The organism is Thalassotalea litorea (assembly GCF_005843925.1).
Lineage (GTDB): Bacteria > Pseudomonadota > Gammaproteobacteria > Enterobacterales > Alteromonadaceae > Thalassotalea_A > Thalassotalea_A litorea_A.
This window is the reverse complement of the sequence record NZ_VCBC01000005.1, coordinates 173,014-230,684: the sequence shown is the minus strand read 5'-3', so window position 1 is coordinate 230,684 and position 57,671 is coordinate 173,014. Positions and strand designations below refer to the sequence as shown.

The following is a 57,671-nucleotide window of genomic DNA, read 5'->3' as shown; positions in this document are numbered from 1 at the left end:
ATATAAAATTCGTATACTTTTTCTCGAATTTTTTTGTCGCGATCGAACTTAAACGTTAATCGCTGGTTGTGGATGTTAGATTGTACTGGTTGCTTAAATTCTAATGCGGGTTTGTATTTCCAACGGTTGATAGCTTTGATCGCCTCAGTAACAAACTGAGCGCCACCACTATCATTGGTAACCAGCACATTACTGATTGAACCGTCCTTTTCGACAGAAAAAGTCAGATCAACCCAGCCTTCTTTTTTCTTTCGCGCATAGTAAATAGGGTAGATTGGACCTACTTTGGCATGAGGCATTGCAGGTTGAAAATCCTGATCTGAATCCGTTTCTCGTTGCACTTCTTCGGTTATTTTAGGAATGGTTATTTCAGGAAGCGGAAGCTTGATCTCGGCAGTGACTATTGCTGGTAGCATTGTCACGCTTAACAGAAAATATCTAAGTATCAATTGCATTGGTTTTTTCTTATTGTTCTTTATAGTGTGTCCTGTATGTTTCCACAGATTGCCTAATTTTACGTAGTGCAGGCTTATGTTATTCCGTGGTTTCTTCCATTACAGGTTTTGGATTAGCGCTTAGGTATTCAACCAGTTCAAACTCGTTTGTTTATCCACATTAACGTATAGTTTACAGTTTTTCCAGCTTACAGGAATCTTCTATTGGCTGGCGTCTTTAGAGGTAAATAGCTCTCTGTTAATTTCACAGCGAACATCAACAGATTCTAATCTGCCGTTTATTTGGGACAGAAAAAAACTCTTTCGTATGAGCTATCCATTGTTTGTTGCAGGCTCATATTGCATTCTTTACATCTCTTTAAAGCAATTTCGATTACACCTCAGAGCAGGGAATGTTAATAGCGGCTAGGAAATAGCGATAAATGGAAAGCAAAAAGCCCGCACAAAGCGGGCTTTTCTAAAGTGGCTCCCCTGGTCTGATTTGAACAGACGACACATGGATTAACAGTCCACCGCTCTAACCAACTGAGCTACAGGGGAATTACAAATTGTACATAGTAGGCAGGCTACTATTGAAAGTGGCTCCCCTGGTCTGATTTGAACAGACGACACATGGATTAACAGTCCACCGCTCTAACCAACTGAGCTACAGGGGAATAATACTTTTTTAATCAACCGCTTAACTAAGAGCCATTGATGTTTAAATTTGGCTCCCCTGGTCTGATTTGAACAGACGACACATGGATTAACAGTCCACCGCTCTAACCAACTGAGCTACAGGGGAATAAAAATGTTCGCTTCTCGCTAACGGGGCGGAATATTATCTATCTGGAACTGTACTGTCAACAGGAAAAATAAGAATAAATTTAAATGTTGTTTCGATTGCTGATTTTGCGAACAAATTGAATTGGAAATAATCAAACCAAGCCATCTTTTAAGTCAGCAGTCCGGCAATGGATAATAATGGATTGCTTATTGTTCGGTTTACAGGCGGTTTATTCGCCGCTCATAAATGTCGCTAGCAACAAAGCAGTCTATCTTTTACAATACGCTCCTTTCATTTCTTTATAAACCCAGCATTTAATGACATCAGCTAAAAGCAAGAAAAAGCAGGATCTGCTCAACGAGCCGGTTAGTGGAACGCTAAAAAATATGACCATACCTATGATTTTGGGCATGGTTTTATTGATGACATTTAATCTGGTTGATACATTTTTTGTCAGTTTGCTCGGCACCCAGCCTTTGGCAGCGATCAGTTTTACCTTTCCCATTACATTTACAGTCATTAGCCTGGCGATAGGTCTGGGCATTGGCACGTCCGCGGTTATCGCGAAAACTTTAGGAAAGGGCGATGTAGAATCGGCACGTGATAGTGCGACCGTTGCGATGTTAATGACCGCGATTATTGTCGGCTTCGTTTCGATGGCCGGATTGGTGTTCTCCGAACAGATTTTTTCCTTATTGGGCGCAAAACCTTCAATGATGCCAATGATCCATGATTATATGGACTTATGGTTTCTTGGCAGCATAGGCCTTATCGGGCCGATGACTGGGAACGCCATTTTACGAGCGGCTGGTGATACGGTAACCCCAAGTTATGTGATGGGGGCCGCGGGTTTAATTAATGCAGTGCTCGATCCACTCTTTATTTTTGGCTGGGGACCGGTTCCGGCGATGGGCATTAAAGGTGCGGCCATTGCCACATTGATATCCTGGGCATTTGGGATGATTATCATTCTTTATATACTAGGTGTTCGCCGACAAATGATTCATTTGAAAATGCCCCATAAAGACGTTTTAAAGCGTTGTACTCGGGAAATTTTGCATATCGGGTTACCTGCGGCGGGTGCGAATATGCTGACACCAATTGCGGCAGCTGTTATGACGGCAATTGTCGCATCCTATGGTGAAACTGCTGTAGCGGCCTTTGGGGTTGGCTCAAGAATTGAATCCATTGCCTGCCTGGTTGTGCTGGCCTTATCTATGACTTTACCGCCGTTTATTAGTCAGAATCTCGGAGCCGGTAAAATGGCGCGCGTTGAACAGGCATTTAAAATTACGACAAAATTTGTCTTGGTATGGCAAGTGGGTATTTATTTATTAATGGTTCTGTTGGCTCCCTGGATTGCATCGGTTTTCGCCAAAGAGCAAAACGTTGCTGATATCATCAAGCTGTTTATCTACATATTACCCCTTGGCTACGGGCTCCAGGGTATCATTATTTTAACCAATTCATCGTTTAATGCACTCCATAAACCGATTGCTGCACTGGTGCTAAGCATCATTCGCTTGTTTGTGTTTTACGTGCCACTTGCTTATCTTGGTAGCAAATTATTTGAATTAAACGGTCTTTTTATTGGCGCTTTGCTTGGAAATTTATTGATGGCTATCGTGTCTTATCATTTATTTACCCGACAATTTGCGCAACCCGAGTGTCTGGTAGAGACAAAGTCTTCCTGAGTAGAGCATGAGCAAAGATTTAAAAATAGTTTCTAATTACACCCCAAGTGGTGATCAACCCACGGCCATAGCGAAGTTACTCGATGGTATTGACGCGGGTTTAGCCCACCAAACCTTACTAGGGGTTACCGGCTCCGGTAAAACATTTACCGTGGCGAATGTGATTGAAAAACAAAATCGTCCAACAATGATTCTGGCGCCAAATAAAACATTGGCGGCTCAGCTTTATGGCGAGATGAAGGAGTTCTTCCCAAATAATGCGGTTGAATATTTTGTGTCATATTACGACTACTACCAACCGGAAGCTTACGTTCCGACCACGGACACATTTATTGAAAAAGATGCATCCATAAACGACCATATCGAACAGATGCGTTTATCGGCAACGAAAGCTTTAATGGAACGTCGAGATGTGATCATTATCGCGTCAGTTTCAGCTATCTATGGTTTGGGTGATCCCGATTCTTATTTGAAAATGATGTTGCACTTACGTCAGGGTGACATTATTAATCAGCGCGATATTTTGCGACGTTTGGCTGAATTACAATACACCCGCAATGATGTCGCGTTTCAACGGGCAACCTACCGGGTCCGCGGCGACGTTATCGATATCTTCCCTGCAGAATCGGATCGTATCGCGTTGCGTGTTGAACTGTTTGATGAAGAAGTAGAGCGAATTAGTCAATTTGACCCTTTAACTGGCCAGGTTGAACGAATATTACCGCGTGTCACCATCTACCCGAAAACGCACTACGCGACACCACGGGATCGGATCCTCGGTGCGATTGAAAAAATTAAAGTCGAATTAAAAGAACGCGCTGAGCAACTAAAATCCAACAATCGCCTGGTGGAAGAGCAACGCATTGTCCAGCGGACCCAGTTCGATATTGAAATGATGACTGAGATTGGTTATTGCTCAGGCATTGAAAACTACTCGCGATATCTGTCTGGACGAGGTCCGGGTGAAGCACCACCAACGTTGTTTGACTATTTGCCCGATGATGGTTTGTTAATCATTGATGAGTCCCACGTTACGGTGCCACAGCTCGGTGCTATGTATAAAGGTGACCGATCGCGGAAACAAAACCTGGTGGAATATGGTTTTCGATTACCATCGGCCTTAGATAACCGACCGATGAAATTTGAGGAATTCTCGGCACTTGCTCCCCAGACCATTTATGTGTCGGCAACGCCGTCACAATATGAATTGGACCAATCCGGTGGCGATGTTGCAGAGCAGGTTGTTCGACCAACGGGTCTTTTAGATCCGCAAATTGAAGTGCGACCGGTAGATACTCAGGTAGATGATTTACTGTCTGAAATCCACAAGCGGGTCGCTGTAAATGAGCGAGTGTTGGCAACGACGCTGACCAAACGTATGGCCGAAGATTTAACCGATTACCTCACAGAGCATGGCGTAAAAACCCGATATTTGCATTCCGATGTGGATACCGTTGAGCGGATGGAAATCATTCGAGATTTACGACTTGGTAGATTTGATGTTTTGGTCGGTATTAACTTGCTTCGAGAAGGGCTGGATATGCCAGAGGTTTCTTTAGTGGCGATTTTGGATGCCGATAAAGAAGGCTTCTTGCGGTCTGAACGCTCATTGATCCAGACGATTGGTCGTGCGGCGCGAAATTTGAATGGGCGGGCGATACTGTATGGGGATCGCATTACGGGCTCAATGAAACGTGCCATCGATGAAACGGATCGACGTCGAGAGAAACAACAAGTCTACAACGAAGAAAATAATATTACGCCTAAGGGATTAGTAAAGCGTATTTCCGATGTTATGGGTGTGGATTCTGGTGTGGAAAGCGGAAAAAGGAATATCGGCGAACCGAAGGAACAAACTCCTATTTTATCAACGTCTGAGATTGACGCTAAGGTGTCTGAACTTGAAAATGAAATGTTTGATCATGCTCGTAATCTGGAATTTGAAAAAGCCGCTGCGGTGCGCGACGAAATCGCCAAACTGAGAGAAATGCAGCTACGCAGTTAGCTCATTTGGTTGATACGGTTAGTGATAGTGTGAATGGCGGACGCAGTAAAGTTTAAACCCAAGCATCAGTAGGCGACAAGGCCCGATACAAGCAAACTGGATTCAAAATAGGCATCATTGAGTTTGAGATTTCCTGGTAAGAGTATTGTTGGTATTAAACCCGTGTTGTGTAATAACTGATGATTTCAGCAATATCGTCGGTACTGCAACGTGGCAACTTGGCAATGTCTTCGATAATTTTATCCTGAATATCCACCGGGAATAACATTAATTGTTCAAGGTACAAGTGTGCCTTAAGTTCATCTTTTTCTGTAATTAAATTTGCCAAATGTTCTGCGTGATGGCGCCAAACTGAACCCATAACAACCTCGCAAGAAACCCCATACATCTCTTAATTTTAGGTTAAAAAATAATTCAGTGTAGTTTTTTAAAAATAGTTTCACGTCAATAAATATGGGCGTTACCGAGTATTTTGATTAAGTCATTTATTTAAATCATATTTTCTTTGAAGCTAAAAAAATAAAGCGAGGCGTTTTATTTTTCTTTAAGGTTAAATTTTCCGTGTGTACTCCTGCGAATACGCTTTTTAATCCTGCATTTATTCCCTTATGGAATCTTATGTTGGCAAGCATATAACATCTCGGTATGCTAATTTCAGATAAACAAGGAGTCGACAATGACAATAATAAAACAACAACCTTATGCAAGTATTCTATGTGCGAGTTTTCTCACGCTAAGCTTCGCCTCACCGATAGCGATGGCGAGCGAAAAAGTTATCGAAAAGGCTATCGAGCAAGAAATTGAGATCATCAAAGAAGATGGCGATGATGCGAACGTTACGGTTTCTGAAAATGGAACAACCCATACTGTGTCATTGAGCGAAGCCGCGTTAAAAGACAAGAAAGCCCTAAAAAGAGAGTTGGCGAGTCTGCCTGAAGAGACCCAAAAAATTGTCATGGATGCGTTAAGCAATGTCTCTATGAGCAAGGGTGATAAAGGAGAAATGCAGGTATTGCAATGGAAAGAGAAGGGCGGTGAAGAAGTTGAGATTATTTCACACGGCAAAACGAAGGCGAAAGGCAAGGTGATTGTCGTCGAAACCGAAAGTGACTCTGATACCGACGATCATGAGGTTAAAATTATTAAAAAAATTGTGCACTCGAGTGATGACGGTGAACATCCGGTGTTCATTAGTGCTAATAGTGAAGGTGGGACGGCTAAAGCCATCGTACACTTGTTGGAAAGAGCGGATCTTAGCAAGCAAGAAGTGGCTCAGATACAACAAGCATTAGACGCCAAAAAACGCTAAGTTATTGGCCTGGTACTTCATTTTAATTAAAAACAGATCCCCACGTTCGTGGGGATGACATCATAAATAACATGAATTCGCGAAATGACGTGGATTCGTAGAATGATAATCGAAGCAAGCAAGTTGACGCAGTTTGTCATCGTAACCGCTACACCAATAATCTGGTTAATCCCTGAGACTTCAAGAAATCTATCACCTTTTTAAAACCGAAGGCGTGACAAGGTTGTTATTCGTACGCTAGCGGGTCTGTTATCTGGTTTTTCTCAAACGCTTCCAACCGTTCCTGACATGCACCACACTTACCACATGCCTTTTCCCGACCGTTGTAACAGGTCCAGGTTTTCGAATAATCGAGACCCATGGTTAATCCATCCGTTAATATTTCGATCTTCGAAACGGTAAGATACGGCGAATAGATCTCGACGGCTTCGTAGTTAGCAATTTTGCACACATCGTTCATCTTCATTACAAACTCTGGGCGACAATCCGGATAAATGGCGTGATCACCGGAGTGGGCTCCATAATAAACCTGACCTGCGCCTTTGGATACGGCATAACCTACGGCTAAAGAGAGTAGAATCATATTACGGTTAGGAACTACCGTGGATTTCATGCTTTCTTCGGCGTAGTGACCTTCTGGGATGTCAATTTCATCGGTTAAAGATGAGCCAGTAAGCAATTGGTTGATGCTGGTAATATCAATGATTTTATGTTCGATTTTCAGCTCACGACACACTTTTGCGGCATATTCCAACTCTTTGACATGGCGTTGACCATAGTCGAAAGAAAGGGCGAATACTTCTTTGTTGTCTTTCACGGCACGGTTGAGAACGGTAAAAGAATCCATACCGCCGGAGTAAATTACCACAACTTTTTCTGTCATATTTTCAGCCATTTATTGATTTGCTTAGTTATATTACCCAGTGGTTTATGTCACCGTGCTTTGCCATTTTAGTAAGGCACTTATGTGATCAGGCTGGTATAATATCGGATGCTACTAATTTTACTTGATATTCTTGTATCGCAAAAGAAGATTTATGATGAGCCAATATAAAATTAATGAAATGTTCGAGACGATTCAGGGCGAAGGGTCTTTTACCGGACAACCGTCTATTTTTATTCGTTTGCAAGGATGCCCCGTCGGTTGCTCGTGGTGCGATACCAAACATACCTGGGAAATCGATCCGGAAAGAGAAGTCAGTGCGCCCGTTATGTTGAGTAAAAACGCAGAAACCGATGAATGGGCGGAGTTTAGTATTGCCGATTTATTGCAAACCATTGCGGAGAATGGCTGGCAGGCTAAGCATATCGTGTTAACCGGTGGCGAACCCTGTATGGTAGATTTGGAACCATTGTGTCGAGTGTTTGAAGAAAGTGGCTTTTCGATACAGGTAGAAACATCCGGGACGTTTGAAGTGCTGGTTAGTCCAAAATGTTGGGTGACCGTATCGCCGAAAGTTAATATGCGCGGCGGTTATAAAGTACTTGGTTCTGCAATGCAGCGCGCCAATGAAATTAAGCACCCGGTAGCGACGGAACAGCATGTAGACGATTTAAAAGCGTTATTGGTGGAGCATCAGGTCACAGATACTCCGGTGTATCTGCAACCGATAAGCCAGAAAGAGCGCGCCACGCAACTTGCCATCGACACTTGCATTGCCAATAACTGGCGTCTGTCGATTCAAGTCCATAAATATATCGGTATTGAGTAGCGCCCGGTTTCCTTTTCTTTTTCAAGCAATATCCCTCTATCCGTCTATCGGCTCAGTATTGTTGATTTAAACATTACTGAGCTGTTGAGCACGACCTACCGATAATCCTTACCTGTTTGCACTCTGACCTAATTGTAAATTTGGGCTAAGCTCAAAGAAAGCCGCAGCAAGAGGGTTTAGTTTTGAACGACGCTTTGTTTCAACCTATCAAACTTGGACCTTACCAACTTAAAAACCGCATTGTTATGCCGCCCATGACGCGTTCGCGTGCCTCGCAACCGGGCGATATCCCCAATCAGATGATGGCAACTTACTATCAACAACGTTCATCTGCAGGGCTTATCGTGAGTGAAGGAACACAAATTTCGCCGATGGGCAAAGGCTACGCATTTACCCCTGGGATCTTTAGTGACGCGCAGATACGGGGTTGGAAGCTAGTGACAGAAGCTGTCCATGCTAAAGGCGGTATTATGTTTGCTCAGCTATGGCACGTTGGCAGAGTGTCCCATCCTGATAACCTTGCTGGCGAGCAACCGATATCTTCATCGACATTAACAGCAGAAAACGTCAAGGTGTATGTCGATAACGGTGAACAACAGCCTGGTTTTGTGGACGTCGTTGAACCACGTTCAATGACAGTGGATGATATCGAACTGGTGATACAAGAGTTTCATCAGGCAGCATTAAATGCCATGGAGGCCGGATTTGACGGGGTCGAGCTGCATGCCGCTAACGGTTATTTGCTTAATCAATTTATCGATTCAGAATCGAATCAACGGGTGGATGAATACGGTGGTAATCTGGAAAACCGGTTGCGGTTGTTGGATCGTGTTGTCGAAACCTTAGTGGATGCGGTTGGCGCGGGCAAAGTCGGCGTGCGACTGGCACCGTTAACGTCTTTAAACGGCACGGTTGATGCAAATCCTCAGCAAACCTATGTAGCAGCTGCTGAATTACTTGAGCGTCATAACATCGCGTATATGCATATCGCGGAAGTGGATTGGGAAGATGCACCCGAGACACCGGAGATTTTTAAGCGTGCTTTGCGCAAGGCGTTTTCCAGGGTGATAATTTATGCTGGCCGCTACGATGGGGAAAAGGGGAGTGCAGCAATCAATAACGGGCTCGCCGATATGATTGGATTTGGCAGGCCATTTGTGGCAAATCCTGATTTACCTGAGCGTATTAAGCATGGCTACCCATTAGCGGTGCATAACCCCGATACCTTGTTTGGCGGCAACGAGACTGGGCTGACCGACTATCCTGTTTATCAACAATGATCAGGTTCTGGTCGCATGCTTTTAAACCTTTTAACCGATACAGCAGTCTGAACATCATCACTTATACTTAATGGCAGAGTTATTTTTGAATATGACAACTACAATTTTTCGGGAGAACTACATGAAACACCGTCTATGGATTTTGGTATCCGCACTGTTCGCGTTAAGCCCGCTGGCGTATGGCTCTGAGATAGACAAGGAAACCAAGCAGGAAATACAGCACCTTCTTGATTACGTTGGAGAAAGTGGTTGTAAATATGAGCGTAATGGTGATTTTCATCAAGGTGAAGAAGCGGTAGAGCACATTCAAAAAAAATACGATTATTTCGTTGATGACATTGAAACGACCGAAGATTTTATCGCTAAGAGCGCGACTCAGAGTCTTATCTCGAAAAAGAAATATATGATCCACTGCCCGCAGCAGGATGCGGTTCCTTCTGGCGACTGGTTACTGGAGGAGCTAGATCGCTATCGCGAACAACAGTCTAGCCAGACACAATAACGGCAGTTGAGACTCGCTAAGTACTTATTGCACTGACGCTAAGTTTTTAATACCCCCATCTCAGTACTGAAGAGCTATGCAGGCATCTTGTTAAGGTCGTCTGCGCTGTTAAATGGTAGACCGAAGCTGCGAATTGACAGAAACGGTCTATGGTGAAAAAACTTCAGAGACTAAGCGTTCAGAAAAACTTGTTAACTGCTCATTTTATTATTTCGATTGCTTGATACTTTGAGTTGTTCAGTAACAAAATCTGGACGACTCAAATTGCCCATAATGTGATACAAGAAAAATACGAAAACAGCAATTCCTGCGGAAAATAAGAATAGCCAGGTGCCACTATACAAATCGAGAATAATTCCCCCACCAATCGGTGCCAGTGCAAAGCCTAAATCATAGAATGCTGTTGCGCCAAAGTAGGCGCCTCTTAATTTTTCAGGTGCGATACGATCAACGTGGACATTCATAGTTGGAAACAAAACTGCTTCAGCCAGGCTCATAATTATTACTGCTCCGATCCATCCCATGAAAAAATGTAACGGATTAAACGCAAACCAAATTTGCGACAGTATCAGCATTACCAGTCCCAATCTGATACGAACTAACAGAGGGCGAGATGCCATCAATTTCAATAACACAAATTGACAAGAAACTATCACTAGGGCATTAGCAAAGATCATAGACGATATAAGCTCAAGCAAATTTGGTACTTGCTCGCGGGTCAAATATTGAATCAAAGAGCTGTCCATTTGTCCGTAAATAAACAGACAGAGTACGTTGGCCAATATCAGACACTGCAATAATTTGTCTTTGATCAGTATCTCTAATGTTTGCCTTAAGCCTGTATGCTTTGTTCCCGGTCCCATTTTACTGGCATCATGCTCGATGGTGTTATTAGCGCTAGTTTGGCTTTTTTCCTGATGCCTAAAACCAACAAATAATAAAGCCAATAAAATCGCAAACGCAAAGACGGTAATATAAAAGCTAGACTGCTCACCTGTTAACCCTAACAATACTCCAAGCATCGGTCCTATTGCACATCCCACGTTTACTGCAAAATACAACGACTGCATTGCGAGTTCTCGTGACTCCGCTTGCGGTATAATGTCCCCTATTAATGCTGAAGTAAGAGGTCGCCACAAAGAGGTTGCGATAGAACAAAGGGTTATTACCAGGGTAAAAGTCACCACAGAGTCAGCTTCGGCAAGCAAACTAAATGAAATGATATAAAGGATCCCTGTAGCGAACATCATTGGTTTGCGACCAAATTTGTCCGACAAGGTACTGCCAACAAAGCTGACAAAAACCGAAATTATTGCTGCGAGTGATAAAATAGACCCTACTTCAGTTGCACTTAACGCAAACTTTTCATATAGGATTACGGCAAGGAATGGCCACACCATGTAGAAGCTGCCACGAGTTATAAAAGATCCGAATAGTAAAATCCACATAAGAGGTGGAAACTGTTTAAGTCTGGAAAACGAGATGTCACTTTTCATTATTGTATTCTTATCTATCTGAGAAAAGCAGAAGACTAAGACCTCGAGTTAAGTTGAGGTCAATGCATATTTTGCGGAAATATAAAAATGAAGTATTTTACATAGAAGTTGACGTTTGCAAAACTAACTTTATATAAGTTGTGAACTGCATGAATAAACATTGCCATTTTCTACCTAAACGTAGTACAGATTGATATCAATACATAAATTTAAAGCAGCCCCAGATTATTAATAACTAATATCTCGTTTAAACGGTGGTAACGAATCCAGTAGTTCCTTGCCATAACGCTTACTCACCAGACGTCTGTCGAGGATATAGACGCTGCCAGTATCTTTTTCATTGCGAAGCAAACGGCCACAGGCCTGAATGAGCTTCTTCGAAGCTTCTGGCACCGTTAACATCATAAATGGATTACCGCCTTTGAGTTTGACGTACTCGGACTGCGCTTGATCGACTGGTGATGTAGGCACCGAAAAGGGGAGTTTGGTTATGATCAGGTTGGTTAGGTATTTGCCTGGTAAATCGAGCCCTTCAGAAAAACTCTGACTACCAAACACAACACTGGTTTTATCCTGGTCGCAGCGTTTTTTGTGGGTTTCGATAATTTTCTGCCGCGAATCTTCCCCTTGCATCAAAATCTCTATCTTGGATTTCTCTCGCAGAGCTTCCGCCACTTTTTGCATTTGCCAATAAGAGGAGAATAACACCAGGTTTGCTTCATTGTCCTTGAGTAAATCTGGGATGATTTTTATTAATTCATCGGTAAAGGCGTCACTGTTGGTCGGTTCGGTTTTCATCGCCGGAATGTGCAACACCGCATTGTTTTGGTAATCAAACGGTGAGCCAATGCGCTGATATTGGGTACCGTCATTGTTCCCCAAGCCAACCTGACGACGAAAATGATCAAAGGAATTGAGAGCACAGATTGTTGCTGAGCAGAGCACCGCACCTTCACATTTACTCCACAGGTTGTCTTCCAACATAAAACCAACTTCGATAGGCGATGCACAAACCATAACATCATCGCGATTACCATCGCTTTGTTCAAGCCAGCGGGCAAGCGGTGCGCCTTTTTCTGAGTCGGTTTTGGCATACATTGCCCAGATTTTCTCGAGATTTTCCAGGCGTTGCATAATAAAGCCACTTTCCGATAACGGACCTTCAGCCAGATACATCTGAATGGCGCCATCCTTTACCTCTTCCATTAACAAGTTATAAAGCTTGGTGATTTCTGCCAGAGCCTTTTTGCTTGCTGAGGCGATATCTTCCGCCAGATTCTTTAGGTTTTTCGGGATCAGGCCATTTTCAAAGCGATACTGTTGTTCGTCAACAAAGTAAACGCTGCGGTTCGCATCAATAAAACTCGATACTTTTTGTAAGTCAGCGATGATTTCCTGACAATAGTCCGCGAGTTTTAACGACGGAGAGATCGCCCGTTGATTTTTACTTAGCTTAGAAATTTTGTCACTGAGAATGCTGACCTTACTTAGCCAGTCCATTGCGCCTTTCACGGTGGCCATCGCTGATGAATGATCCCGGGTTATCTGCGGCAGATGATGGGCCTCATCGAGCACGTAAATAGTATCTTCCGGTTCTGTCAGAATTTTACCGCCACCCAATTCAAGATCCGATAGTAATAAGGCATGGTTCACCACTAACACGTCAGCAAGATCCATTGCTTCTCGGGCTTTATGAAAAGGACAATGGGTGTGTTCCGGTAAATGTTTGAGGCAGGAATGACGATCACATTGAATGGTTTGCCAAATGTGATGGGGCACGGATTTTGGCCAGGAATCCAGGTCTCCCTGCCATTTGCCACTGCTTAGCTTTTCCGACATGGTGTTGAGCATGCGAATATCACTGGCTTTAGGTTTTTCCTGAAACAAGGCTACCTGAGTATCGTCGCCACCGGCATTTCCCTGAGTAACTTGTGCCAGTTTTTGCGCACATACGTAGCGCTGACGCCCTTTGACCAGACAATAATCAAAATCCAGACCAGAGTTTTTTTGTAAAAAAGGTAGGTCTTTGTCAACCAGTTGTTCTTGTAGAGCAACCGTAGCGGTCGAGATAATCACCTTCTTATTGCGAGCCATTGCCAAAGGGATTGCACCTAAACAATAAGCCAGAGACTTTCCGGTACCAGTACCAGCTTCTATGGCGATATGTTTGCGCAATTTGTCGTATTCGCCACCTAATGTTTTTGCGATCTCTGCAATCAAAAAGGTTTGTTGTTTGCGTGGCGAAAAATTGTCGAGATTCTGGCCAATTTCTTTGTACGCGTTGCGGATAACTTCCTTGGTCTTTTCACCTAACATAAATAAATTGGTTTCCATTAACTCGCGCTTCGAATATGCTGTATATAATAACAGTTCATCTCTTTGTGTGTCTATGAGTGATACCGCATCAGTAAAGTCCCAAATAACTCAGTCTACCCCTAAATCTGAGCTTGCTACTTCGCCTAAGCCTATGCAGTCCGGTGTGTATGGACAATTACCTGGCTTTGTTCTTAGCCGACAAATACAGGAAAATCGTCAAGGCATTCAGCTGGTATTTTGGCTACACACAGATAATGGACCGGTGAAACTGGAAATTGACGGTGAAAAAGCGGTATTTTTTGTTGAAACAACTAGCGCACCGCATGCGGTAAAAACACTCAATCAACACAATATATCCCATCAAACCCAGGAACTTAATCTTACCAACTATAACCATAACCAAGTAACCGGGTTTTATTTTCAGCGATTAAATCAATTTTACGTCGCCAGAGACAGATTAAAAGACCAGGGCATCAAGGTTTACGAAGATGATGTTCGCCCAGATGATCGATTTTTAATGGAACGGTTTATCTATGGCTCGTTAGTTTTCACCGGTACATCGAACCAGAAATCGCAACCCATTCAACACCCTAATTGTCCATCTGCGACTTACCATAATATTCAGCAGGGGCGGGCAAAATCTGCGACATACACGCCAAATCTGTCGATGTTATCTTTGGATGTCGAGTGCTCGTTTTCCGGGGAATTGTATTCTATTGGTTTCTACCAGGATAAGCGTCAGATTGTCATTATGATTGGCATCCCTGAACCCGATGCGCCGGACTACATTGTCTGGGTCGAGGATGAAAAAGCCTTGTTAAAGGCAACAATTGACCTAATTAATCAATGGGATCCGGATACAATTATCGGTTGGAATGTGGTTGGCTTCGACATGCGCTTACTGCAAAAACGCTGCGATCTGCATAAAATTCCTTTTGCAATCGGCCGGGATGGTGGGCAACTTCATTGGCGGCAAAATCGTATGTCTCCCGACCAGCATTTCGTGATGATCCCTGGCCGAGTCACCCTTGACGGCATCGATTTACTGAAAACGGCCACATATAACTTCCCGAGTTTTTCTTTAGAAAACGTAGCGCAATCGCTGTTAGGCGTTGGCAAAGACATTGATGATGTAAATAATCGCGGTAAGGAAATTACCCGAAAATTTCATCAGGATAAGCAAGCACTGGCGAAATATAACCTAATGGATTGCAAGCTAGTCTGGGATATTTTTATCAAGACACAGTTATTAGAGTTTGCGGTACTACGTTCAAACTTAACCGGTTTAGAGCTGGATCGTATCGGCGGTAGTGTTGCCGCTTTTACCAACCTGTATTTACCGAAATTACACCGCGCGGGCTATATTGCGCCAAATCTTGGTGATGGCGAGCGGGATCTGGTTTCTCCCGGTGGTTACGTGATGGATTCTATTCCCGGCTTATATAAAAATGTCCTGGTATTAGACTTTAAAAGTTTGTATCCCAGTATTATTCGTACCTTTAAGATTGACCCTATGGGCATGGTGATTGGATTGCAAAGCGCGGAGTCTGATCCGGGTTCGGTGATCCCTGGCTATGACGGCGCGAGTTTTAGCCGCGAACAGCATTTTCTGCCACAAATCATTGAATCCTTATGGGCCGAGCGAGATAAGGCCAAAGCACAAAAAAATGCGCCCCTGTCTCAAGCAATAAAAATTATTATGAATTCGTTTTACGGAGTACTCGGTTCAAACGGTTGTCGATTTTTCGATCCGAGGCTGTCGGGTTCCATCACTAAACGTTCCCATGATTTACTTAAAACCACTCAATCCTGGATTGACGAACTGGGTTATAAAGTCATTTATGGAGACACCGATTCGATATTTGTTTCGATTGGTGAGCAGCATGATGATAGCGATGCTCAGGCGATAGGCAAAACACTGATGAATCTGATTAATCAGCGTTGGCAGCAAAAACTGGCGGATGATTATAATATTTCCAGTGCTCTGGAAATCGAATTTGAAACTCATTTTCATACGTTTCTAATGCCAACCGTTCGGGGTACCGATATCGGAACCAAAAAGCGTTATGCAGGATTGGTTGGGCGTGATGATAAAGAGCAGCTGATATTCAAGGGATTAGAAAGTGTCCGTACAGACTGGACCGAACTGGCTAAGTGCTTTCAGCAAAACCTGTACCTCAAGGTGTTTCATCATGAGCCGGTGGACGCGTATATTTTACAGATGGTCAATGACACTTTAGAAGGCAAATTTGATCATATGCTCACCTATCGCAAACGCTTGCGGCGCAAGCTCGATGAATATCAAAAAAATGTACCACCCCATGTCAAAGCCGCTCGCCATGCCGACGAAATCCACCAAGCCACGGATAAACCCTTACGGTATCAGAATAAAGGCTGGATTGAATATGTGATGACCATGGCGGGTCCGCAAACACTTGAACATCAGCAGGCGCCCATCGATTATCAGCTTTATATTGACCGGCAACTTGCGGCGATTGCCGACGGTATATTACCCTTTATTGGTAAAGATTTTGCGAGCATTTGTGATCAACAAATGCAGTTATTCTAACGGCCGAGTTTTTCACCGTGTTTATCAGTGATTTTTTAAATAACACAGACAGATGAATCAAAGGGTAGTCCTCGGTTGCCCTCATGAATGCGACAGTCACCTGAGTGTCAGCTGGGATAGAATCAAGATAAATTCCACAGCCATTGTGTTAAAAAATAACATCTTATTGATATTTGCTTGAAAAATTTCGTGTAATTCAAGCTAAGTTACCGTATTCTAACTTTACATTTTAGATGGCTAGATAGCTAAAAGTGTATTGCAATCGTATTGATTGATGTTGCGTTCTTGACGACGGTTCGTGTGTTGTTGGGGCCGCATCAATGGTGCAAGCCACTGGCAAGGCTCTATTTTACTATTTCTATTATCAATCGCACGAGTTTGTCTTCGGCTATCTAGTATCGCCAGTTATTATTATCGGAAAATGTCACTATGAAAAAAAATACTGCAATCGTAAACGCTGGACGTCAGAAAAAATGGACCCAGGGGGTTATTAACCCGCCGGTATTTCGCGCGTCAACGATAGTCTTTGACACAGTATTAGACATGAAAAAGGCCACCGCAAAACGCGCGGAACAGGAAATGTTCTATGGTCGCCGTGGCACCCCCACGACGTTTGCGTTTCAAGACGCAATGACAGAACTTGAGGGTGGCGCCGGATGTTACGTTTATCCTTGCGGGACAGCCGCAATCACCAGCGCCATTTTGTCTTTCGTGAAAACGGGCGACCATGTGTTAATGGTCGACACCGCTTATGAACCCACACGAGATTTTTGTGAGAAGACCTTAGCGGGTCTGGGTATCGATGTTACGTTTTACGACCCGATGATTGGCCGCAAAATCGAAACATTAATTCAATCCAATACCACCGTCATTTTCCTTGAATCTCCAGGTTCATTAACCATGGAAGTTCAGGACGTTCCAGGGATTTGTGAGGTAGCCCATGCTCAGAACCATGATATCACCGTCATTCTAGACAATACCTGGGCGTCACCTGTGTTGTTTAAACCATTCGAGCATGGTGTCGATGTTTCTGTGCAGGCGGCGACCAAGTATATTGTCGGTCACAGCGATGCCATGTTGGGAACGGCGACCGCTAACGAAAAGTGCTGGCCGACGTTACGAGAAAACTCCTATTTACTTGGGCAATGTGCATCACCCGATGATATCTATTTGGCGATGCGGGGGATCCGAACCTTAGGGGTTCGCCTAAAACAGCACCAAACCAGCGCGTTGCAAATCGCTGAGTGGCTGGCGCAGCGCGAAGAAGTGGATTGCGTATTACATCCTGCTTTTGAAAACCATCCTGGCCATGAGTATTTCAAACGCGACTTTCAGGGCAGCAATGGCTTATTTTCTTTTATCCTGAAAAGTAGCAAGCCGGAGGCATTAACGGCCATGCTTGATGGCATGGAGCATTTTAAAATGGGCTTTTCCTGGGGCGGATACGAAAGCCTGATCTTAGCAAATTCCAGCGTTGGAAAAATGCGCAGTGCAACCACCTGGCCATTTTCGCAACCTCTGGTGCGTTTACATATTGGCCTGGAAGATGTCGAAGATTTAATTGACGATCTGGAAAGGGGCTTCGAGCGCCTGAATGAGCATCTGTAACTGATGCTTAAGGTTTAAGGTGTAAGTGTGACAATAACCGCGAAACAGATTGAATCGGACGTGCTTGCCATGGGCGATCCTGATATCGCTCAACAGTCACAGCGTTTCTTTAAAACCGGCAAAGGCGAATACGGGGAAGGGGATATCTTTGTTGGTATTCGCGTGCCAAGCTTAAGAAAACTCGTTCTCCAATACAAAGGGGTTGAGCTGGAAGAGTTGGGTAAATTACAGCAATGCCAGTATCACGAGATCCGATTGTTAGCGCTTTTTATTTTGGTGAAGAAGTATCAATCAGCCAAAACCGAAAGCGAGCAAACGATGTTGGTGGATTTTTATCTTGATCATCTAACCTGGGTGAATAACTGGGATCTCGTCGACAGCTCTGCCCATCATATTCTCGGTCATTACTTATTAAATCGCGACAAATCCATGCTCTATCAATTCGCCGAGTCTGATGATTTATGGACTCGCAGGGTTGCGGTGATATCTACATTGGCCTTTATCAAGAAGCAGAACTTTGAACCCACGATGAAACTCGCCACCATGTTGCTTAATGATCAAGAAGATCTGATGCACAAGGCCTGTGGTTGGATGTTGCGGGAGATTTTCCGACATGACCGTGAGGTTCTGGACACCTATTTAAACGCCCATTACCAGCAAATGCCAAGAACCATGCTCCGCTATGCCATTGAAAAGCACGAATCTGAAATTCGAAAGATGTATTTGCAAGGATTGATTTGAGTTGATTTGAGTAACAGCAAATAAAAATCATCTGATCAGAGTCAATTATCGAAAGACTAAACCTCAAGAAAACAATATATTATCCCTTAATCAAATATGACTCTGAGCCCATTAGAATAACAATTACTGGAAAATACGATGTTAAAAAATACTGCATTTACCTTATCAATTTTCATTATCGTTGCCATCGCATTAGCGTTTCCCGGCGCATTCCAACAAGTGGGAGACTACAAACTGACAGGTCTTATCGTACCATTATTGATGATCATCATGTTTGGTATGGGAACGTCGGTAGGTGTGGCCGATTTTGTTCGCGTTGTAAAAATGCCGAAAAGCATTGCGGTAGGGTTAATTTGCCAATATTCCATTATGCCGTTTATCGGCATGTCGTTAGCGACCTTATCAGGCCTGCCTCCTGAAATTGCTGCTGGGATCATTCTTGTTGGCTGTGCACCCGGCGGATTGGCGTCCAATGTTATGGCATATATTTCCGGCGCGAATTTAGCGTTATCCTTATCATTAACGGCATTTTCTACATTACTCGCGCCGTTTGTCACCCCTGTTTTAATGTCTTGGTTAGCGGGAGAATATATTCCAATTGATGCGGTAGCGATGTTTTGGAGTATTACTAAAATCGTCATCTTGCCGGTCGTCGCGGGTCTTGTCTTTAATCATTTTCTACACGGCAAATTTCCTATGATTGATAAAACCATGCCACTAGTTTCCATGGTCGGCATTGTGGTGATCATTGCCATAATTACCGGCGCGGGACGTGACAATTTAATCACTTTAGGTTTTGCACTCATTGGCATTGTGGCACTGCAAAATATCCTAGGTTTAGGATTAGGATATTTCGTCGCTAAATTGGTTCGTATGGACGAAGCGTCTGCTCGAGCAATCGCGTTTGAAGTGGGTATGCAAAACTCAGGGTTAGCATCGGGGATCGCGGTGGAAATGGGTCGTGTAGCGACCATGGGGATCGCTCCAGCGGTCTTCGGTCCGACGATGAACGTTAATGGTTCGATATTGGCATCTTTATGGCGAAAAACCGCCGATAAGCATCGCTCCATAGAAGAAGATATTCAAGGGGATGTGTCAACCAAGAAAAATTAGCGCCTGCACTGCAGAGAATATCATTCGATGCGTTGTCTTCACATTAGTGCAAGACTATTTAAGCAATTTGAATGGTTGTAGCTTCGCTGTCGGGTACATTTCGAAACTGGCAACCGGTAATCCGTGTTAAATTTTTTCATCAATGCAGGTCCTGACTTCAGGCAAGATACGCACACAGGATGTACTAATGCAAATAGCTTTATCGTTGACGATGTTCTATTTTTGGCGGAGTCAATATTTAATGACCGCGTATGGCTGTGAGTGCAACCATACGTAATCGATTCACTGGTTATCTCAACTCACCTTTTACTATTCTTTTCGTCGACTATACTTGCATGTATTCACTTGCTTTTTGCAGTCAGTTCGACGGTTTTTATCATTATTTGCAAACTCTGGAGAGATTGTGTCGTCAATAAACATTCGAAATGCTGGTATTGAAGATAGTGGATTGATCTTGAGATACATTACGGAACTGGCTCGCTATGAAAAAGCGGAAAGTGAGGTAAAGGCTTGTGAGGAAACGATAAAATCTTCATTGTTTGGTCCAGGAACGGTGACTCGCGCCTTGATCTGTGAATATGACAATGAACCGATTGGGTTTGCGGTATATTTTTTTAATTACTCAACCTGGTTGGCAAAACAAGGCTTGTATCTGGAAGACCTATACATCACTCCTGAATATCGCGGTTATGGTGGCGGCAAAGCGTTATTAAGGCATTTAGCCAGGATCGCACTTGATACTAACTGTGGTCGATTTGAATGGAGTGTGTTGGATTGGAATAAGCCTGCCATCGATTTTTATGATGGTCTGGGAGCGAAACCACAAAACGAATGGATTGGTTATCGACTTACTGGAAAGGCATTACTCGATCTGGCGCAATAATGTATCCGTAATGAGTTAATTAGCTGTATGCAGTCCATGAAAGGATTATCGGGGCGTATCAGTTTTGATGTTTCGGCGTGTTTTAAGTTGTTGCTTGCTCAGCCAGAAACCTAAACAAAATTGTAGCGTCCAAATTTTAAAAGGAGGCTAACATGCGGTTTAACAGTAAAAATTCGCTGTTTATATTCTTATCTTTTATTGCATTCGTATTTTATGTTCCTGTCGCTTCTCAGGCGGTAGAGGTTTCTTCATCAGCGTCTCTAACCTCGGTTTTGCATCAAACAACAGGAAAATGGCGTGGTGAATTGTATTATCTTGATTATCAAAGTGGCCAGAGGTTTTCCATTCCTATGTCGGTTGAGGCAAGCCTTAGTTCTGATCAGGAGACGTTAATTCGCCAACTGACGTTTACAGATCCTGAAAACCTGATCCATGCAACCCAGTTGCTCACATTAAATGAGCAGGAAAGCAAATTGGCAGAAGCATACTTTAGAGATAATCAAGGTGAGAGCTTAGATTATATAATTACCAAAGTTCAGATCACAGATGATGAGCACTGGCGCGTTGAATTTCAAAGCGAATCTTTCGATGATGAGCGTCAAGCCCTTGTTTTACATTGGCTGGAACGAAAGGGGAATCAGTTGTTTTCCCAGAAAAAGGTAAAATACCTAGACGATTCTGAAGGAAAATTCATCGTACGCAATGGCAGCAAGCTTACTTTGATGGAACGGTAAATGCCCTAATCAATTACTCTACAGACGCTACCTGAAAAATTTGTAAAACTAGTGCAACAAAAGCTGACGGAGAATTGTCCATCAGTTACACTTATTTTCGTTCAATTCGGCTTGGACATTCCCTAGGATTGCGCTTTTCCAAATGTTTCGCCATTGGAATATTTCAATACAATTTCAGTAGATGTAGAGGTAGCGTCTTGTATAAATTTATGTCTTTATTGGCTCTGGCATTTTTTGGTTTTGTGCTGTGGGTTATTTATCTGGCGAATATCGGGCATAATAACGCGTTATTTCAATGGGTCGCGCAAACCCCCTATGGTGACAAGCTAGGCCATTTTTTTATCTTTGGCTTTCTTACCTTAATTACCAATGCCTCGTTAAAATTCCGCACCCTTGTCTTTGGCAAACTTAATCTTTATTTAGGAACCCTGCTGGTGAGTGTTTTTGTTTTGGCTGAAGAGTTTAGTCAAGGCTTTTTACCGACTCGCAATATGGATATTGAAGACGTGATTGCAGATGCCATCGGTATCATATTGTTCACCGCAATTTCTCACCTCATTGCAGTGCGCGTGCAGCGCCCAGCCGTTCTCATTTCTGAAGAAGCTTAATCACCGCTATTAAGTCAGCATCAACCTGGCTTTATTTCTCGTAAACATCTTGATTTGCAAGCCAATTTAAAGATAATAAATGGCTTGTTCAGGATTTACTTCCTGTTTCGTTTTTTGATAGCCCCTAACCATGATTGCAATACTGATTTATCATTTAGGGACTATGCGTTTCTAACTGTTTGTCTCTCGGCAGATAAGATAGTTTTTGTTTTAGTGAAAACGATGCATCTCAATATGCTAAAACAGCACAGAGAATGGTCGTTTGAGATCCGCAATTATTCGAATTTAATAGGAGCTATAATGTTTACGGTTTATGGAGATAGTCTTTCGGGTAATTGCTATAAAATTCAGCTATTGGCATCGCTATTAGGTGTTCCCATGCGCTGGGTTGAGTTAAACATTCTTAATAAAGACACTCAAAGCGATAGCTTCTTGCAGAAAAATCCATTGGGAAAAATTCCTGTTTTGGAAACGGCGGATGGTGAGGTAATTAGCGAATCAAACGCAATTTTACATTTTATTGCTGATCAGCATGCCATTACCGGTAAGGATGCTTTAAGCAAAGCTCGAGTGCTGCAATGGCAATTTTTTGAGCAGTATTCCCATGAGCCCTATATTGCGGTTGCCAGATTTATCAATTTTTATTTAGGATTGCCTGCGAATAGGCGAGAAGAATACCTGCAAAAACAAGAGGGTGGAAACAAGGCTCTTGCTCATATGGAAAAACAACTGAGCAAATCCAAATATCTCGTTGGCGATGACCTTACTTTGGCAGACATTTCGTTATATGCCTATACACATGTCGCTGAACAAGGTGGATTTGACCTTAACCAATATCCTGCAATCCTGGCTTGGATCGCGAGAATTGAAGCGTTACCAAACTACACAGCGATGAATGCTGACAATTAAGTTGGTTGAGAACCAAAATTATTCACCTTAATGACTAAGGTACCTTGTTAAGGCTCAATGCTCTGACAATTGATTTATTTGGCTTTCTCTGTCCCTAGTTGATCTTGGGCGTTATTCGATATTAACCCTAACTTGGGGCTCTATTTACCTTTCTCTGAAACAGTTAGGATAAATAGCAGCTTAGTTCTGTCAGCTTAGGACGGTGATACTTGCGGATATCAACGAGTGGGCGACGCTTAATCCCGGGGATTGCGAATTATTTGACTCGCCATTTCCGGCTCGAAGTGCTTTTGCCGCCAGTGGATTGGCTGTTGGCGCCTGTGTCGAAGTGAAGTGTATCGGTGAGATTAAATAATTCTTGTCCGGCAGCAAACGGTTTTCAAGCAAGCCAATGCAGGTTTTATTCACTACACTAAGTTCAATATAAAGTTCAACATTAAGCTCAATGTGATCGTTGCATTTATTTGACTCGTTATTTGAGGTAAATCTGTGTGAAGTGTTAAAAACAACACAAAGCGTTACAAGAAGGGCCAATAATTGCTTCTAAAAACACCCTTGAATCCCGCACCCATGATAAAATAGGAAAGAGATCAGCTTGTAAGTTCGCCTATTGAAGCGTTTTTGATAGCCGATAATGTAAGCTTTTGCCCGTTGCAATGCCAATTAAGAGACTAAATTTGCAACCCAGTCGTAAGTAGAAAGGAGTTAACGAGTCAGGTATGAATGAAGCACCGACAAATTCGAATAATCAAGATCAAGAAAATTTTATCTTAAGCTTTTTTAAGCTTGAATCCTCTGGCGGGATCATTTTAATGTTCGCCGCAGTTTTGGCAATGGTGTTTGCCAATACCGAGCTTAGAGTCTATTACGATTTATTGTTAAGTACGCCAGTTGCCGTGATCGTGGGGCCCTTAGAAGTCGCTAAGCCTTTGTTACTTTGGATAAATGATGGGTTAATGGCCGTATTTTTCTTTCTCGTTGGTTTAGAGCTCAAACGAGAGTTGATTGAGGGTGAATTAAGCGATCGGCGCAATATTATTTTACCGGGCGTCGGTGCGGTAGGCGGCATGTTAGTGCCTGCTATGGTTTACGTGTATTTCAATTATGATGATCCAATGTTGCGTCAGGGGTGGGCAATACCCGCAGCAACTGACATTGCATTCGCTTTAGGGGTACTGAGTCTATTGGGCTCTCGAGTGCCGAGTAGCGTAAAAGTGTTTTTAACATCGCTTGCAATATTTGATGATATTGGTGCCATTATTATTATCGCGATGTTTTACACCGACGATATATCCTTTGTAAGTCTTGTCGTTGTGGCTTGTTGTATTCCGATTTTATATTTGTTTAATCGCTATAAAGTTGAAGCTCGAAGCTTGTATATGATGGTTGGCCTGATCATGTGGGTTGCGTTGTTAAAATCCGGTGTTCATGCCACATTGTCCGGTGTTCTGGTTGCCTTATTTATCCCGTTAAAATCTGCAACTCGGAAAAACTTTTCACCATTAAAGAGTCTCGAACATGACCTACACTCGGTCGTCGCCTTTTTTGTATTACCGGTATTCGCATTTGCAAACGCTGGCATCAATTTAACTGGCGTTGGTACAGAAGCGCTATTACACAGTGTTCCTTTAGGGATTGCCTTGGGATTATTTGTGGGCAAGCAGGTTGGTGTATTCGGGCTTTGTTATTTAGCTATCAAAGCAGGGTGGACGCGATTGCCGACTGGTATGAATTATACCGCGCTTTATGGCACTGCAGCGCTTTGTGGTATTGGTTTTACGATGAGTTTGTTTATTGGTTCGCTGACCTTTGAAATGGGCGGGATGGACAAATTTTTCGATGAGCGAATTGGCATAATTGTCGGTTCGGTACTTAGCGGTATTGTTGGCTTCGTGCTGTTGAAAATTTCATTAAAAGCGCCGCCAGAGCAAAGCAAGTAAGGTATGTCACGATAAGCGCGTTGTCATGAACAACGCGAGTTAAACAAACAAAAGATAAAGAAAACGGGACCGTTGAAGGTCCCGTTGCTATTTAAAGGGGCAATTTCTATTTGCAGTTGATTTGTAATTGTTTCCTTTAATAGTCGTAAAGCCAGAAAGGTCGCGACATTAAACAATGATCAGACAATCTCGCTATCTAACTAAATTACCCACATAAAGTCACACATAGGTGTGTCCTTATTTAGTTACATTGAGTGAGATATCAACCTTCAGTGTAACCAATTAGGCACACTATGTTGCTTATTGATAGTGTTGCGCTAGCTGCTGAATTTTTAAATTTGAATATTGAACTCTGAATTTCGAATTCAACAATTTTACTACTCAGCAATCAACGCAAAAAGCGTCATTTTAAATGATTACGCCTGTTAATCTTTCTTATCGTTTAAAAGATGAAATAATTCTTTGCCAATATCGGTATTGTCCTGAAAGCCAGAAAATTTATCTGAGCCAGGGCCGATGGCATAAACGGGAACGTCAACACCTGTGTGACCACCGGTTGTCCAACCGGTATGGGTTTTGAGATCCAACAAGGATTTAAGCGCCTGATAAATGCCTTTTTCATCATCGGCTTTAATTAAGCTCTTAAACTCATCGCTGGATAAATCAAAACCAAGCAAATGTTCGACCTCAGCTTTTTCAAGATCATCGGTTTCAATCGCTGTAGCGATCGCTTTTGGGCTTTGCTTGAGATTTTTCAGCCACTTTCCTTGCCATTTATACTCACCATCGCGACCAATGCTAACCCCTCCGGTATTGTGATCGGCGGTTAATACGACAAGAGTGTCTTGCGTTTGATTGGCGTATTCCTCAAAGAATCGCATGGTTTTTGCTAAATCATCCATTTCGCCCATCGCATAGGCGATATCATTAGAATGTCCGGCCCAGTCCACCTGACTTGCCTCAATTATCAAAACAAACCCGTGTTTTTCGTTTTCCAACTGGGCGACTGCGACTTTCCCCATGGTTAATAAGCGCGAGTCAATTTCGGAATCAAGAGCAGACGGCAGAGCGATGTCAGCCAATAGGCTTAATACATTGGTTTGGGAACCTGTATTTAGGGTTTCAAGCTGTTCATATGAATCAATATAAAGATATCCTGAGTCGGTAAATTCTTTTACCAAATCTCGATCATCGCGTTTGAAATAGCGTGTTCCACCGCCAATAATAACATCGGCGATGAGTTTTTCTTCGGCTCGATTATCGAAAAAATCATCGGCGATTTCGTTGTAGTTTCTTCGACTCTCATTTTTAGCGATGTATGAAGCGGGGCTGGCATGGACAATCTGCGACGTTGAAACAAGGCCTGTGCGCTTGCCCTGAATTTTTGCGTACTCTAGCACGGTTAACAATGGCGATTTATTAATGTCCACCCCAATGGCACCATTATATGTCTTTACACCGGTTGCCAATGCCGTCGCACTTGCTGCAGAGTCCGTCACGTAACCTGACATTTTATGGGGGTAAGTTGAGGAAGAGCCGACTAGCAGTCGATCAAACACGGTTTTTTCGACGACGTTTGTTTGCGGGTCATCTTTGAAATTTCGATATAGCACCGGATAGACAGGGCCCATACCATCGGCAATGACCATGATGATGTTTTTTGGCGAAGAGGACGTTGTTTGTTGCGCTTTTAATTCTTGCTCATTTGCTAATTGCTGCGCGTACGTGGGCGCGAGTGGGGAAAGCAGGGTGGTTGTAATGAATGCGCATAAAGCAACGTTTGTTTTAGCTCTCATAGAATTCCTTATTCAATTGACATCGCTAAACTGGTGTCAATATTTTGAGTTTAAATCTCCAGATTCCTGACCCAATTCGCTGAGCAGGTTGGACAATAGGCCGCTGGCGCCAAATCGAAATGTCTTTTTGCTGAGATAGTCATTTCCGAGTCTATCCGCACCAAGCTGCATATAGCGCACAGCATCGTCAAGGGTGCGAACACCGCCAGCGGCTTTGAATCCGACTTTTGGGTTGATAACTGCAATGACATCAAGCATTGTTTTTGCGGCTGACAGGGTAGCATTGACGGCAACTTTACCAGTCGACGTTTTAATAAAATCTGCGCCAGCATTAATCGCAATTTCACTGGCTTTTTGAATGAGTTTGGCCTCTGCCAGAATACCGGACTCAATAATTACTTTCAGGAGAACTTGGTTACCGCAAGCCGCTTTTACCTGTTCAACCATAGCTTTGGGCGTGTCGAGGTTGCCCTGCATTAATGCTTGATAAGGCAATACCAAATCGACTTCATCGGCACCATAATCGATGACCTGATTGGTTTGACTGACAATCATATCTATCTGGCCATTACCGGATGGGAAATTCACCACCGTAGCGATTTGAACATCACTGCTCGCAAGTTTCGCCTTTGCCTGCGGGATAAATTGCGGATAGATACAAATTGCCGCGGTATCGCCTTGATTTGTTCGCGCTTGTTGGCAAAGGTTATCGATCACGGCTGGGCTATCATCGTCATTAAGACTGGTTAAATCCATTAATGCGATGGCCAGACGAGCGGCAATATGACGATCTTCAAACATACATCATGTCCTTGTTTTTACTGCAAAGAGATAAACACGCCAGCAATGGCTGCGCTCATCATGTTCGCTAAACTCGCGGCTAATACGGCTTTTAAACCCAGTTTGGCGATATCAGGACGTCGATTCGGGGCAAGTGAACCAATACCACCGAGCAATATTGCAATGGATGATAAATTAGCAAAACCACACAGTGCAAATGTCACAATGGCCTGAGTATGGGCACTTAAACTGTCTTTATTGGCGATGAAATCAACATAGGCGACAAACTCATTGACGATAATCTTTTGTCCAAGGAAACTACCGGCGATATTTGCTTCAGACCATGGCACGCCGAGAATATAAGCAACCGGTTGGAACAGGTAGCCGAGGATTAGTTGTAAAGACAATTGGTCGAAGCCAAAAAGACTACCCAGCCAACCAAGTAATCCGTTTAACAATGCGATTAATGCCACAAATGCCATTAACATCGCACCCACGTTCAGCGCCAGTTGTAGTCCTTTCGCCGCGCCGTTTGCGGCCGCGTCTATCACATTGACGCTATCGTCATGTTGGTCTTTATGAGTTAAATCATGCAAATCGTTTTTAGGCTCTTCGGTTTCAGGCAAAATCAACTTTGCCATTAACAAGCCACCGGGGGCGGCCATAAAGCTAGCAGCAATTAGGTATTTAAGCTCAACGCCTAACCCGGCGTAACCGGCCAATGTAGCACCGGCAACAGACGCTAAACCACCAACCATTACCGCAAACAACTCGGAACGGGTCATGGTGGGCAGGAAGGGTTTAACTACCAAAGGGGCCTCGGTTTGACCGACGAATATATTTGCAGTGGCGGATAAGGATTCAGGGCGAGACGTTTGCAAGAATTTTTGCAATGCACCACCAACCAGTTTCACCACTTTATCCATGATCCCCAGATAATAAAGCACGGAAATAAGTGATGAGAAAAATACGATGATTGGCAATACCCGGACGGCGAATACGAAGCCTACACCGTTTTCAAACATGGCGTCGGTGCCGAGACCACCAAATAGAAAATTAATCCCGTCTTTACCATAACCGATAACATTATCAACGGCGCTAGATACCGCGATTAATGCATCCTTACCCCATGGGACGTAGAGAACCAATGCGCCTAACGAGATCTGAATAAACAGCGCACCAAGTACGGTTCGCCATTTTATGTGTTTCTTATCTCGGCAAACTAAATAGGCAATCGCCAATAATATCAGTATGCCTGCCAATGCTCTTAAGGTTGAAAAATCCATGGGTTACCTTTTTTGTTCCGCAACGTCTTTTGCATGTTAGTTTTCCTTTACCAGTTCGCGAATCTTCGCCTTGATTAGCTCTAACGCCCGGCGATTTCGGCCACCGCGAGTAATCACAATGTCTGCATGGTTTCGGGAGGGTTCAATGTACTGAAAGTACATAGGGCGAACGGTTAAATAATATTGATCATGGATCGATGACAAATCACGCCCACGTTCTTCTATATCTCGTTTAATACGGCGCAATAAACATATGTCTAATGGCGTATCCATATAAATATTGATATCGAACCTTTTTCTGAGTTCCGCGCAGGTAAATAGCATAATGCCTTCCACCAATACGACTTTCGCAGGTTTCACCCGAATCACTTCGTCTTTGCACCGGGTATGCGCTTTGTAGTCGTAAACGGGCATTGCCACTTCTTGGCCCTGACTTAACTTGCTTAAGTGTTCAGTCAATAAATCATGTTCGAAGGCATCGGGATGGTCGTAATTTGTTTTTACTCTTTCTTCTAAGGGAAGGTGATCCTGACACCGGTAGTAGGCGTCTTCGTTGATGATGGTCATACTATCTTGACCCAGTTCACCAATTAACTCGTTATAGATAGTTTTTGCAAACAAAGACTTGCCGGAAGCAGAGGCTCCAACAACGGCAATGATTGTGAGATGGTTGATAGACAAAATACGTCAGCAATCTAAAATTGATGCAAATAGTATCGCTTATTTTGCCCTAAAAACTAGCAAAATGTTAATAAATTATGACCTTAGCAAATGATTATCTAACATTTTTTGATCATTCGGTTGCTAATTAACCGATTAGCCAGGCAATCACATTACGCTGTCTTACATTAATCTGTCTTTAACATTACTATACTCACTATATTGTGTTGTTACTGTGGAACTTATTATGGCCCGTGCGCTAATTTTGGTAGTTGATGGATTCGGTATTGGTGCGGCCCCGGATGCGGCATCGTTTGGTGATGTAGGTGCGAATACGTTTGCGAATTTAGCCGCTAAGTTTTTAGAGCTGGAAGGCCGCACTCTGGCATTGCCCAATTTAGGCAAAATGGGGTTGTTTGAAGCGGCACAAGCTGCAGGTGGCGAGCCATTATCGGTGCAATCGCAAACCGCCACTGCTGGAGCCTATGGTTATGCGGCGGAAATCTCGTCTGGTAAAGATACACCAAGTGGTCACTGGGAAATGATGGGGGTTCCGGTGCTTTTTGAATGGGGCTACTTTCATGAAAAAACCAATTCATTCTCACAATCTTTATTAGAGCAAATCTCAATCCGCACCGGGATTGAAGGTGGACTCGGCAATTGTCATGCATCCGGCACCACAATTATTGCGCAACTCGGGGAAGAGCACATGCAAACAGGCGTGCCGATCCTGTATACCTCGGCCGATAGTGTGTTGCAGGTTGCAGCCCATGAACACACCTTTGGTTTAAGTAATCTCTATCGATATTGTGAACAGGTTCGTGAACTTCTCGACGATTTAGATCTGAATATTGGACGGGTCATTGCCAGACCTTTTATTGGCGATGATGCGGCCAGCTTCCAACGTACCGGTAATCGTCGCGATTATTCAATACTACCGCCCGGCAAAACGGTATTAGATGCAATCCATAACAATGGTGGACAGGTTGTTAGTGTCGGTAAAATTGCGGATATTTTTGCTCATCAGGGAATTAGCCGTAAAGTGAAAGCGACTGGACTTGATGAACTGGTGGATACGTCATTGGTGGAATTTGAGACCGCCAAAGACAACACTCTGGTATTTACTAATCTGGTAAACTTTGATCAAGATTATGGCCATCGCCGTGATCCAATCGGTTATGGTCAGGCGCTAGAGTACTTCGACACTCGCTTACCTGAAATATTTTCATCTCTACGGAACGATGATTATCTGTTTTTAATCGCAGATCACGGTTGTGATCCCACTTGGCATGGAAGTGACCACACTCGCGAGTTTGTGCCCATTCTCGCCTGGCAACCAAACATGAAAAGCATTGATTTAGGACAAAGAAATACCTTTGCCGATCTTGGTGCTACCATCGCTGACATTTTTAGTTTACACCCACCCGAATATGGAACTTCGTTTAAAACCCTGCTAACGTCATAAAAAGTTAACGATTTGCGGTGAAATCGGTTATCATTCGTAACTGATTGTAAAGTCGTCAATCGCCTGAAATAAATAATAAAAAGCGGGTTGAAATTAATGTCACAGGGAGACAACCATGAAAACCTTCAAACCTAGTACTCTGGCAATGAGTATTAATGGCGCGATATTATCTGTTGCTGCACTTGCAGCCAGTCCAACTCTTGCAGAAGAGGAGAGTCAACAAGTCGATTCTTCAAAGCTGGAAGTTATCGAAGTTACCGCTCGTAAGCGAGTTGAAACGGTTAAAGATGTACCAGCCACGGTTACTGCTATGTCAGCAGATAATATTAAAGATTACTTAGGCGCCGGTGAAAACGTTCGTGCATTAGCCGGTCGTGTACCGAGCTTACAAATCGAGTCTTCAAACGGTCGTCAGTCACCTCGTTTTTATATTCGTGGTCTAGGTAATACTGATTTCGACGTTAATGCTAACCAGCCAGTATCTATGGTTTTGGACGATATCGTTCTTGAAAACCCAGTGTTAAAGGGCGTACCTTTATTTGATATTCAACGGGTTGAAGTTTTAAATGGTCCACAAGGTACTTTATTCGGTCGTAACACCACCGCTGGTATCGTAAAGATTGAAACTGTAGCACCGCAGTTTGAAAATTCTGGTTATGCGAGCACCGGTTACGGTAGCCGCGATACATTCTTCCTTGAAGGTGTTGCGAACTTTGAGTTATCTGACAACTGGGCAACTCGTATTTCCTTGAAGCACCAAGAGCGTGGTGCCTGGGTTGATAATGAAGCGCGTGATGAAAAGGTTGGCGGATATGAAGAGCTAGCGTATCGTTTCCAACTGTTGTTTGATAACGATAGTGGTACACGTGCACTATTAAAGCTGCATGGCTTTGACCAAGACGGTGATATGCCGCAAATCTTCTATGCCAATGCAATCAAATCGGGTGAAGAAGGTCTTCGCTCTGAATTTGACGAAACCAAAATTTCACATGACAGCCCGTCAGGCTTCAATATGAAACATAACGGTGGTAGCTTCAAATTTGAACATGATTTTGATGCATTATCGTTTACTTCTATCACTGGCTACGATTCATTGGAAAGCTTTAGCTATGCCGATATCGATGGTGGTGAAACGGATTTCTCAGGCATTGAAAACCAATTAGGTAAGCAACTTTGGTTCAACGTTGCCTCTGGCGATGGTCTGAATGAACACTACCAGTTCACCCAGGAACTTCGCATTTCCGGTGAAACCGATAATTTCTATTATCAGACTGGTGTTTTCTACTTCAAAGAAGACTATACCGTTGATAACAAAGATCTGGATGTTGCAGGTAATACGACCAATTTCTATCAAATTGATCAGCTAACAACATCTGAAGCCATTTTTGGTCAAGTTGAATACACGCCTAACGATAGCTGGGCCTTTACTCTAGGTCTTCGTTATACGTGGGACGATAAGTCACTTGATATCCGAAGCATCGATTTAATGTCAGGTAACTCAACGACGACATTTGAAATCGACAAAGACGACAGTTATGCAAACTGGGACGTTGCGGCTCGTTATACCATCAATAACGATTTGACTGCCTTCGCTCGAGTCGGTAATGCATCGCGTGGTCCGGTAACGATTGGTCGTTTCGGTTTCCCAAGTGAAGCGGATACAGAAACTCTAACGTCTTATGAAATCGGTTTGAAAGCAGATTTATTCGATGGTAATGCGCGTTGGAATATCACGGCTTATACCTATGATATTGAAGATCAACAGTTAACAGCAACTGGTGGTGAGGCAAATACCAACTCATTGTTAAATGCCGATAATACATACGGTGCTGGTGTTGAGACTTCATTTGAAGCGGTTATCACGGATAACTTAACTGCAAACGTCAACATGAGTTACAACAAAACTGAAATTCAGGATAGCGAGTTAAAAGCTGAACGCTGTTCATCTACGCCAGTTTGTAATAGTTCTGATGAAATTGCCAACGTTGTTGATGGCCCGTTTGGTCCTGTTACGACGGTATTTATCGACGGTAATCCATTGCCTCGTGCTCCGGAATGGTTAGCAAACATCAACCTTGCGTACGAATATCCAATCAGTGCTGGTTACTTATACGCACAAACAGATTGGAACTATCGCAGCGAGTCTAATATTTTCTTATACAACTCAACGGAGTTTGTTGCAGAAGAACGTTGGATCGGTGGATTGCGTTTCGGTTTTAAGAATGATGACGGTCTTGACGTCGCGGTTGTTGGCCGTAACATCACGGATAAAGTTGTTGTTGATGGTGCGCTAGATTTCCTTAACTTAACTGCGTTTGTAAACGAACCACAGTTCTGGGGTGTTGAAGCGTCTATCGGCTTCTAAACACAGTAGTGTTTACCCAATAGCTAAAAGCCAACCTTCGGGTTGGCTTTTTTGTACATGGAGGTACTTGGTCGCGATATAATCTCCCTGATATCTCGACATCGATAAATCCCATTATCTTTGTTCCCTTACCAAGGCTAGCTGGATGCGATAACGGGTATGGTGCCGGCAGAATTTCTTTAGTCTTTATATCCCCATGGTGCAGCCGGCGGTGTGATCGGTTTGGTCAAATCAAAGTCTACGCGAAACTCTCGACCCTGACGGATCATCCGATAGGTAAACGTTTCAGGGTAGATAAACATCTGCCAGGTATTGCCATTGGACTGTGGGATCCCTAAATCAACAAACAATTCTTTTGAGTATTGATCGGCGGGAAAAGATTGTGCCTGCGACCAACCCGCATCTAAGGTATGGCCACCATACATGGTAGATTTATCACTACTGCCATCTTGATGGCGGTGATCATGCTTTAATTGCAACCCCGAACCGGTTTTACTGAGCAACCAGGTTCTTGATGAATCATCACCTACGTGAAACGGGATTTGCAGTTGCTGTGCGCTACATTTGCGCACATGCATGATCAGTGTTTTGTTGGCAAAGCCATCGCCACCGGCATTGTCCACGGTCACTGTACCCTGATAGGCTTTCCCACAATGCTTTTTGATGTTATCAAAAAATTCGTCATGGGATTTGATCGACACCAGCTCAGCTTCAAAAACCTGGGGCTGTTTATCATTATTTCCCTGACTCGACGCCAATGCTGGCGCCGCGCCCATAGTCATAGCCAGCGTTGTTCCAATCAGCAAACTTAGTGGTAATATTTTCATTGTTTTGATGTATATCGCTTTTTTGTAAATCGTTTGGTTGTAAATAGTTTTCATGTAATCAGTTATCGCTTAAAAAATACCGCCTAAACAAGTGTCATTTAAACAATGGATTCCAATGTGATTTCCATCATATCTTTAAATGTTGTTTGTCGTTCTTCTGAGGTGGTTTGTTCACCGGTTTTTATATGATCGCTGACCGTAAATACCGCCAGCGCTTTTTTTCCATATTCCGCAGCAACACCATAAAGTCCCGCAGCTTCCATTTCTACGGCCAAAATTCCCATCGCTTCCATTTTTGCGAATAACTCAGGCTCAGGGGTATAGAATAGATCTGCAGTAAATACATTACCGACGTGAACCGGCTTACCGAGCTTTTCCGCAGATTTTACTGCATTGTTCAACAGTTCATAATTGGCGATAGCGGCGAAATCGTGCTGGCTTAATCTTGAGCGGTTGACTTTAGAGTCGGTGCTAGCGCCCATGCCAATGATCACATCGCGAAGTTTTACATCGTCACGCACTGCGCCACAGCTGCCAATGCGGATAATGCTCTCTACGCCATAATCTTTATATAATTCTGTCGCGTAAATGGAAATCGATGGGATCCCCATACCCGAACCCATCACTGAAATTCGTTTGCCTTTATATGTTCCGGTGTAACCAAGCATATTACGTACCTGGGTTACACACCTTGCATCCTCAAGGAAATTCTCGGCGATGAATTTAGCGCGTAACGGATCGCCAGGCATTAATACGGTGCTGGCAAAGTCATTGGGTTTTGCTTCGATGTGTGGAGTTGCCATAGTTTGGTTCTCTTATGGGTAGTTCAATGTTGTTTAACCAGAAATCTGGTTACCTAATTTTCGTTGTCTTAACGCATACTTTTCATTGTCACTAAGAAACGCTGCGGTTAAGGCATTTTCTTGTATGTGCTTAAGTTGCTCGTCACTAAAACCGAGCAGGTTTTTAGCAAGCTGATACTCATGAGCAAGCTCTATGCCTTCAACTGCCGGGTCATCAGTATTTAACGTGGTGAGTAACCCTTGTTCAACAAATTGTTTGATTGGGTGTTGGATCAAATTGCTGATGGTGCCTGTTTGATAATTGGATGTCAGGCAGGACTCTATCGCGATTTGCTGTTCAGCCAGGTAGTTCATTAACGCCGGATCTTCAATACTTTTCACACCATGACCAATGCGCTGAGCACCCAAATGTTTAACCGCACTCCAGACACTCTCTGGGCCGGCGGCTTCACCCGCATGCACGGTAACTTGCATATGGCTGGCTCGAGCTTTATTGAAATGCTCAATAAATTTTTCTGCAGGCTGATTCAGTTCATCGCCGGCTAAATCGATTGCGACAAGGTGTTTTTGATGAGCCAGTAACCCATCTAATTCCTGCTGGCATGCTTCAATACCAAAGGTTCGGCTCAAGATACCAATTAAATTCGCTTTGACATTAAAATCTTTGCACCCTTGCTGAACACCATTGATCACCGCTTCAACAACGTCGGCAATGTTGAGGCTGTGGTTCATCGCCATGTAATAGGGAGAAAATCTAAGTTCGGCATAATCAATGCCGGCAATCTTTAAGTCTTGTGCGTTTTCGTAACCGACTCGGTAACAATCGTCTAATGTTTTTAACACCTTAACCCCCCAATCCAATTTACTGAGAAACTCGAGTAAATCACTCGCTTTATCGGTAATGGTGACATGGGGAATAAATGCCTGAAAATTATCAACCGGCAAATCGATGCCATGGTGTTGCGCTAAATCCCAAACGGTTTCAGGCCGGATATTACCGTCTAGGTGACGGTGTAAATCAATAAGGGGAATGGATGTATTAACCATGATATTTCGCTTTTTACGGGGTTACGGCAATTAAGCTATTTTCAACACAGTCTGACTTAAGCCAAAACAATATTTGTATCGTTAGTGGCTGCCGACGTTAGCCTAAGCCCTGATAATGGCTGTTAGTTTAACGCATACTGGCGTGTTTTTAATATTTATTTAACCTGAGGTTAATTTATAGTTGGAATAAACCATAAACATTGCTAGATTTAGCCAATCGATATAAGAGTAAATACTCTTATTGTATTCGTTCAGATTTTATCAACGATATCCAACCCATCGAAAACCAACCATTGATAGAAATTACCGCGACAAAAGGAAGTATTCATGTTTCATCAAACCGACGATGTAAGAATAAATAAGATCAAAGATTTGTTACCGCCAGTTGCACTGTTAGAACGTTATCGTGCGAGTGAAATGGTTTCAAAAACGGTTTTTGAAGGACGTGAAGCCATTCACAACATGCTGGCGGATAAAGATGACCGGTTGTTGGTCGTGATTGGCCCATGTTCCATCCATGATACGGATGCAGCGCTGGAATATGGTAAGCGTTTAGAGAAGTTGCGCCGCAAATATGCCGATAGACTGGAAATTGTCATGCGCGTCTATTTTGAAAAGCCGCGTACCACGGTTGGTTGGAAAGGGTTGATCAATGACCCGTATTTGGACGGTAGTTTTCATATCAATGAAGGGCTGCGTCTAGGTCGCAAACTATTATTGGATTTAAATGCCCTAGGCTTGCCGACGGCCGGTGAATATCTTGACATGATCACTCCCCAGTATATGGCGGATCTTATGTGTTGGGGAGCAATTGGTGCTCGTACGACTGAGTCCCAGGTACATCGTGAACTGTCCAGTGGCCTGTCTTGTCCGGTTGGTTTTAAAAATGGTACCGACGGTACCATCAAAATTGCCATCGATGCCATTGGTGCTGCCAGCGCGCCACATCACTTTTTATCGGTGACCAAGCTGGGTCACAGTGCGATTGTTGAAACCAAAGGAAATAAAGATTGCCATATCATCCTGCGCGGCGGAAAAGAGCCGAATTATCAAGCGGAATTTGTCAATGATATTAGCGCACAACTCGCCGCAGCAAACCTTCCTGAAAAGCTTATGATTGATTTTTCCCATGCCAATTCGCAAAAGCAATATAAGAACCAAATGCTGGTGTGTGATGATGTCTGTCAGCAGATTGTTGATGGCAATCGTTCAGTCTTTGGCGTCATGGTTGAAAGTCATCTTGTGGAAGGAAGACAGGATCTGGTCAATAATAAGGCTGAGACTTTTGGCCAGAGTATCACCGATGCCTGTATTGGCTGGCATGACACAGAAGTGTTACTCGACAAACTGGCGAAAGCTGTCAGTACCCGTTTATAAGGTTTAGTTAATGAGTAAAGAACTTGAACAGCAATCGCTAAAACTATCGGCAGAGCAGCGTTTTGAGCTGTTTATGAATCGCTTAATGAGCGAGCAACAGGCATGGATCCTTACCGACGAACATGGTTGTGTAATGCTCACCGATGGTGATGAAGATTTGGTGCCGTTTTGGCCGAGTGAGGAAACCGCAAGGCATTGGGCCAGCGAGGAATGGTCGAAATGCCAGCCCAAAGTATTATCATTTGATGAACTTATCGATAAGTGGCTCCCGGGCATGGAAGAAGATGAATTGGCAATGATTATTTTTCCTGCGGATGATTTACAAGGGCGTATTCTTCACCCTTGGGAATTTGCGCAACTGATTAAAAAGAAGCAGGAAAAGTTAGCAAGAAAAAATTAATTCATACTATTTTTTCATAACTATTAAATAGTTAATTACAATTTAACGATAAAAATTGTCGATATTCGCGAACAGTTGTGGTTAATTTACGTCATGGGAATACACTTCGTACCTTTAATCAAACCCACCAAACTCAGAGTTTTGTTTGGCTCACTGGGCGTATTGGCATTTCTTGCCGGTTGCGCAGGAATGCAATTTTCCGATATGTTCAGTGGCTATGCCCAGCAAATGCAACCAGTACGCGCTCAGATAGACCAGGGACAGGTCCAGCAAGCACAATCATTGCTCGTTCAACGTGGCAAGACAGAAAACAGTTATGCCTTAAGCCAGCTCGAAAGGGGCCGCCTAGCGTATCTGGCGAGTGACTGGTCAGCGAGTCAACAAGCCTTTGAAGAGGTTTATAATTACGTAAAAACAACCAATGAGCAGGCTAAAATACGAGTCAGTGAATCACTAAACCAGGCCAGTGCGCTGCTGAGCAATGACAACGCCTTGCCCTACATTATTCCCGCCTATGAACAGAGTATGATGCACTCGTATCAAGCCATAAACTATCTAATGCAAGGGAACCGGGAAGGGGCATTAGTCGAAGTGAGACGAGCCAATATTGTTCAGGAAAATGCGTTAAAACAAAATCAGCAGAAAATTGATCAAGCCCGCAACGATACCTTACAAAAAGCTGACGTGTCAGAATCCAGCCTTTATTCCAGCTTTCCAGATATGGAGTCGACGCTAGCCGATGTGAAAAGCGGTTTTCAAAATGCCTATACTTTTTATCTTTCGGGCGTCCTCTATGAAGGCAGTAATGAATTAAACGATGCCTATATTGACTACAAACGGGCATTACAAATTTATCCTGATAATCCTGTGATTATCAATGATGTACAGCGCTTGGCTAAGCGTTTACAAATGCAAGACGATATTGAAAGGTTTGATAATCGCTATGGAACTTATCGACCCAAAAGCGAAAACGCCCAAGGCATGGGTGATGTCGTTGTGATGATTGAGCTAGGGCAGATTATTCCCCGCCAGGACGCCAGTATTAACATCCCAACGAGCCATCATGGCAGTTTACGTTTCTATTCTCTTTCTCTACCTTCCTACAACAATGCCAGTCGGTTTGCCGCGCCGGCAAAAGTGCAGTTAAGCCTTGGTGAACGTTCATTGCTCGCGGAGCCAATTCTAGAGTTATTACCACTTGCGAAGTTTCAACTGTATGATCAAATGCCAGGCATGGTCGCGCGTCAGGTGTTGAGAATTTTTGCCAAAGAAGAAATTCGTCAGGAAGCAGCACGCTCTGGTGGTGACGTGGGTAACGTCCTTGCCAGTTTATACAATATGGCCTCAGAACGCGCAGACACACGTTCTTGGTTAACATTACCACAGCAAATACAGGTATTACGGCAACCGGTGAATGCTGGTCCGCAAAGCATTCGTATTGACTATAATGGCCAACAGCAACTTATTGATGTAGAAGTAAAAGAAAGCCGTATAACCCTGATCAAATTGACCGTGACCGGGAATTATATTGGCTACGTAAGCTCTAACCTATAATTAAGATCATAAGATCTCGGGAGTATGTTTATGCGCAAGCTCGTTTTAATCGCTCTACCATTATTGATGCTATATGGTTGTGCCAGTGAACCCGATACCGCTGGGATCGGTACCGACCCCATGACGCAGGGAGATAATTACCAGGATTACCTCAAGGTAAATAATCCTGAACTGGGTAAACGTCTGAAAATTACCGATGTGAAATCCAGAAAGACGAATGAGTTTTTAGAGGTCAATCTGCAATTGCTCAGTACCTACGATAAAACGCAGAATCTGCAGTATCAGTTTTACTGGTATGATGCCGATGGCTTTGTAATCGAACCAGGCAAAACCCCCTGGAAAGCTATCGCCTTGCATGGTCAGCAAAATTTAACGTTAAGAGCCATGGCACCGGTAAAAAACGTCGATAAATTCAGCCTTTATGTACGCGAAGTACCTAAAGAAGTATATAAATTCGAAGACTAAAAGGAACCAACATGAAAAAGCTAACATTAAGTATGATTAGTATCGGTTTATTGCTCACACTCGGTGCTTGTTCAAATAAGGCAACGGTCAGTTATGGCGATGCACAGGAAGTGGAAACCACGGATTTGAGCTTCGGATCAACGGATCTGCAAAAGATAGCAACAGAAATGACCGATTCTTTAATCGCATCTGCAGCGGTCGATGAGTTGGTTAAAGACGGTCGTCCAGTGATGTACGTAGAGCGGATCAAAAATAAAACCTCTGAACATATCGATACGGAATCGATTACCGACTCGATTTCTACGAAATTATTACGCTCAGGTAAGTTCCGGTTTGTCGATATGTCGCGGGTTCAGGACGTGACTAAACAATTAGAGTTTCAAAATGATGGTGGTTTGGTCGATCCCAGTAAAGCCGTACAGTTCGGTAAACAAACCGGCGCAGAATATATGTTGTATGGCAACCTTTCGAGTATTGTGAAGTCAAACAAAGACAAGTCTGACGTGTATTACAAATTTACAATGCGTTTAATGGATCTTGAATCTGGTATTGTTGAATGGGCTGACGAAACAGAAATTCGGAAAACCAAAGAGAAACAAGGCTGGAGTTGGTAAAGCTTGGGAAGCATAAAGAGGGTCGGTGTATGAAACTTGTGATTGTCTGGGTTAGCTTGGTGTTAATGATATTTAGCTACCCGCTTTACGCCCAGTATGAAAGGAACAAGGCGATCCCTGTCGAAAAAGTGTTGTTTGGCCAGGTCCTCAGTGTTCGTGATATTTCCCGAGAGGAACTGGTAGAAGACCGAGACCATGGCTGGAAAGTGTTCGGTGGTGCATTAATCGGAGGCGCTATCGGCAATCAGTTTGGCGGTGGCAGTGGTCGGGTGGCTACCACAATTCTCGGTTCTATTATTGGCGGTAGTATGGCGTCCAATAACAATCCGCAATATCAAAGCCGGACGATTCGGCTGGTAGAGATCATGGTGGAGACCGAGCAGGATGGTCAGTTTATGGTGGTTCAGGATTTCGACCCGTCGATGGTTTTCCTCCAGGATGATTTAGTTCGCATGATCTATTTACAAGGCGGCATCGTACGCTTAGATAAGCAAATGTAACGGAGCGTAAAACACGTGGTACATGCCAATTTGATATTGTCTGCCAGGACTTTGGTGTCTTTGGTTCTCTTGTTTAATATCACAAGTTGCACCTCAATTCCTCAAGGTGTAGAGCCCGTCAAAGGGTTTGAACTGTCACGCTACTTAGGCACCTGGTATGAAGTCGCCAGGTTAGATCACTCTTTTGAGCGAGGGCTGGAGCAGGTTACCGCTCGCTATTCCCTCGATGATAATGGCGATGTGGTGGTGGAAAATAAGGGCTTTGATTCTGTCGATAGAGAATGGTCAAGCGCCGAGGGTAAAGCTAAGTTTGTCGGCAGTGAAAATACGGGTCATCTAAAAGTGTCTTTTTTCGGGCCATTCTATTCCTCCTATGTGATTTCCCATTTAAAGGAAAGCAGCACTGACGGTCAGGAAGCCTATCAAACGGCGTATGTTATCGGTTATGAAACGGATTATGTGTGGATGTTATCTCGCACGCCTGCGGTGACGAAGGCTGAAAAACAAGACTTTATTCGTCATGTTGAGGCTTTAGGGGTTGATGCGGACGAACTCATTTGGGTACAACATCCTTCGCGTTAAGCAACGGGAGCCATGTTAGTTCGTATCAAGCGACGCTAATTCAAGCGACGTTAAAGCAAGCAAGGATAAAGTAAGCGTTATTAACCGCATGCTCGGCTCAGGGAGACATTAAAATTCAATTTCTGCGATGACTGCCTGATGATCACTTAATTTCTCTTTGGAGATACGGTAGCGTTTAAAATTCAATTCTTTTGAAATAATCACCCAATCCAGCCGTTTGTCGTTGTAGGTGGCCAGTTCTTCAGATTCTGGTTGGTAAAGTTTATAGCGGCCTGAGTCGGCAAAGAAACGAATAACTTTTTCAGATCCCAACCAGTCGCTGTTAAAGTCGCCCATGATCACCGACTCTCTTTGACGCTTTTCTAACATGAGTCCCAGCATCCGTATTTGTTCGTCGCGCTTTACCTGGCGTAAAAAATCCAGATGCACAGAATAGATATCAATCTCCAGACATTCTTTATCTTCGGGCATACAGTCCCAACCAACTTTACCGGTAACAAAGCCTTTTTGAGTCGACGGTGGGGTGGGCTTAAAAGAGATTGAAAATGCCTCTCGGATGGGGAGGCGACTCATAATCGCGGTGCCATATGTTCCGAAAAACTTGTCAACATGGGACGCCTGAATGTAGAAATAATAGCCCGCTTTTTTCGCCAGATACTCAACATGATTAAAATCTCCACTCCACCAGGAAGGTGCGTCGGCTTCCTGCAGCGCCACTACGTCAGCCTGTTCTTTTATTAACATGGCGGCAATATCATCGAGGTTTTTCTGGATGGTTGTTTTACTGGTTAAAATTTGACTAAATGCGTCTTTGCGGCCATGGGCCATATTCAATGAAATGACCTTCAGGTAATCCTTATCAATCAACGAAAACTGAATGTCTTTGTTGAGCTGGATGTCTAATGGAACGGCGATGGAAAGCTGGTCATTCGCCTCTTTTGCAAATGATCCGGGAATACAAAACAGGAGATAGCTGAACAATACAATAAAAGACAACCGTTTTAAGGTCACGTTTACCTCACCAATTAGGAACAGGAGAAATTCAGCTTTAAGTCTATTCAATTTGTGACGATTAACCAGAATTGTCGGATTTAATATTCTTCATAACATTGATAATGGGATCCAACACCTTCATCCCAAGCACCGCACAAATCAGGCCAATAAGACCCGGATTCAGGCTGTGGTCACTGTTTAATGCCGGTGGTGTTAAATCACCAAAAAACTCTTTTAAAATGACAAAGAAAACGTAGAAAAGTACCGTCGCCAATAAGGCTTCAATGATAGGTCGTTTTAATCGCGAGAATTGACGATTGGCCACCATATCGCGGTGATATAGCAAGGTTGCACCAAAGGCGATTAATAAAGACCAGATGGGGTTTGAAGGCAGCGTAACATGAAAGAACAGGGGCTGACTCTGCAATCGGAATTTATCGCGATAGAAGCTAATGTCAAAGCCGCCCATTTGCATTGGCGTATGTTTCACCGCAAAACTGCCATCTTCGGCAACTGCCAGATCCAGGATCTCAGGCTCGTTATCGCTGTTGTTTTGCTGGCGAATACGCACTTTATAATTTTTGTTTAACGCCGGTTTATTCACGGTACCAGTAATTAATATGGATCCGGAAAGCAATTGCACAAATCTTCTATCTACGGACGCTGTAATATCATCGGGTTTGACCACAACCTGTTCGCGGTTTTTCAGATTATATTGTGCTTCTTTTTCAAACAAAGTGGCATCGACCATATTGGAAACGAAATCTCCAAAGTGATTAAACCGATATTTCTCATGGGCCAATTGGGTTCGAAAGGTTTCTCTGCTTAATCGTTGCGCCGCGTACACGCGAAAACATACTACTGGATTATTAAGGCACCAGTTTTCTTGTTGCATTGTTTGTTGAAGTGCGGAGTTGATGTTTTCAGGATCGATAAGGCCGTTTAGTGTTTTGCTTACGATTTCGGCCACTAACGCTTTATCTTGGGAATTGAAATCGCGCATTAATTTGAAGGTTAATTCGGTCGCTAATACCGTCGATAGATAGTGAGGCTTACGAGGGTTAAATTGCGCGACTTTATTACTAAACTGACCTTCGTAGAGGTTTAACGTGGGCATTGAGATTAGCAATGAGTCGGCTTTAAGAAATGGATAACTTGACGGTGTGCCAAAGGCATAAAATTTTATGTTATAACCGCCGGACAGTTGCCAGTAATAATCTCTGACGCCCGCCATAGATTTGTCATCAGTGGATGTCGCAAAAATCACCGCATTCGGTTTGTTTAAGGCGCTAGCTTGAGGTCGCGATTTTTCTTTGCCTTGCTGCTGGAATTTTTTTTGCTGGCTCTGGCTTTTTTTCGGTACTTTTTGCGCCAGGGATGAGCAGACAATTTTTTGCTGTTTATAACAACGAAAAATGTTGTTAGGGGCAATACCTTTCCCCTCCAAAGTGGCTACCAGATGCTTAGTTAAGCCTTCGGAGTAGGGATCTTTGCGTTTATAGAAAATATGGATAGAAAATGCGTTGCTTTTATGTGTGGCTTTTTGGTTACTTTGTAGTTTATTCACCACATTCATAACGCGCTTATCATCCGCATGAACCGTTCTGAAAAAATACGGGTAGATGGGCCGTCCCTGATCATCTTGATTGATACTTGAACGGGTTGCCGTTGAGTTAATGATTGGAATATTGGTAGATTCAATCGCCAGCAAATTTAATAATTGTATGGTACAGCCTGACGTTAACGGTCCCAACACTAAACCTATTTGCGACCAGTTTTTTATTTGTTCAAAAGTCGACTGACAATCCAGACTTTTTAGTGGCAGGCGAACAAACTGATATCTGGATTTAAATTCGGTGATGACTTTGCCTGTGCTTAGCGGATTTTCTCCGGTATTGAAAAACTCTTCATCCAGTTGAATCGCTTCGAGAGTGTTATTAATACTGCGGATAAAGATGTCGTTGCCTTGCTGATTTAAATCGTCATCAAAAACCAGAATCTGAATGGTATTGTCCGCTTTGACCGGGAGAGGATCTTGTTTTGCGCGAACGCTTGATGCGAATAGGCCGTTTAACGTGAAAAAAAGAAGTGCAAAATACCATGCCAGTTTTTGCGGAGCTGACATCGAAACAATCAATACCGGTTGTCGGGTAAATCCAAACATTCCCTTAACCACACGCGAACAAAGAAATAGATCTTAGTTTTCAATGCACTGAGCATAGTCGGCAATAAAGGGTTTGCAAGCGGTAGTGTCGTTGAAACTTAACGTAGAAAGCGCCCGACAGAGAACATCGGGCAATAATCACTATTTTGCTTGTTGAATTAACTCAAACATTTCATCACGTTTTACACAGGCTTTTAGAGCGTCACGTTTAAACGCAGAATTTGAAGGCTCAACGCGAGCTGTGGTTACGGTCTGTCCATCACGAGTCGCACTGATCCAGCACTGTTGAGTTTCACTTTTGACTGTGTGTATCTTAACGTCATATAGCGTCGCTAAACGGGCTTCAGGCGCCATATTGCCAGTGACCAGGTGTTCGTTCGTGGCAGTTGCGTTTACCGCAAAAGAAGCCGTTAGCCCGGCTGCAAGAATAATCTTGTACATAATAACCTCGTTAGAATAGGGGAGAAGCCTCCCAAAACGGGGGGCATTTTAGACGTGATGGGTGATTGCACAAGTGAAAGTACGATTCTATTACTTCGGTTAAAATGATGTGAACTCGGCGTTTTAACGGTTTTACTGTAACTTTGACAGTTGACTGTAAAGGCCTTTTGTTAATTCACTACGACGTTCTATCTGCTCTAAAAACTTTTCACAAACACGATTGAATACACCGCCGGCATTGGTTGTAATTAATTCGCCATGACAAAGAAATATCTGCTGAAAGTCCCAACTGTCGACAATTTCCAATGCTTCCTGAGCTTGTTGAGCATTAGTGGTGTACATACGAAACTCGGGTGAAGACATCGGCTTTTCTCTGACACCAAACAACTTAAATAACCACAACATTGATGTTGTAGTTTTCGTCATGTTTTCAATAAAATCGGCAACAATTAGCGTTTTAGAAGGTTTGTGAAGCAAAAGTACTTCTGAGAAAAAACTATTGCCTTGCGTGGTGATCATATCGATATCCGGGCTTAGAAAATTGGCCTGATATCCATGAAGGACATTATCGACTTTTAGCTGTGGACAGCGCTCTTTTAATCCCGGCGCCGCAAATATTTTTGCATCAGGAAACGCCTCAATGTAATCCGCAAGACCTTGATTATGAATTTTATTGGGGGCGATAATCCAGGTAACGGTGCCAAGATCGGCCAATGATTGTTTGATCTGATCAGTTAAAAAGATTGGCGAGTAAATCAATAATTGATTGTTATCAGCTTTGATCACGGCCATTCGGGTTTGCAGAGTCGCTCCGTAAAACTTCACAAAGGTACTGCTGATAAATAGATTTTCACCAAACTGCTTCACGGTTGCGCTCTTCATCGCCTTTATCAATAATGTATCAAGTATAAGCTATGGTGAGAAAAGTCTCTTTGGTTCATAATGTTTTTTATGAAAAAGAGATTTTATTAAGGGGAATCAATTGGCTACAAGTTTGGACAACACGCAGATTCGCTCGGTACTGTTTGTCTGCATGGGCAACATATGCCGAAGCCCAACAGCAGATGCGGTGTTTCGGCAAAAAGCCAAAGAGCAGGGCGTCGATATTGAAGTGGATTCGGCGGGCACCATAGCGTTCCATCAGGGCGAGCCGCCTGATAAACGTTCGCAGCAAGTCGGTGCAGCTCGCGGCTATGATTTTTCCAATATTCGTGCTCGTAAAGTGGTTGGTGAAGACTTTGAACGATTTGATCTGATTGTTGCCATGGACCATGACAATATGGACGATTTACTCAAGCAATGTCCGCAAGACTTACAACATAAAGTTCGACTGTTTTTGGAGTTTGCCGAAGATCGCGCGGAAATCTCCGTACCGGACCCGTATTATGGCGGGAGTCATGGCTTTGAGCACGTGCTAAATCTGGTTGAGGATGCCAGTGATGGGTTATTAAACAAGATTCGTGGTGACGAATAAAAGCCAATATCAAGGGGTTGGTAATACCCCTTAATTGATTTTTAGTAATATTAGATGATTGTGAAAAACGTATGAGTTGTGATGAGCTTGAACTTAACGAGTTGCAACTGCATCCGCGAGAATATCAAGGATCCTTTCGCTTTCCGCCATATCGATACAGGCATCGGTAATACTTTGCCCGTAAGTTAACTGGTCTTCTTTACCGGGTACGACTTTTTGATTACCTGGCACTAAGAAACTCTCGATCATCACCCCAAAGATGGCAGTGTTGTCACTCTTGATTTGCTCGGCAATACTCTGTGCCACTTCGATTTGCCGATTGTGATCTTTCGAGCTGTTACCGTGCGAACAATCAATCATGATTTTTGTGTTGATGTCGGATTGATGTAATTGCTGCTGCGCACCCAGCACATCTTCTTTGTGGTAATTGGGCTGTTTGCCGCCGCGTAATATTATGTGTGAAAACGGATTGCCGTGGGTTTGGTAAATCGACATTTGTCCGCTTTTATCGGGTGAATACAAGACATGCGGGACACTCGCCGCTTTTATGGCGTCTATCGCAATTTTAACATTTCCATCGGTACCATTTTTAAAGCCAACAGGGCAGGATAATGCTGATGCCAGTTCACGGTGCACTTGAGACTCGGTGGTTCTGGCGCCAATCGCGCCCCAACTGATAAGATCAGAAATATACTGACCCGTTACCATATCCAGGAATTCGGTTCCCGCGGGTAATCCCAGTTCGTTGATTTCCATTAACAGACTACGGGCCAAATGCAGGCCTTTTTCGACATCAAATGACTTATCTAGCCATGGGTCGCTGATCAAACCTTTCCAGCCCACAGTTGTGCGTGGCTTTTCAAAATAGACCCGCATGACTATCTGTAATTGATTGCGGTATTTGTCATGCAGTACTTTTAATTGTTTTGCATAATCAATGGCCGCCACGGGATCGTGGATAGAGCAGGGGCCTATGACTACCAACAATCGTTCATCTTTACCGCAAATGATATTTTCTACGGTATTGCGTGAATCGATAATAAAGTTGGCGGTTTCTTCAGACAAAGGGATATCTTCGGCTAGTTGCGCCGGTGATATCAGATGTTCAATCAATGAAGTGCGAAACTCGTCAGTCTTTATGGTCATTGGTTTAGGATACCCTCGTTAAATCAGGCCGCTAACATAGCTAAATTAAATGGATATGTGAAATAGTTTCTATGAATTGCATAGAATAATTTTGTTTATTGTCCAGATATGTGTTCTGTATCCATTTTAATTACGGTAAACACGTCCTTTTAATGTTACTCAACCGATTGCTGTAAAACCAATTTTTTAGCACCGGTAAATGTAAAAGTACCGGCGGATATTCAATATTTGTAACGCTGTAATCCAGTTGTCGATAATATCTTTGCGGATATCTCTTCCACTGAAAACTTCGTAGTGTTTAAGAAGGGAATTTTCTCTTGCTTATAGAGCTTTTCCACTTCGCGAATTTCAAGGCGGCACTGGCGCGCCGACGAATATTTTGAGTTTGCCATACGGCCATTGCGGATATCGATTAGACGATCGGCATCGATGGTTAAGCCAAAAAGCTTTTGTTTATGTTTCATGAGAAAATCCGGCAATCGTAATTCATCAATATCATCTTCGGTAAATGGGTAGTTTGCAGCCTTAATCCCGTATTGAAGTGCCAAATATAGACACGAAGGTGTTTTACCCGAACGAGAAACGCCCACCAAAATAATATCCGCGTGTTCATAATCTGTTACGCGAGTGCCATCATCGTTGGCCAGCGCAAAGTTTACGGCGTCGATTCTATAGTCATAACTGTTTTCATGGATGGAATGGGTTCGATGCGCTTTAGGCTTGGCTCCTATCCCTAATTGTTGCTCTACCGGGCTAATAAAATGTTCCAGAAAGTTATAAATTACCGCGTCACAAGTGTCGATTATTTCTCGCGTTTGCGGATTCACAAAGGTATGAAAAACAAAAGGTTTTAAGCCAGTTTTACGGTACATCTGATTGATTTGTTGTTTCACCTGTTCAGCCTTTTCTACAGATTCGACGAAAGGGATGGTGAAGTGTTCAAATTCTACTGGAAATAATGACAATAGAGCATGTCCGAAGACCTCTGAAGTGATAGCAGTACCATCAGAAATATAAAAAGCTGCGCGCATTTTGTGCTTCCTTGTAAAAACTTACATTATGTGTTTCAGTTAATATATGGGTTGTGTAGAATACCGCTGACTTAAATATAGTATCAACACCTATAGATATAAGTCATTTCGATCCTGTTTCATACTTCTTGGAGAATAATAACGTGCAAGAACATGTACTTTGGTATGAAGACCTTAACATGAATGACGTTGATCGCGTGGGTGGCAAAAATGCTTCCTTAGGTGAGATGATCAGCAACCTTTCCTCTCTAGGTGTTCAAGTGCCATCGGGCTTTGCCACCACCGCATATGCTTTCAATGAATTTCTTGACCAGTCCGGTCTTACCGAAAGAATTTACGCCACATTAGATAATCTCGATGTTGAAGATATTCAAGCACTTAGCGAAGCTGGTGCAAATATTCGTCAATGGATTATCGACACCCCATTTTTGCCGGAGATGCAACATGCTATTGAAAAAGCCTACGGCAATTTAAGCGCAGGTTTTGGGGATGAAGTTTCTTTTGCGGTACGCTCATCGGCAACCGCTGAAGATATGCCGGATGCTTCTTTTGCCGGGCAGCAAGAAACATTTTTGAATGTTCGTGGTTTTGACAATGTCATGATTGCGATTAAACATGTTTTCGCCTCGTTGTTTAATGACAGAGCGATATCCTATCGAGTGCATTCTGGCTATGACCATAAAGGTGTGTCATTGTCGGCTGGGATCCAGCGAATGGTGCGTTCCGATATTGCTTCTTCCGGAGTAATGTTCAGCATAGATACCGAATCTGGATTTGATCAGGTTGTGTTTATCACTTCCAGTTATGGTTTAGGTGAGATGGTAGTGCAAGGTGCTGTTAATCCAGATGAATTTTATGTTTTTAAACCTTCAGTAAGTGAGCAGAAACCGGCGGTTTTGCGTCGTAATATTGGTTCGAAACTGGTGAAGATGGTGTATACCGACGACTTGACCCATGGCAAACAAGTTGAGGTTGTCGATGTCGAACCCGTGCAATCTGACAAGTTCTCGATTACCGATTCTGAAGTTCAGGAATTAGCAAAACAAGCGATCATTATCGAGCAACATTACGGTCGTCCAATGGACATCGAGTGGGCGAAAGATGGTTTAGATGGCAAGTTATATATTGTCCAGGCTCGACCGGAAACTGTACGTAGTCGTGAAAGTGCAAATGTAATGGAACAGTTTCTATTACAAGGGCAATCGAATGTCCTGTGTGAAGGTCGCGCGATTGGTCATAAAATTGGCAAAGGATCGGTAAAAGTTCTCAGCAGTATTGATGAAATGGACAAGGTGCTGCCGGGGGATGTTCTGGTGACTGACATGACAGATCCTGACTGGGAACCAATTATGAAACGGGCTTCTGCCATTGTCACCAATCGTGGTGGTCGCACCTGCCATGCGGCAATTATTGCCCGTGAAATGGGGATCCCCGCAGTCGTAGGTTGTGGTAATGCAACCGATTTGTTGTCCAACAGCACGAAAGTGACCGTGAGTTGTGCTGAGGGGGACACAGGCTTTATATACGATGGCGAGTTAGATTTTGAAGTGAAACGCTCGCAAATTGACAACATGCCTGATATTCCATTCAAAATTATGATGAACGTGGGAAATCCTGACCGAGCATTTACCTTTGCTCGATTGCCTCATAGTGGTATTGGTCTTGCGCGACTTGAGTTTATTATCAATAAGATGATTGGCGTACATCCTAAAGCGTTAATTAATTTCGACTCCCTTGACGCGGGTCTGCAGGAAGAAATCACCGATATTATTGTGGGTTATGATTCACCCTGCGAGTTTTATATCGGTAAGCTAACCGAAGGTATTGCCACGTTGGCAGCGTCGTTTGCCCCGGAGCGCGTCATTGTTCGTATGTCCGATTTTAAGTCGAATGAATACGCAAACCTGGTCGGTGGTGATGTCTATGAACCGGACGAAGAAAACCCGATGATTGGTTATCGTGGGGCATCTCGCTACATCAGTGAAACGTTTCGTCAATGTTTTGCGATGGAATGTGAAGCCATCAAACGCGTTCGCAATGATATGGGATTAATGAATGTTGAAATTATGATCCCATTTGTTCGTACATTGAAAGAAGCTGAACAGGTTATTGAAATTCTTGCGGATAATGGTTTGGTTCGGGGTGAAAATGGCCTAAAAGTGATTATGATGTGTGAGTTGCCATCAAATGCTCTTTTGGCGGATCAATTCCTCGATTATTTTGACGGATTTTCTATTGGTTCGAATGATTTAACGCAATTAACGTTAGGTCTGGACCGTGATTCTGGTCTCGTTGCACATCTTTTTGATGAGCGCGATCCGGCGATCAAATCGTTATTAGAAATGGCGATTCAGGCCTGTAAACGCCGAGATAAATACGTGGGTATTTGCGGCCAAGGACCGTCAGATCATCCGGATTTTGCAGCCTGGTTAATGGAGCAGGGCATTGATAGCGTATCGTTAAATCCCGATTCTGTGCTGTCTACTTGGTTATACTTAAGTGGGAGCGACACCTAACCGTTGATCGAAGTATTCGATAAAAAGCAACCCAAGGGTTGCTTTTTTCTTATTAAATCGATTGTTTTTTAACGGCATTTTTAGCATCATAGGGGCATAATCTCGCTAAAAATATTCTGTTGTCTATGCTGCCGCGCCTTGATGTTGACGATTTAGTTTCACCTTTATATCAAAAGTATCTACAAACCTTAAAATCCAGTGGATACCGGGGAGATATTTCCTGTCAATACAGTGCTAGGTTAGCCGTTGCCACAGACAACAGCGTTTATCAAAAAATACCACAGGCGGTATTACACCCGAAGTCTGTCGATGATATCGGCATTCTGACCTCTCTCGCCAACCTCGAAAAATTTCACGAAATTCAGTTTTCAGCCCGTGGCGGTGGTACCGGCACCAATGGCCAATCATTGACGCCAGGGATTGTTGTCGACTTGTCTCGGCATATGAATCGCATTCTGGAAATTAATGTTGAAGAGCGATGGGTGCGAGTTCAGGCAGGCGTTGTTAAAGATCAACTCAACGAATTTTTAAAGCCCCATGGATTTTTCTTTTCCCCGGATTTATCTACGTCTAATCGTGCAACGATTGGCGGTATGGTTAATACAGATGCCTCCGGTCAAGGCTCGTTGATTTATGGTAAAACGTCCGATCACGTATTGGGTTTAACCAGTATTTTAGCGGACGGTTCGCAATTAGACACATGCGCCATTCCTATCGAAGAAGCGGAAATTAAAGCGTCTTTGGCGACCAAAGAAGGTCAGGTTTATCAAACAGCATTATCAAGTTGCGGTGATAATCGCGACAAAATACTGACTAAGTTTCCTCGGTTAAATCGTTTTCTGACGGGTTACGATTTGGAAAATGTATTTGATCCTAGCTTAACCCAATTCGATCTTGGTCGGCTTATTACTGGCTCTGAAGGGAGTTTAGCAATTGTCGCAGAAGCAAAGCTCAATATCACTGAAATTCCCAATGTCAGAGCGTTAGTCAATATAAAATATGACAGCTTTGAATCCGCACTGCGCCATTCTCCGGATTTAGTAAAAGCAAAGGCGTTGAGTGTTGAAACCATTGATTCGAGAGTGTTGAATCTTGCTAAACAGGATATCGTCTGGCATAGCGTTGAAGATATGATAACGGATGTTCCTGGCACCGAAATGGATGGCTTGAACCTTGTCGAATTTACCGGTTTTGAGCACAGTGAAGTGGCACAAAAGATTGCCACGCTGGAAACGTCGTTAACGGGAGAACGAGCCAAAGCAAAAGGAGTCATTGGTTATCAAGTGACTTACGATCTGGCCAGTATCTCGCGTTTATATGGGATGCGAAAAAAAGCGGTTGGCTTATTGGGGAATGCCAAAGGACAGGCAAAACCCTTAGCGTTTGCCGAAGATACGGCAGTGCCTCCGGAAAATCTCGCGGATTTTATTATCGAATTTCGCGAACTCCTCGATGGCCATAATCTTGATTACGGCATGTTTGGGCATGTGGATGCGGGAGTGCTTCATGTTCGCCCAGCATTAGATATGTGCGACCCAAAACAAGAAGAACTGCTGCGAGATATCTCCGACAACGTGGTTGCGCTCACCTCGAAATATGGCGGTTTAATGTGGGGCGAGCACGGTAAAGGTTACCGTAGCGAATATGGCCCAGAGTTTTTTGGTGATGACTTGTTTATGGAACTGCGCAAGATAAAAACGGCGTTTGATCCCTTAAATAAAATGAATCCAGGCAAAATTTGCACGCCTTTAAAGCGTGACGATACGCTGGTGAGTGTCGATGATAAAAAACGCGGGGGATTTGACCGTCAAATTCCAATCGAAGTACGAGAAGATTTCCCGTCAGTAATGAACTGTAATGGTAATGGCCTGTGTTTTAATTTTGACAGTAAAAGCCCGATGTGTCCGTCCAGCAAAATTACCGCGGACAGGCGTCATTCGCCCAAAGGACGAGCCGGCTTAATGCGTGAATGGCTGCGCTTACTGGCAGAAAAAGGCATTGATTTAAAGAGCCTACAAAATGGCAAAAACCGATTTTCTGTAAAAGCGATGGCTCTGAAAACGGCCAATACCCTGCGCTTTAAAGCTGGGGAATATGATTACTCCCACGAAGTGATGGAAGCAATGTCTGGATGCCTGGCTTGTAAAGCCTGTGCCAGTCAATGTCCGGTAAAAGTGGATGTCCCGGATTTTCGCGCGCGATTCATTGAACATTATTATGGACGCTACTTAAGACCCTTAAAAGATCATTTTGTCGCGCATATTGAAACCCTTGCACCGATGATGGCGAAGTTTCCAAAAACAATAAATACCTCCATAGATAACCCATTGTTTGCTTGGTTTTCCCGAAAAATTCTCGGTTATGAAGATACACCGTTACTATCGGTACCTACGTTGGGGCAACAGACTGAAGATGAAAATTTTGAAGACTTCGATCTTTATGCGTTGCAACAACTGAATCAACAAGACAAACGTAAAACCGTATTGGTAGTTCAAGACCCGTTCACCTCTTTTTATGATGCCGATGTGGTTGCCGACTTTATGCGGTTGATTCGAAAGTTAGGTTATCGACCTGTGCTATTGCCATTTAAACCCAATGGCAAACCGCAACATGTGAAAGGATTTTTATCTAAATTTTCGAAAACCGCCGCCGATAGTGCTGAATTTTTCAATGAACTGCACCAACTTGGAATGCCAATGGTGGGTATGGATGCCTCTTTAGTACTGTGTTATCGCGATGAATATGCTCAGGTACTTGGTGACAAGCGAGGCAACTTTAACGTGCTGCTTAGCCATGAGTGGCTATTTGCTCAGCTCGATTCGCTTGATGACATGCAACCAGTAACGACAACGGGTGTGTTTAAGCTTTTTGCGCACTGCACCGAAAAAACAGCACTGGCAATGAGTGAAGGGCAGTGGCAGAAAATTTTTGAGCATTTTGGTTTGACGCTTGAAGCCGTTAGTGTTGGTTGTTGCGGGATGGCGGGTACCTATGGACATGAAACACAAAATCAGGAAAATTCCCGGGGCTTATTTGAACTGAGCTGGCAAACACCGTTAAAACAAAGCCCAACCGATTTGTTGTTGGCAACGGGTTTTTCCTGCCGTAGTCAGGTGAAACGCTATACCGATAAAAAACTGCAGCATCCGGTTCAAGCGTTACTCAAACGTATCGGTTAGTTAATTGGCCGCACTATCTGGTTCAAACAAACAGTTGAATAACAAATTATGAATAAAATTGAGATCAAATACTGTAGCCAATGTCGTTGGTTGCTTCGTTCAACCTGGATGGCGCAAGAGATCCTTACCACCTTTGATGGCGAAGTCAGCGAATTGACGTTAAAGCCAGGGACCGGGGGAATTTTTGAAGTGATTGCCAATGACGTTCTTATCTGGTCGCGAAAAGAACAAGGCCGATTTCCAGAAATCACCGAACTAAAACAAATCGTTCGTGATGTTATTGCGCCAGATAAATCTCTCGGACATTCCGACAAAGTAAACAAAAAAGTCATCTAAAGGGCTATATGCAATTTATTATATTGCGTGTCAGCGTTATTTGCCTGGTTTGTCGTTAGGTTAGTGCAAGGCATAATTTTCTCATTCTGGTTCGTTGGTGAATTTCCTATTACTGGGCAATTTCGTATTCTCAACATCAACTGGCTAAATAATGAAATTTATCTTTTGCTGTTTATTTACCGCTTTATTTGTATAACCCGAGGCTTCGCTGCTGTGCGACAAATAGTCAGAAGGATGTAATTATGAGCTTTAGTTTCGTTGTCACCGTTACTGCTGTCGCTGCCTTCATTTTAGGGGTGGGGTGGTTATTCTTTGCACCTGTATTGATTCGAAGGTGGGGCATGCAGGTACACAGTGAAACCGTCGTTGTCGGACGTCGTCTTGGCACTGCTTATCTCGGCATTGCGATCATTTTATTGCTAGCCAGGACAGCACCACTTTCGCAGCTACGGCTAGCGATTTCAGCAGGGCTTTTGTTTGCGATGGTTGTGTTGGCGATGCTTGGCGTTAAGGAGTATCAAGCGAAGCGTGTAAATGCCAGTATATTAATCAGTGTGGCATTAGAAGTTTTTCTGACCATTGGATATGCCCAGGTACTCGTCGATGACTTGAAAACATTATCCGTGCTGTGAAGAAATACAGACGGTTCGTAATACCGAATTTCTTGCCGTTTAATCGGTATGAAAATATGAAATAAAAAATCCCGTATCAGCACGGGATTTTATTTAATTGAAGTGGCGACTAATGACGTTATTTATGGCCATTGGCAATAATGTCTCTTGCCATTTTATCCGCGACCAATCCTGTTGGAAGATTTTCTTCATGTGCCTTGCTAAATACTTTCATTAAAGTGTTGTAGATATCTTCAACCAATTTGGTCGCTTGGTTGGCACAGTAGGGCTCTTCACCAATTTCCAATGCGACATTAATGATACCTCCGGCATTTATCACGTAATCTGGTGCATAAAGAATTCCCTGATCCATTAACGCTTGATCGTGACGAGCTTCAGCCAATTGGTTATTGGCGCAACCCGCGATTATGGTCGCTTTAAATTGTGCCAGGGTTTGATCATTTACTGTGGCGCCAAGTGCACAAGGGGCAAATACATCAACATCCTGAGCATAAATTTCGTCAAGGCCAACGACCTTTGCATTCAGTTCTGTTTGGGCTTTATCGAGCGCAATTTGATTGATGTCGGTAACGACGAGTATGGCGCCAGCGCGATGCAGTTTCTCACACAGAGAATAACCTACGCTTCCTAAACCTTGTACCGCAACTTTGATGCCGGTTAAGTCGTCTTTGCCTAACTTAAATTTGACTGCGGCTTTAATGCCTAGAAAAGTGCCGAGTGCCGTAAATGGGCCAGGATTTCCACTTTTACCTTCAAGACCTGAAACAAATTGGGTTTCTTGGTTCACAATCGCCATATCAGCAGTCGTAATATTTACGTCTTCTGCTGTATAGTAGCGTCCACCCAAATTGTTGACCGCTCGGCCGAATGCTTTAAACAGGGCTTCTGATTTAAGCTGTTTCGGATTGCCGATAATTACAGCCTTACCACCACCTAAATGTAATCCAGCCATCGCATTTTTATAGGTCATGCCTCTTGATAAACGCAATACGTCTTTTAATGCTTCATCTTCGTTGGCATAGTCCCAAAATCGGCAACCACCAGCGGCAGGACCTAAGTTTGTATTGTGTACAGCGATAATCGCTTTTAAACCGGTTTGTTCATCAGAGCAAAACACAACCTGTTCGTGGTGATCAAAATCGACGAGATCAAAAAGAGCCACACTTTTCTCCATTTTATTGTTCAGTACAGAGTAATTTACAGAGTTCAAATCTCTGAAAATTTAAGCGGTAAAAATTGCGCGAACAATATCACTTTCACTCGCTTCAGGCCATATATAGCAATAAATTCTTTTTTTTGGATCTGTTCATTTAATACTACAAGCAAATTCGTCATTTTGTACTTGAGATTATCAACATTTTCAGCGAGTATGGGCGAAAATTTTTTCATTATGAGGCCTCGTATGAGCAATCCTGGCGAATTTACCGAAGAACAACGCAGCGCATGGGTGCGTGAACAATACCAAAAAGCAACGAAATACATGGCAGAGAAGGGCATGGTTGTCACTTCGGTTACGACGGAAGATAGCCGTTATATCGCGCCACTATTCGCGGTGTGGAAACTACAGACCAATGAAAAAGAAAATTATTGGGTGATTTGTGGTGATTTACCCGCTGACCATATTCCGGTCGCTGCCGCGATTGATGGTCGTGAAGCCGTAAGAAATTTTGCGATGAAATGGCAATTACAGGCGGAAAATATCGGGCGCGCTGCAAACGAACCTGCACAAGTTGAGTTTGCCCGCTTACTGGTTTCCCGAGCCGAAAGTCTGTATGAGATGTTTGAAGACGAAAGCGTTTGGAAAAACGGCTAATCGTCGACATTCTCAACGCCCAGAGAAACGAAGATTCTATCAAGGTTAATGGCTTAAATAGAATCTTTTAAAATCGATTTCCCGGATGGGACAGGCCATTCGTTGTCTGGGTATTCCGGCTTCCATAAAAACTGCCCCTACTGGGCGGAAGTTATGACTGGCAAAATAGCTGACGGCGTCCAAATCGGAATTGATATACACTTCGTTCAATTGATTCTTTCGGGCAATTTTGACCAAGGCCTGAATGACCTCTTTACCTACCGGACTCTTTCGTTTTGAAATGACCACAGCAATTCGGGATATTTCACCATTGTTGGTGATCCTACCGGTTGCTATGGCTTCTTGGGTTTCTTCATCCACCACCAGAACGTGGTGGGCTTTTCTGTCTTGCTGATCAAATTCTACGTCGTAGGGGATCCGCCGTTCGCAACAAAAAACTTTTTCGCGAACAGATTTTAATTGTCGTTCGGCTTGCTGCCAACGAACAACATTCACTTTGTAGCGCACTACTCACCTCAAGCCAACTGCCAAAGTCCTATATTAATAACCCTAGTTAACAGCTCCAGGTTTTTCAAATTGCTCATCGCGCTTTTTAACAATTCTGAATTAAGGTGTTGCTTATTTGCCATCGCAAAGGCGAGATCGTGAGTTTCTTCGTAGATCGCAAATCGTTCGCCATTAATGAAAAGTTTACGTTGCTCAATCACAAGCGTTTTAATGCCTAACACGGGTTCTAGAGCGCCATCATCTTCTATGATTTGTTCAATGATATCAGGCAATTCATC

The 57,671-nt window shown here is 43.4% G+C and carries 52 protein-coding genes and 3 tRNA genes (2 of these 55 only partly in view); 30 read left to right on the top strand and 25 right to left on the bottom strand.

Annotation, left to right across the window (positions count from 1 at the left end; genetic code table 11):
- The 4 genes from FE810_RS06450 to FE810_RS06435 all read right to left on the bottom strand — a co-directional run.
- Positions 1–455: the 5' portion of an energy transducer TonB gene (locus tag FE810_RS06450; protein ID WP_138319201.1), read on the bottom strand. Its footprint begins 643 nt before the window's first position; the window shows 455 of its 1,098 coding nt (coding positions 1–455); the start codon lies at positions 453–455; the stop codon falls past the left edge of the window.
- 463 nt (positions 456–918) lie between these two features.
- A tRNA-Asn gene (locus tag FE810_RS06445) sits at positions 919–995 on the bottom strand.
- Positions 996–1,034: 39 nt separating this feature from the next.
- Positions 1,035–1,111: transfer RNA gene (locus tag FE810_RS06440), tRNA-Asn, on the bottom strand.
- 51 nt (positions 1,112–1,162) lie between these two features.
- Positions 1,163–1,239: transfer RNA gene (locus FE810_RS06435), tRNA-Asn, on the bottom strand.
- 299 nt (positions 1,240–1,538) lie between these two features.
- Here FE810_RS06435 and FE810_RS06430 point away from each other — a divergent pair.
- Together FE810_RS06430 and uvrB are read left to right on the top strand one after the other, a co-directional pair.
- Positions 1,539–2,915 (top strand): MATE family efflux transporter, encoded by a 1,377-nt coding sequence (locus tag FE810_RS06430; protein WP_138319200.1) that lies wholly within the window; start codon positions 1,539–1,541, stop codon positions 2,913–2,915.
- A 7-nt stretch (positions 2,916–2,922) separates the two neighbouring features.
- Positions 2,923–4,920 carry an excinuclease ABC subunit UvrB gene (gene uvrB / locus FE810_RS06425; RefSeq protein ID WP_138319199.1) on the top strand — a complete coding sequence of 666 codons (1,998 nt, stop codon included), beginning with the start codon at positions 2,923–2,925 and terminating at the stop codon, positions 4,918–4,920.
- A 154-nt stretch (positions 4,921–5,074) separates the two neighbouring features.
- On the opposite strand, the gene FE810_RS06420 is transcribed toward uvrB, so the two are convergent.
- A complete protein-coding gene (locus FE810_RS06420) occupies positions 5,075–5,281 on the bottom strand; it encodes a hypothetical protein (protein WP_138319198.1) in 207 nt (68 codons plus the stop codon).
- 315 nt (positions 5,282–5,596) lie between these two features.
- Between FE810_RS06420 and FE810_RS06415 the strand changes: the two genes are divergently transcribed.
- A complete protein-coding gene (locus FE810_RS06415; RefSeq protein ID WP_138319197.1) occupies positions 5,597–6,229 on the top strand; it encodes a hypothetical protein in 633 nt (210 codons plus the stop codon).
- A gap of 226 nt (positions 6,230–6,455) precedes the next feature.
- Here FE810_RS06415 and queC read toward each other — a convergent pair whose 3' ends face one another.
- On the bottom strand, positions 6,456–7,112 hold the full coding sequence (gene queC / locus FE810_RS06410) for a 7-cyano-7-deazaguanine synthase QueC (protein WP_138319317.1): 657 nt from the start codon (positions 7,110–7,112) through the stop codon (positions 6,456–6,458).
- A 154-nt stretch (positions 7,113–7,266) separates the two neighbouring features.
- Between queC and queE the strand changes: the two genes are divergently transcribed.
- From queE to FE810_RS06395, 3 genes are all read left to right on the top strand, one after another.
- Positions 7,267–7,941: a 7-carboxy-7-deazaguanine synthase QueE gene (gene queE / locus FE810_RS06405; protein WP_246036934.1), complete on the top strand. Its 675-nt coding sequence runs from the start codon at positions 7,267–7,269 to the stop codon at positions 7,939–7,941.
- A gap of 182 nt (positions 7,942–8,123) precedes the next feature.
- On the top strand, positions 8,124–9,221 hold the full coding sequence (locus tag FE810_RS06400; RefSeq protein WP_138319196.1) for an alkene reductase: 1,098 nt from the start codon (positions 8,124–8,126) through the stop codon (positions 9,219–9,221).
- Between the two features lie 121 nt (positions 9,222–9,342).
- Positions 9,343–9,723, top strand: coding sequence for a DUF5329 family protein (locus FE810_RS06395; RefSeq protein WP_138319195.1), 381 nt, complete (start codon positions 9,343–9,345; stop codon positions 9,721–9,723).
- 191 nt (positions 9,724–9,914) lie between these two features.
- Here FE810_RS06395 and FE810_RS06390 read toward each other — a convergent pair whose 3' ends face one another.
- A complete protein-coding gene (locus FE810_RS06390) occupies positions 9,915–11,219 on the bottom strand; it encodes an MFS transporter (protein WP_138319194.1) in 1,305 nt (434 codons plus the stop codon).
- 228 nt (positions 11,220–11,447) lie between these two features.
- Entirely contained in the window at positions 11,448–13,535 is a 2,088-nt protein-coding gene (gene dinG / locus FE810_RS06385; RefSeq protein WP_138319315.1) for an ATP-dependent DNA helicase DinG, read from the bottom strand.
- A gap of 151 nt (positions 13,536–13,686) precedes the next feature.
- Here dinG and FE810_RS06380 point away from each other — a divergent pair, with 151 nt between their 5' ends.
- The 8 genes from FE810_RS06380 to FE810_RS06345 all read left to right on the top strand — a co-directional run bounded on the left by FE810_RS06380 (position 13,687) and on the right by FE810_RS06345 (position 22,700).
- On the top strand, positions 13,687–16,104 hold the full coding sequence (locus FE810_RS06380; RefSeq protein ID WP_138319314.1) for a DNA polymerase II: 2,418 nt from the start codon (positions 13,687–13,689) through the stop codon (positions 16,102–16,104).
- Positions 16,105–16,533: 429 nt separating this feature from the next.
- Complete coding sequence (locus tag FE810_RS06375) at positions 16,534–17,712, top strand: cystathionine beta-lyase (RefSeq protein ID WP_138319193.1); 1,179 nt, start codon at positions 16,534–16,536, stop codon at positions 17,710–17,712.
- 27 nt (positions 17,713–17,739) lie between these two features.
- Positions 17,740–18,453, top strand: a complete 714-nt coding sequence (locus tag FE810_RS06370) for a DNA alkylation repair protein (protein ID WP_212744479.1) — start codon at positions 17,740–17,742, stop codon at positions 18,451–18,453.
- A 138-nt stretch (positions 18,454–18,591) separates the two neighbouring features.
- The gene (locus FE810_RS06365; protein ID WP_138319192.1) at positions 18,592–19,566 is read left to right on the top strand and encodes a bile acid:sodium symporter family protein; all 975 of its coding nucleotides are present in this window, start codon (positions 18,592–18,594) and stop codon (positions 19,564–19,566) included.
- Positions 19,567–19,966: 400 nt separating this feature from the next.
- Positions 19,967–20,449 (top strand): GNAT family N-acetyltransferase, encoded by a 483-nt coding sequence (locus FE810_RS06360; RefSeq protein ID WP_212744481.1) that lies wholly within the window; start codon positions 19,967–19,969, stop codon positions 20,447–20,449.
- A gap of 152 nt (positions 20,450–20,601) precedes the next feature.
- Positions 20,602–21,183 (top strand): hypothetical protein, encoded by a 582-nt coding sequence (locus FE810_RS06355; RefSeq protein ID WP_138319190.1) that lies wholly within the window; start codon positions 20,602–20,604, stop codon positions 21,181–21,183.
- 197 nt (positions 21,184–21,380) lie between these two features.
- Positions 21,381–21,791 carry a VanZ family protein gene (locus tag FE810_RS06350; RefSeq protein WP_246036933.1) on the top strand — a complete coding sequence of 137 codons (411 nt, stop codon included), beginning with the start codon at positions 21,381–21,383 and terminating at the stop codon, positions 21,789–21,791.
- Between the two features lie 300 nt (positions 21,792–22,091).
- Positions 22,092–22,700 carry a glutathione S-transferase family protein gene (locus FE810_RS06345; RefSeq protein WP_138319189.1) on the top strand — a complete coding sequence of 203 codons (609 nt, stop codon included), beginning with the start codon at positions 22,092–22,094 and terminating at the stop codon, positions 22,698–22,700.
- Positions 22,701–22,889: 189 nt separating this feature from the next.
- Here FE810_RS06345 and FE810_RS06340 read toward each other — a convergent pair whose 3' ends face one another.
- Positions 22,890–23,108 (bottom strand): hypothetical protein, encoded by a 219-nt coding sequence (locus FE810_RS06340; protein WP_138319188.1) that lies wholly within the window; start codon positions 23,106–23,108, stop codon positions 22,890–22,892.
- A 311-nt stretch (positions 23,109–23,419) separates the two neighbouring features.
- Here FE810_RS06340 and nhaA point away from each other — a divergent pair, with 311 nt between their 5' ends.
- Positions 23,420–24,640 carry a Na+/H+ antiporter NhaA gene (nhaA, locus tag FE810_RS06335; RefSeq protein ID WP_138319187.1) on the top strand — a complete coding sequence of 407 codons (1,221 nt, stop codon included), beginning with the start codon at positions 23,420–23,422 and terminating at the stop codon, positions 24,638–24,640.
- A gap of 425 nt (positions 24,641–25,065) precedes the next feature.
- Here the strand turns inward: nhaA and FE810_RS06330 are convergent, their stop codons facing one another.
- Genes FE810_RS06330 through udk form a run of 4 tightly spaced genes read right to left on the bottom strand, consistent with a single transcriptional unit; the run spans position 25,066 to position 29,177 of the window.
- A complete protein-coding gene (locus FE810_RS06330) occupies positions 25,066–26,436 on the bottom strand; it encodes an alkaline phosphatase (protein ID WP_138319186.1) in 1,371 nt (456 codons plus the stop codon).
- 36 nt (positions 26,437–26,472) lie between these two features.
- Positions 26,473–27,237: a deoxyribose-phosphate aldolase gene (gene deoC, locus FE810_RS06325; protein ID WP_138319185.1), complete on the bottom strand. Its 765-nt coding sequence runs from the start codon at positions 27,235–27,237 to the stop codon at positions 26,473–26,475.
- 17 nt (positions 27,238–27,254) lie between these two features.
- Complete coding sequence (locus FE810_RS06320) at positions 27,255–28,502, bottom strand: NupC/NupG family nucleoside CNT transporter (RefSeq protein WP_138319184.1); 1,248 nt, start codon at positions 28,500–28,502, stop codon at positions 27,255–27,257.
- Between the two features lie 36 nt (positions 28,503–28,538).
- A complete protein-coding gene (udk, locus tag FE810_RS06315; RefSeq protein WP_138319311.1) occupies positions 28,539–29,177 on the bottom strand; it encodes a uridine kinase in 639 nt (212 codons plus the stop codon).
- Positions 29,178–29,409: 232 nt separating this feature from the next.
- Here udk and FE810_RS06310 point away from each other — a divergent pair, with 232 nt between their 5' ends.
- Entirely contained in the window at positions 29,410–30,627 is a 1,218-nt protein-coding gene (locus FE810_RS06310) for a phosphopentomutase (RefSeq protein ID WP_138319183.1), read from the top strand.
- Between the two features lie 115 nt (positions 30,628–30,742).
- Complete coding sequence (locus tag FE810_RS06305) at positions 30,743–32,992, top strand: TonB-dependent receptor (RefSeq protein ID WP_138319182.1); 2,250 nt, start codon at positions 30,743–30,745, stop codon at positions 32,990–32,992.
- A 179-nt stretch (positions 32,993–33,171) separates the two neighbouring features.
- On the opposite strand, the gene FE810_RS06300 is transcribed toward FE810_RS06305, so the two are convergent.
- From FE810_RS06300 to add, 3 genes are all read right to left on the bottom strand, one after another.
- Positions 33,172–33,819, bottom strand: coding sequence for a hypothetical protein (locus FE810_RS06300; protein ID WP_370738920.1), 648 nt, complete (start codon positions 33,817–33,819; stop codon positions 33,172–33,174).
- 98 nt (positions 33,820–33,917) lie between these two features.
- Positions 33,918–34,622 carry a purine-nucleoside phosphorylase gene (gene deoD, locus FE810_RS06295; protein ID WP_138319181.1) on the bottom strand — a complete coding sequence of 235 codons (705 nt, stop codon included), beginning with the start codon at positions 34,620–34,622 and terminating at the stop codon, positions 33,918–33,920.
- 33 nt (positions 34,623–34,655) lie between these two features.
- Positions 34,656–35,669: an adenosine deaminase gene (gene add, locus FE810_RS06290; protein WP_138319180.1), complete on the bottom strand. Its 1,014-nt coding sequence runs from the start codon at positions 35,667–35,669 to the stop codon at positions 34,656–34,658.
- A 327-nt stretch (positions 35,670–35,996) separates the two neighbouring features.
- Between add and aroG the strand changes: the two genes are divergently transcribed.
- The 7 genes from aroG (at position 35,997) to FE810_RS06255 (ending at position 41,161) form a co-directional block, all read left to right on the top strand.
- Positions 35,997–37,046 (top strand): 3-deoxy-7-phosphoheptulonate synthase AroG, encoded by a 1,050-nt coding sequence (gene aroG, locus FE810_RS06285; protein ID WP_138319179.1) that lies wholly within the window; start codon positions 35,997–35,999, stop codon positions 37,044–37,046.
- A 10-nt stretch (positions 37,047–37,056) separates the two neighbouring features.
- Complete coding sequence (locus FE810_RS06280) at positions 37,057–37,446, top strand: DUF2750 domain-containing protein (RefSeq protein WP_138319178.1); 390 nt, start codon at positions 37,057–37,059, stop codon at positions 37,444–37,446.
- Positions 37,447–37,539: 93 nt separating this feature from the next.
- Positions 37,540–39,000 (top strand): COG3014 family protein, encoded by a 1,461-nt coding sequence (locus FE810_RS06275; protein ID WP_138319177.1) that lies wholly within the window; start codon positions 37,540–37,542, stop codon positions 38,998–39,000.
- A gap of 30 nt (positions 39,001–39,030) precedes the next feature.
- Entirely contained in the window at positions 39,031–39,465 is a 435-nt protein-coding gene (locus FE810_RS06270) for a YcfL family putative periplasmic lipoprotein (protein WP_138319176.1), read from the top strand.
- A gap of 11 nt (positions 39,466–39,476) precedes the next feature.
- Entirely contained in the window at positions 39,477–40,079 is a 603-nt protein-coding gene (lpoB, locus tag FE810_RS06265) for a penicillin-binding protein activator LpoB (RefSeq protein ID WP_138319175.1), read from the top strand.
- Between the two features lie 29 nt (positions 40,080–40,108).
- Positions 40,109–40,579 carry an outer membrane lipoprotein gene (locus FE810_RS06260; protein ID WP_138319174.1) on the top strand — a complete coding sequence of 157 codons (471 nt, stop codon included), beginning with the start codon at positions 40,109–40,111 and terminating at the stop codon, positions 40,577–40,579.
- Positions 40,580–40,633: 54 nt separating this feature from the next.
- Positions 40,634–41,161 carry a lipocalin family protein gene (locus FE810_RS06255; protein WP_246036932.1) on the top strand — a complete coding sequence of 176 codons (528 nt, stop codon included), beginning with the start codon at positions 40,634–40,636 and terminating at the stop codon, positions 41,159–41,161.
- Positions 41,162–41,269: 108 nt separating this feature from the next.
- On the opposite strand, the gene FE810_RS06250 is transcribed toward FE810_RS06255, so the two are convergent.
- From FE810_RS06250 to FE810_RS06235, 4 genes are all read right to left on the bottom strand, one after another.
- Positions 41,270–42,172 carry an endonuclease/exonuclease/phosphatase family protein gene (locus FE810_RS06250; RefSeq protein ID WP_138319173.1) on the bottom strand — a complete coding sequence of 301 codons (903 nt, stop codon included), beginning with the start codon at positions 42,170–42,172 and terminating at the stop codon, positions 41,270–41,272.
- 61 nt (positions 42,173–42,233) lie between these two features.
- Positions 42,234–44,318: an ABC transporter substrate-binding protein gene (locus FE810_RS06245; protein ID WP_138319172.1), complete on the bottom strand. Its 2,085-nt coding sequence runs from the start codon at positions 44,316–44,318 to the stop codon at positions 42,234–42,236.
- Positions 44,319–44,459: 141 nt separating this feature from the next.
- Complete coding sequence (locus FE810_RS06240; protein WP_138319171.1) at positions 44,460–44,759, bottom strand: hypothetical protein; 300 nt, start codon at positions 44,757–44,759, stop codon at positions 44,460–44,462.
- A gap of 132 nt (positions 44,760–44,891) precedes the next feature.
- Positions 44,892–45,641 (bottom strand): DUF4336 domain-containing protein, encoded by a 750-nt coding sequence (locus FE810_RS06235; protein WP_138319170.1) that lies wholly within the window; start codon positions 45,639–45,641, stop codon positions 44,892–44,894.
- 100 nt (positions 45,642–45,741) lie between these two features.
- On the opposite strand from FE810_RS06235, the gene FE810_RS06230 reads away from it, so the two are divergent.
- Positions 45,742–46,233, top strand: a complete 492-nt coding sequence (locus tag FE810_RS06230) for a low molecular weight protein-tyrosine-phosphatase (protein WP_281278327.1) — start codon at positions 45,742–45,744, stop codon at positions 46,231–46,233.
- Between the two features lie 93 nt (positions 46,234–46,326).
- On the opposite strand, the gene FE810_RS06225 is transcribed toward FE810_RS06230, so the two are convergent.
- Together FE810_RS06225 and ppsR are read right to left on the bottom strand one after the other, a co-directional pair.
- Positions 46,327–47,379 (bottom strand): 3-deoxy-7-phosphoheptulonate synthase, encoded by a 1,053-nt coding sequence (locus FE810_RS06225; protein WP_138319169.1) that lies wholly within the window; start codon positions 47,377–47,379, stop codon positions 46,327–46,329.
- Positions 47,380–47,600: 221 nt separating this feature from the next.
- Entirely contained in the window at positions 47,601–48,410 is an 810-nt protein-coding gene (gene ppsR, locus FE810_RS06220) for a posphoenolpyruvate synthetase regulatory kinase/phosphorylase PpsR (RefSeq protein WP_138319168.1), read from the bottom strand.
- 143 nt (positions 48,411–48,553) lie between these two features.
- On the opposite strand from ppsR, the gene ppsA reads away from it, so the two are divergent.
- The 4 genes from ppsA (at position 48,554) to FE810_RS06200 (ending at position 55,073) form a co-directional block, all read left to right on the top strand.
- Positions 48,554–50,926: a phosphoenolpyruvate synthase gene (ppsA, locus tag FE810_RS06215; protein WP_138319167.1), complete on the top strand. Its 2,373-nt coding sequence runs from the start codon at positions 48,554–48,556 to the stop codon at positions 50,924–50,926.
- 125 nt (positions 50,927–51,051) lie between these two features.
- Positions 51,052–54,105, top strand: a complete 3,054-nt coding sequence (ydiJ, locus tag FE810_RS06210) for a D-2-hydroxyglutarate dehydrogenase YdiJ (protein ID WP_138319166.1) — start codon at positions 51,052–51,054, stop codon at positions 54,103–54,105.
- Positions 54,106–54,153: 48 nt separating this feature from the next.
- Positions 54,154–54,441 (top strand): Rdx family protein, encoded by a 288-nt coding sequence (locus tag FE810_RS06205; RefSeq protein ID WP_246036931.1) that lies wholly within the window; start codon positions 54,154–54,156, stop codon positions 54,439–54,441.
- A 242-nt stretch (positions 54,442–54,683) separates the two neighbouring features.
- Positions 54,684–55,073, top strand: a complete 390-nt coding sequence (locus tag FE810_RS06200; protein WP_138319164.1) for a hypothetical protein — start codon at positions 54,684–54,686, stop codon at positions 55,071–55,073.
- A 118-nt stretch (positions 55,074–55,191) separates the two neighbouring features.
- On the opposite strand, the gene FE810_RS06195 is transcribed toward FE810_RS06200, so the two are convergent.
- A complete protein-coding gene (locus FE810_RS06195) occupies positions 55,192–56,235 on the bottom strand; it encodes a Leu/Phe/Val dehydrogenase (RefSeq protein WP_138319163.1) in 1,044 nt (347 codons plus the stop codon).
- Positions 56,236–56,475: 240 nt separating this feature from the next.
- Between FE810_RS06195 and FE810_RS06190 the strand changes: the two genes are divergently transcribed.
- The gene (locus FE810_RS06190) at positions 56,476–56,886 is read left to right on the top strand and encodes a DUF4826 family protein (RefSeq protein ID WP_212744478.1); all 411 of its coding nucleotides are present in this window, start codon (positions 56,476–56,478) and stop codon (positions 56,884–56,886) included.
- Between the two features lie 45 nt (positions 56,887–56,931).
- On the opposite strand, the gene FE810_RS06185 is transcribed toward FE810_RS06190, so the two are convergent.
- Together FE810_RS06185 and FE810_RS06180 are read right to left on the bottom strand one after the other, a co-directional pair.
- Complete coding sequence (locus tag FE810_RS06185) at positions 56,932–57,393, bottom strand: GNAT family N-acetyltransferase (protein WP_138319161.1); 462 nt, start codon at positions 57,391–57,393, stop codon at positions 56,932–56,934.
- A gap of 8 nt (positions 57,394–57,401) precedes the next feature.
- Positions 57,402–57,671, bottom strand: partial view of a cupin domain-containing protein gene (locus FE810_RS06180; RefSeq protein WP_138319160.1) — the 3' end only. 876 nt of this gene lie beyond the right edge of the window; 270 of the gene's 1,146 nt are visible here — the last part of the coding sequence; the start codon falls outside the window, past its right edge; its stop codon occupies positions 57,402–57,404.

What these genes read in the sequence shown, in the direction of transcription:
- FE810_RS06430 (WP_138319200.1), top strand. Translation starts at nt 1,539, where the DNA reads ATGACATCAGCTAAAAGCAAGAAAAAGCAGGATCTGCTCAACGAGCCG.
- uvrB (WP_138319199.1), top strand. Translation starts at nt 2,923, where the DNA reads ATGAGCAAAGATTTAAAAATAGTTTCTAATTACACCCCAAGTGGTGAT.
- FE810_RS06420 (WP_138319198.1), bottom strand. Translation starts at nt 5,281, where the DNA reads ATGGGTTCAGTTTGGCGCCATCACGCAGAACATTTGGCAAATTTAATT.
- FE810_RS06415 (WP_138319197.1), top strand. Translation starts at nt 5,597, where the DNA reads ATGACAATAATAAAACAACAACCTTATGCAAGTATTCTATGTGCGAGT.
- queC (WP_138319317.1), bottom strand. Translation starts at nt 7,112, where the DNA reads ATGACAGAAAAAGTTGTGGTAATTTACTCCGGCGGTATGGATTCTTTT.
- queE (WP_246036934.1), top strand. Translation starts at nt 7,267, where the DNA reads ATGATGAGCCAATATAAAATTAATGAAATGTTCGAGACGATTCAGGGC.
- FE810_RS06395 (WP_138319195.1), top strand. Translation starts at nt 9,343, where the DNA reads ATGAAACACCGTCTATGGATTTTGGTATCCGCACTGTTCGCGTTAAGC.
- FE810_RS06390 (WP_138319194.1), bottom strand. Translation starts at nt 11,219, where the DNA reads ATGAAAAGTGACATCTCGTTTTCCAGACTTAAACAGTTTCCACCTCTT.
- dinG (WP_138319315.1), bottom strand. Translation starts at nt 13,535, where the DNA reads ATGTTAGGTGAAAAGACCAAGGAAGTTATCCGCAACGCGTACAAAGAA.
- FE810_RS06380 (WP_138319314.1), top strand. Translation starts at nt 13,687, where the DNA reads ATGCAGTCCGGTGTGTATGGACAATTACCTGGCTTTGTTCTTAGCCGA.
- FE810_RS06375 (WP_138319193.1), top strand. Translation starts at nt 16,534, where the DNA reads ATGAAAAAAAATACTGCAATCGTAAACGCTGGACGTCAGAAAAAATGG.
- FE810_RS06365 (WP_138319192.1), top strand. Translation starts at nt 18,592, where the DNA reads ATGTTAAAAAATACTGCATTTACCTTATCAATTTTCATTATCGTTGCC.
- FE810_RS06355 (WP_138319190.1), top strand. Translation starts at nt 20,602, where the DNA reads ATGCGGTTTAACAGTAAAAATTCGCTGTTTATATTCTTATCTTTTATT.
- FE810_RS06345 (WP_138319189.1), top strand. Translation starts at nt 22,092, where the DNA reads ATGTTTACGGTTTATGGAGATAGTCTTTCGGGTAATTGCTATAAAATT.
- nhaA (WP_138319187.1), top strand. Translation starts at nt 23,420, where the DNA reads ATGAATGAAGCACCGACAAATTCGAATAATCAAGATCAAGAAAATTTT.
- FE810_RS06330 (WP_138319186.1), bottom strand. Translation starts at nt 26,436, where the DNA reads ATGAGAGCTAAAACAAACGTTGCTTTATGCGCATTCATTACAACCACC.
- deoC (WP_138319185.1), bottom strand. Translation starts at nt 27,237, where the DNA reads ATGTTTGAAGATCGTCATATTGCCGCTCGTCTGGCCATCGCATTAATG.
- FE810_RS06320 (WP_138319184.1), bottom strand. Translation starts at nt 28,502, where the DNA reads ATGGATTTTTCAACCTTAAGAGCATTGGCAGGCATACTGATATTATTG.
- FE810_RS06310 (WP_138319183.1), top strand. Translation starts at nt 29,410, where the DNA reads ATGGCCCGTGCGCTAATTTTGGTAGTTGATGGATTCGGTATTGGTGCG.
- FE810_RS06305 (WP_138319182.1), top strand. Translation starts at nt 30,743, where the DNA reads ATGAAAACCTTCAAACCTAGTACTCTGGCAATGAGTATTAATGGCGCG.
- FE810_RS06300 (WP_370738920.1), bottom strand. Translation starts at nt 33,819, where the DNA reads ATGAAAATATTACCACTAAGTTTGCTGATTGGAACAACGCTGGCTATG.
- deoD (WP_138319181.1), bottom strand. Translation starts at nt 34,622, where the DNA reads ATGGCAACTCCACACATCGAAGCAAAACCCAATGACTTTGCCAGCACC.
- add (WP_138319180.1), bottom strand. Translation starts at nt 35,669, where the DNA reads ATGGTTAATACATCCATTCCCCTTATTGATTTACACCGTCACCTAGAC.
- aroG (WP_138319179.1), top strand. Translation starts at nt 35,997, where the DNA reads ATGTTTCATCAAACCGACGATGTAAGAATAAATAAGATCAAAGATTTG.
- FE810_RS06280 (WP_138319178.1), top strand. Translation starts at nt 37,057, where the DNA reads ATGAGTAAAGAACTTGAACAGCAATCGCTAAAACTATCGGCAGAGCAG.
- FE810_RS06275 (WP_138319177.1), top strand. Translation starts at nt 37,540, where the DNA reads ATGGGAATACACTTCGTACCTTTAATCAAACCCACCAAACTCAGAGTT.
- FE810_RS06270 (WP_138319176.1), top strand. Translation starts at nt 39,031, where the DNA reads ATGCGCAAGCTCGTTTTAATCGCTCTACCATTATTGATGCTATATGGT.
- lpoB (WP_138319175.1), top strand. Translation starts at nt 39,477, where the DNA reads ATGAAAAAGCTAACATTAAGTATGATTAGTATCGGTTTATTGCTCACA.
- FE810_RS06260 (WP_138319174.1), top strand. Translation starts at nt 40,109, where the DNA reads ATGAAACTTGTGATTGTCTGGGTTAGCTTGGTGTTAATGATATTTAGC.
- FE810_RS06245 (WP_138319172.1), bottom strand. Translation starts at nt 44,318, where the DNA reads ATGTTTGGATTTACCCGACAACCGGTATTGATTGTTTCGATGTCAGCT.
- FE810_RS06240 (WP_138319171.1), bottom strand. Translation starts at nt 44,759, where the DNA reads ATGTACAAGATTATTCTTGCAGCCGGGCTAACGGCTTCTTTTGCGGTA.
- FE810_RS06235 (WP_138319170.1), bottom strand. Translation starts at nt 45,641, where the DNA reads ATGAAGAGCGCAACCGTGAAGCAGTTTGGTGAAAATCTATTTATCAGC.
- FE810_RS06225 (WP_138319169.1), bottom strand. Translation starts at nt 47,379, where the DNA reads ATGACCATAAAGACTGACGAGTTTCGCACTTCATTGATTGAACATCTG.
- ppsR (WP_138319168.1), bottom strand. Translation starts at nt 48,410, where the DNA reads ATGCGCGCAGCTTTTTATATTTCTGATGGTACTGCTATCACTTCAGAG.
- ydiJ (WP_138319166.1), top strand. Translation starts at nt 51,052, where the DNA reads ATGCTGCCGCGCCTTGATGTTGACGATTTAGTTTCACCTTTATATCAA.
- FE810_RS06205 (WP_246036931.1), top strand. Translation starts at nt 54,154, where the DNA reads ATGAATAAAATTGAGATCAAATACTGTAGCCAATGTCGTTGGTTGCTT.
- FE810_RS06200 (WP_138319164.1), top strand. Translation starts at nt 54,684, where the DNA reads ATGAGCTTTAGTTTCGTTGTCACCGTTACTGCTGTCGCTGCCTTCATT.
- FE810_RS06190 (WP_212744478.1), top strand. Translation starts at nt 56,476, where the DNA reads ATGAGCAATCCTGGCGAATTTACCGAAGAACAACGCAGCGCATGGGTG.